41 protein-coding genes, 1 tRNA gene, 1 other RNA gene and 3 pseudogenes are annotated in these 57,671 nt (G+C 41.1%); 9 read left to right on the top strand and 37 right to left on the bottom strand.

Annotated features, from left to right (window positions below; genetic code table 11):
- The 4 genes from E4T79_RS00715 to E4T79_RS00730 form a co-directional block, all read right to left on the bottom strand.
- The coding region (locus tag E4T79_RS00715; protein ID WP_167752588.1) for a helix-turn-helix domain-containing protein at window positions 1–331 on the bottom strand (331 nt) is incomplete at its 3' end.
- Between the two features lie 96 nt (window positions 332–427).
- Window positions 428–1,933, bottom strand: coding sequence for a pyruvate kinase (pyk, locus tag E4T79_RS00720; RefSeq protein ID WP_135026828.1), 1,506 nt, complete (start codon window positions 1,931–1,933; stop codon window positions 428–430).
- A 59-nt stretch (window positions 1,934–1,992) separates the two neighbouring features.
- Window positions 1,993–3,006 (bottom strand): 6-phosphofructokinase, encoded by a 1,014-nt coding sequence (gene pfkA, locus E4T79_RS00725; RefSeq protein WP_135026829.1) that lies wholly within the window; start codon window positions 3,004–3,006, stop codon window positions 1,993–1,995.
- A gap of 80 nt (window positions 3,007–3,086) precedes the next feature.
- Window positions 3,087–6,194 carry a DNA polymerase III subunit alpha gene (locus tag E4T79_RS00730; protein ID WP_135026907.1) on the bottom strand — a complete coding sequence of 1,036 codons (3,108 nt, stop codon included), beginning with the start codon at window positions 6,192–6,194 and terminating at the stop codon, window positions 3,087–3,089.
- An 810-nt stretch (window positions 6,195–7,004) separates the two neighbouring features.
- Between E4T79_RS00730 and E4T79_RS00735 the strand changes: the two genes are divergently transcribed.
- The 3 genes from E4T79_RS00735 to E4T79_RS00745 are packed head-to-tail and all read left to right on the top strand — an operon-like array spanning window position 7,005 to window position 8,904.
- Complete coding sequence (locus E4T79_RS00735; RefSeq protein WP_135026830.1) at window positions 7,005–7,370, top strand: GntR family transcriptional regulator; 366 nt, start codon at window positions 7,005–7,007, stop codon at window positions 7,368–7,370.
- A gap of 4 nt (window positions 7,371–7,374) precedes the next feature.
- On the top strand, window positions 7,375–8,082 hold the full coding sequence (locus tag E4T79_RS00740) for an ABC transporter ATP-binding protein (RefSeq protein WP_135026831.1): 708 nt from the start codon (window positions 7,375–7,377) through the stop codon (window positions 8,080–8,082).
- A gap of 15 nt (window positions 8,083–8,097) precedes the next feature.
- On the top strand, window positions 8,098–8,904 hold the full coding sequence (locus tag E4T79_RS00745) for a hypothetical protein (protein WP_135026832.1): 807 nt from the start codon (window positions 8,098–8,100) through the stop codon (window positions 8,902–8,904).
- Window positions 8,905–9,089: 185 nt separating this feature from the next.
- Here the strand turns inward: E4T79_RS00745 and E4T79_RS00750 are convergent, their stop codons facing one another.
- From E4T79_RS00750 to ssrA, 4 genes are all read right to left on the bottom strand, one after another.
- Window positions 9,090–13,313, bottom strand: a complete 4,224-nt coding sequence (locus E4T79_RS00750) for a pullulanase (protein ID WP_135026833.1) — start codon at window positions 13,311–13,313, stop codon at window positions 9,090–9,092.
- A 617-nt stretch (window positions 13,314–13,930) separates the two neighbouring features.
- The gene (gene add, locus E4T79_RS00755; protein WP_135026834.1) at window positions 13,931–14,989 is read right to left on the bottom strand and encodes an adenosine deaminase; all 1,059 of its coding nucleotides are present in this window, start codon (window positions 14,987–14,989) and stop codon (window positions 13,931–13,933) included.
- Between the two features lie 161 nt (window positions 14,990–15,150).
- Window positions 15,151–15,238, bottom strand: a tRNA-Ser gene (locus tag E4T79_RS00760).
- Window positions 15,239–15,508: 270 nt separating this feature from the next.
- Window positions 15,509–15,856, bottom strand: a transfer-messenger RNA (tmRNA) gene (gene ssrA, locus E4T79_RS00765).
- A 102-nt stretch (window positions 15,857–15,958) separates the two neighbouring features.
- Here ssrA and E4T79_RS00770 point away from each other — a divergent pair.
- Complete coding sequence (locus tag E4T79_RS00770; protein ID WP_135026835.1) at window positions 15,959–16,552, top strand: VTT domain-containing protein; 594 nt, start codon at window positions 15,959–15,961, stop codon at window positions 16,550–16,552.
- Between the two features lie 95 nt (window positions 16,553–16,647).
- Here the strand turns inward: E4T79_RS00770 and E4T79_RS00775 are convergent, their stop codons facing one another.
- The 3 genes from E4T79_RS00775 to dnaG form a co-directional block, all read right to left on the bottom strand.
- A complete protein-coding gene (locus E4T79_RS00775; RefSeq protein ID WP_135026836.1) occupies window positions 16,648–16,971 on the bottom strand; it encodes a metal-sulfur cluster assembly factor in 324 nt (107 codons plus the stop codon).
- 475 nt (window positions 16,972–17,446) lie between these two features.
- Window positions 17,447–18,565, bottom strand: a complete 1,119-nt coding sequence (rpoD, locus tag E4T79_RS00780; protein WP_135026837.1) for an RNA polymerase sigma factor RpoD — start codon at window positions 18,563–18,565, stop codon at window positions 17,447–17,449.
- Between the two features lie 2 nt (window positions 18,566–18,567).
- Entirely contained in the window at window positions 18,568–20,358 is a 1,791-nt protein-coding gene (gene dnaG, locus E4T79_RS00785; protein WP_135026838.1) for a DNA primase, read from the bottom strand.
- A 161-nt stretch (window positions 20,359–20,519) separates the two neighbouring features.
- Between dnaG and mscL the strand changes: the two genes are divergently transcribed.
- Window positions 20,520–20,903, top strand: coding sequence for a large conductance mechanosensitive channel protein MscL (gene mscL, locus E4T79_RS00790; protein WP_135026908.1), 384 nt, complete (start codon window positions 20,520–20,522; stop codon window positions 20,901–20,903).
- Between the two features lie 700 nt (window positions 20,904–21,603).
- Here mscL and galE read toward each other — a convergent pair.
- From galE to E4T79_RS11405, 4 genes are all read right to left on the bottom strand, one after another.
- Entirely contained in the window at window positions 21,604–22,617 is a 1,014-nt protein-coding gene (gene galE / locus E4T79_RS00795) for a UDP-glucose 4-epimerase GalE (RefSeq protein ID WP_135026839.1), read from the bottom strand.
- 64 nt (window positions 22,618–22,681) lie between these two features.
- Window positions 22,682–22,858, bottom strand: a complete 177-nt coding sequence (gene rpsU, locus E4T79_RS00800) for a 30S ribosomal protein S21 (protein ID WP_000048054.1) — start codon at window positions 22,856–22,858, stop codon at window positions 22,682–22,684.
- 582 nt (window positions 22,859–23,440) lie between these two features.
- Complete coding sequence (locus tag E4T79_RS00805; protein WP_135026840.1) at window positions 23,441–26,074, bottom strand: G5 domain-containing protein; 2,634 nt, start codon at window positions 26,072–26,074, stop codon at window positions 23,441–23,443.
- Window positions 26,075–26,139: 65 nt separating this feature from the next.
- Complete coding sequence (locus E4T79_RS11405; RefSeq protein WP_135026841.1) at window positions 26,140–29,946, bottom strand: Rib/alpha-like domain-containing protein; 3,807 nt, start codon at window positions 29,944–29,946, stop codon at window positions 26,140–26,142.
- Between the two features lie 749 nt (window positions 29,947–30,695).
- Here E4T79_RS11405 and E4T79_RS00815 point away from each other — a divergent pair.
- A pseudogene (locus E4T79_RS00815) lies at window positions 30,696–30,963 on the top strand (IS5/IS1182 family transposase); the annotation flags it as partial.
- Window position 30,964: 1 nt separating this feature from the next.
- Here E4T79_RS00815 and E4T79_RS00820 read toward each other — a convergent pair.
- The 22 genes and pseudogenes from E4T79_RS00820 to cdaA all read right to left on the bottom strand — a co-directional run bounded on the left by E4T79_RS00820 (window position 30,965) and on the right by cdaA (window position 53,557).
- Window positions 30,965–31,594 (bottom strand): TIGR01906 family membrane protein, encoded by a 630-nt coding sequence (locus tag E4T79_RS00820; protein ID WP_135026842.1) that lies wholly within the window; start codon window positions 31,592–31,594, stop codon window positions 30,965–30,967.
- The gene (locus tag E4T79_RS00825) at window positions 31,584–32,357 is read right to left on the bottom strand and encodes a TIGR01457 family HAD-type hydrolase (protein ID WP_135026843.1); all 774 of its coding nucleotides are present in this window, start codon (window positions 32,355–32,357) and stop codon (window positions 31,584–31,586) included. The genes E4T79_RS00820 and E4T79_RS00825 overlap by 11 nt, the downstream gene beginning before the upstream one ends.
- A gap of 9 nt (window positions 32,358–32,366) precedes the next feature.
- Window positions 32,367–32,987, bottom strand: coding sequence for an NUDIX hydrolase (locus tag E4T79_RS00830; protein WP_135026844.1), 621 nt, complete (start codon window positions 32,985–32,987; stop codon window positions 32,367–32,369).
- Window positions 32,971–33,714: an acyl-ACP thioesterase domain-containing protein gene (locus E4T79_RS00835; RefSeq protein ID WP_135026845.1), complete on the bottom strand. Its 744-nt coding sequence runs from the start codon at window positions 33,712–33,714 to the stop codon at window positions 32,971–32,973. Before E4T79_RS00835 ends, E4T79_RS00830 begins: the two co-directional genes overlap by 17 nt.
- Window positions 33,714–34,853, bottom strand: a complete 1,140-nt coding sequence (gene hemW, locus E4T79_RS00840; RefSeq protein WP_135026846.1) for a radical SAM family heme chaperone HemW — start codon at window positions 34,851–34,853, stop codon at window positions 33,714–33,716. Before hemW ends, E4T79_RS00835 begins: the two co-directional genes overlap by 1 nt.
- 426 nt (window positions 34,854–35,279) lie before the next feature.
- Window positions 35,280–37,544, bottom strand: coding sequence for a glycogen/starch/alpha-glucan phosphorylase (locus tag E4T79_RS00845; RefSeq protein WP_135026847.1), 2,265 nt, complete (start codon window positions 37,542–37,544; stop codon window positions 35,280–35,282).
- Between the two features lie 502 nt (window positions 37,545–38,046).
- The gene (locus E4T79_RS10925) at window positions 38,047–38,271 is read right to left on the bottom strand and encodes a hypothetical protein (RefSeq protein WP_167752589.1); all 225 of its coding nucleotides are present in this window, start codon (window positions 38,269–38,271) and stop codon (window positions 38,047–38,049) included.
- Between the two features lie 156 nt (window positions 38,272–38,427).
- Window positions 38,428–39,138, bottom strand: a complete 711-nt coding sequence (deoD, locus tag E4T79_RS00850; protein ID WP_135026848.1) for a purine-nucleoside phosphorylase — start codon at window positions 39,136–39,138, stop codon at window positions 38,428–38,430.
- 12 nt (window positions 39,139–39,150) lie between these two features.
- Window positions 39,151–39,960, bottom strand: a complete 810-nt coding sequence (locus E4T79_RS00855) for a purine-nucleoside phosphorylase (protein ID WP_135026849.1) — start codon at window positions 39,958–39,960, stop codon at window positions 39,151–39,153.
- A 251-nt stretch (window positions 39,961–40,211) separates the two neighbouring features.
- Window positions 40,212–40,332 (bottom strand): annotated as a pseudogene (locus E4T79_RS11220) (ClbS/DfsB family four-helix bundle protein); the annotation flags it as partial.
- Between the two features lie 492 nt (window positions 40,333–40,824).
- The gene (locus tag E4T79_RS00865) at window positions 40,825–42,036 is read right to left on the bottom strand and encodes a phosphopentomutase (RefSeq protein WP_135026850.1); all 1,212 of its coding nucleotides are present in this window, start codon (window positions 42,034–42,036) and stop codon (window positions 40,825–40,827) included.
- 61 nt (window positions 42,037–42,097) lie between these two features.
- Window positions 42,098–42,772 carry a ribose-5-phosphate isomerase RpiA gene (gene rpiA / locus E4T79_RS00870; RefSeq protein WP_135026851.1) on the bottom strand — a complete coding sequence of 225 codons (675 nt, stop codon included), beginning with the start codon at window positions 42,770–42,772 and terminating at the stop codon, window positions 42,098–42,100.
- A 131-nt stretch (window positions 42,773–42,903) separates the two neighbouring features.
- Entirely contained in the window at window positions 42,904–43,482 is a 579-nt protein-coding gene (locus tag E4T79_RS00875; RefSeq protein WP_135026852.1) for a LemA family protein, read from the bottom strand.
- A gap of 20 nt (window positions 43,483–43,502) precedes the next feature.
- Complete coding sequence (locus tag E4T79_RS00880; RefSeq protein WP_135026853.1) at window positions 43,503–44,294, bottom strand: TPM domain-containing protein; 792 nt, start codon at window positions 44,292–44,294, stop codon at window positions 43,503–43,505.
- A gap of 320 nt (window positions 44,295–44,614) precedes the next feature.
- Window positions 44,615–46,039: pseudogene (locus E4T79_RS00885) on the bottom strand (SPFH domain-containing protein); the annotation flags it as partial.
- Window positions 46,040–46,092: 53 nt separating this feature from the next.
- The gene (locus tag E4T79_RS00890) at window positions 46,093–46,716 is read right to left on the bottom strand and encodes a uracil-DNA glycosylase family protein (protein ID WP_135026854.1); all 624 of its coding nucleotides are present in this window, start codon (window positions 46,714–46,716) and stop codon (window positions 46,093–46,095) included.
- A gap of 67 nt (window positions 46,717–46,783) precedes the next feature.
- The gene (gene pepV / locus E4T79_RS00895; RefSeq protein WP_135026855.1) at window positions 46,784–48,181 is read right to left on the bottom strand and encodes a dipeptidase PepV; all 1,398 of its coding nucleotides are present in this window, start codon (window positions 48,179–48,181) and stop codon (window positions 46,784–46,786) included.
- Between the two features lie 457 nt (window positions 48,182–48,638).
- The gene (locus E4T79_RS00900; protein WP_135026856.1) at window positions 48,639–50,180 is read right to left on the bottom strand and encodes an ABC-F family ATP-binding cassette domain-containing protein; all 1,542 of its coding nucleotides are present in this window, start codon (window positions 50,178–50,180) and stop codon (window positions 48,639–48,641) included.
- A gap of 41 nt (window positions 50,181–50,221) precedes the next feature.
- Entirely contained in the window at window positions 50,222–50,620 is a 399-nt protein-coding gene (locus E4T79_RS00905) for a hypothetical protein (protein WP_135026857.1), read from the bottom strand.
- 4 nt (window positions 50,621–50,624) lie between these two features.
- A complete protein-coding gene (gene glmM / locus E4T79_RS00910; RefSeq protein WP_135026858.1) occupies window positions 50,625–51,977 on the bottom strand; it encodes a phosphoglucosamine mutase in 1,353 nt (450 codons plus the stop codon).
- Window positions 51,978–51,996: 19 nt separating this feature from the next.
- On the bottom strand, window positions 51,997–52,713 hold the full coding sequence (locus E4T79_RS00915; protein ID WP_135026859.1) for a CdaR family protein: 717 nt from the start codon (window positions 52,711–52,713) through the stop codon (window positions 51,997–51,999).
- Entirely contained in the window at window positions 52,703–53,557 is an 855-nt protein-coding gene (gene cdaA / locus E4T79_RS00920; RefSeq protein ID WP_135026860.1) for a diadenylate cyclase CdaA, read from the bottom strand. The genes E4T79_RS00915 and cdaA overlap by 11 nt, the downstream gene beginning before the upstream one ends.
- Window positions 53,558–54,959: 1,402 nt before the next feature.
- Between cdaA and murT the strand changes: the two genes are divergently transcribed.
- Genes murT through E4T79_RS00935 form a run of 3 tightly spaced genes read left to right on the top strand, consistent with a single transcriptional unit; the run spans window position 54,960 to window position 57,393 of the window.
- On the top strand, window positions 54,960–56,303 hold the full coding sequence (gene murT / locus E4T79_RS00925) for a lipid II isoglutaminyl synthase subunit MurT (RefSeq protein WP_135026909.1): 1,344 nt from the start codon (window positions 54,960–54,962) through the stop codon (window positions 56,301–56,303).
- Between the two features lies 1 nt (window position 56,304).
- Complete coding sequence (gene gatD / locus E4T79_RS00930; protein ID WP_135026861.1) at window positions 56,305–57,090, top strand: lipid II isoglutaminyl synthase subunit GatD; 786 nt, start codon at window positions 56,305–56,307, stop codon at window positions 57,088–57,090.
- A gap of 9 nt (window positions 57,091–57,099) precedes the next feature.
- Window positions 57,100–57,393, top strand: a complete 294-nt coding sequence (locus E4T79_RS00935) for a LapA family protein (RefSeq protein WP_135026862.1) — start codon at window positions 57,100–57,102, stop codon at window positions 57,391–57,393.
- The last annotated feature ends 278 nt before the right edge of the window (window positions 57,394–57,671 follow it).

The following is a 57,671-nucleotide window of genomic DNA, read 5'->3' on the forward strand; positions in this document are numbered from 1 at the left end:
ATCCTTTACTACTAGTATACTCTTTTATCCATCTTGAGAGAACAGAACGAGACGAAATTTCATACCGTTGACAGATGTCATAGGTTGATTCCTTTCCATCAAGATAATCCTGAACAGCTTGTTCTTTTAGCGCTTTGGAGTATCTTTTCCAAGTGTGCTTTTCCCTAAGACCATCTACCCCGTCGCTTTCATATCGCTTCATCCAGTGTCTGATAGTATAATCAGACACTTGGTAGGTTTTCGTTAATTGACTGAGGGACTGCTTATGGCTCAGATACAACTGAAGGATTTCACATTTTTCTTCTACTGATTTTGGACTTCTTTTAGACATACGAAAACTCCCCTTATAGTGTCTAGTGAATTTTTGTTTTTTCACTGTCTACTATAAGGGGAGTATATCAGTAACCACTAGGCTTTTCTATCATTCTTATTTTACAGTACGAACACGCATTGTATTAGTTGAACCAGCAACACCTACTGGCACACCTGCTACAATAACAATGTTATCACCTGATTGAACCAGTCCCGCTTTTATCGCTTCGCGTTCTGCTAATTCAAACATGTCATCTGTAGAAGCAGGTTTATTCGTCACAACTGGAATAACACCCCAGTTAATCATCAATGATTTTTGTACTTCTTCTGTAAAGGTTATCGCTAGAATATCTGCATCTGGACGATATTTGGAGATTGAACGTGCTGAGAATCCAGTTTCAGTTACGGTTACAACCAATTTAATATCCATTGAGTGACAAGCATCGCGAACAGCTGATGCGATTACTTCTGTCTTACTTGTCCGCTCAAAATTTGCAGCATCTAAACGACCGTATTCGTTCAAGAGGGTTTGAGCATTCTTAGCAATTGTTGCCATTGTACGAACTGACTCAATTGGGTATTTACCGTTAGCTGACTCACCTGAAAGCATCGTTGCATCTGTTCCATCGATAACAGCGTTAAATACGTCTGATACTTCTGAACGAGTCGCACGTGGTTTTTCAGTCATGGTCTCAAGCATATTTGTTGCTGTGATAACTGCTTTACCGGCTGCATTTACTTTCGTGATAATCATTTTTTGGTAAACTGGAACCATTTCAAATGGTACTTCAATCCCCATGTCACCGCGGGCAATCATGATACCGTCTGCTGCTTCGATGATTTCATCAATATTGTCAATACCTTGCTGGTTTTCAATTTTCGCAAATAATTTCACATGAGCATTGCCAGTTTCTTCACAGATAGCACGCACTTCGTTCACATCTTTTGCAGTACGAACGAAAGAAATCGCGATAAAGTTCAAACCTTGCTCCAAACCAAAGCGAATATCTGCGTTGTCACGATCAGCAAGCGCTGGGAAAGGAATTTTAGTGTACGGAATGTTTACACCTTTTTGTTTGGCAATGACACCGTCATTTTCAACTGTTACTTCAAATTCGCGTGTTTCATCATCTTTCGCAAAGACACGAAGACCAAGTTTCCCATCATCAACAAGAATTTGCTTACCAACTTCAACGTCGTTATAAATATCTAGACCACCTGCAACGTTCAAAGCAATTACGTCACGAGTTGACTTAATCCCTTGTTTTGTAGCAACACGGAGAGTTTCACCAGTTGTGTACTCGTATTCTTTTGCATCGCCTTCAAACAATTCTGTACGGATTTCAGGACCTTTTGTATCAAGTAAGAAGCCAACTTTCTGACCAGCGATTTCTTCTGCACGGCGAACTGTTGCCATACGATCTCCCTGCTCTTGGTGGTCACCATGTGAGAAGTTGAAACGAAAGACATTTGCTCCTTCTTTAATCAATTCAGCGATTTTCTGTGCTGAAGCTTCTACGTCAAGTTTTTCACCCCAATAACCATCTTCACCGAATTTTTTACCGCCACGGATTTCAACTGCAGGGCCTAATGTAGCAACAAGTTTTACACGTTTATTCATGATTTGTTTTTCTCCTTTTTTTGCAATCAGTTTATACAGACTACCAATTAGATAGAAGTTTAGTAACGAGACAAGCTACGAGCCAGTCCAGCTAACTTGGCATCCCCTTTATGTGGGTTATTAACAATAATCTTACCATCTTCACCTAGACAGAATAGAGCATTTTCTTCTTTAGTACCAAGAATTGGGTTTGCTACAAGCTCATCTTTATGAACACCGACAGCAAGTCCACCACGACCTTCTTTTAGAAGCTCAACGGCATAAGCACCTAGGCGTGATGCAAGAACACGGTCTCGAACAGTTGGACGACCACCGCGCTGAATGTGACCAAGTTCGATTGCACGAAGGTCACTTGTATCACCTGCTTCTTTTAATTTTTTCGCAAATTCATGAGCTGACATCACACCCTCAGCAAGCATGACAATATTGTGGTTCTTCCCTTTTTCATAGCCCTTATGAATGCTTGCAACGACATCTTCAATCTTGAAATCTTCTTCTGGTACAATAATCTCATCTGCACCGATAGCAATACCTGTCCAAAGAGCAATATCACCTGCATGGCGCCCCATTACTTCTACAACGAATGTACGGCGATGGCTCATCGCTGTATCGCGGATTTTATCAACCGCGTCCATGACTGTCATACATGCTGTATCAAAACCAATAGTAAAGTCTGTCCCTGGAATATCGTTGTCAATGGTGCCTGGAATACCAATCGCTGGGAAACCGTGCTCTGTCAAGCGCATCGCACCGTGGTAAGAACCATCACCACCGATTACGACAACTCCCTCGATACCATGCTTTTTTAATTGCTCAATCCCTTTTAATTGACCCTCTAGTTGGGCGAACTCTGGGTAGCGCGCAGAATATAGCATGGTTCCACCTGTTCCTAGAATCCCACTAACACCTTCTTTGGTCAAAGGGAAAATATCTCCGGCAACCATTCCGGCATAACCGTAGTTAATCCCGAATACTTCCATCCCTTCTGAAATTGCTTTACGAACGACTGCACGAACGGCAGCATTCATACCAGGGGCGTCACCACCACTAGTCAAAACAGCAATACGTTTCATTTAACTAATGCTCCTTTTTCATTTTTAACTGTATCATTATACCACATTTACCCATAGTATGCGTGACTTTTTACTATTTTTTACCGAAAAACCGTTTTCATTGAAAATTTCTGTAAGCGACTTTGCAAATGGGGAGATCTTTCAATAAATATCCGTTCTAATTGCACTGTTTGATTGCTATCTTGATAATGCAAAATAACGGGAATTGTCCCTGGATAATCGGCCAAAATCTTAGCAATCTGCTGGTCATTGTCTCGATTTTCTAATAAAATCCAAAACTTTTCTGTACTTGGTTGCTCTAGCCTATCCAATACCAACTGCAATTGCCCCTCTCTTTCTTGAGTCCTGCCTGTCAGATAAAAAATCTCTCCCTCTTTTAAGAAAGTTTGATAGCGCTGGTAGATGTCTGGAAAGAGGGTCACATCAAGCTTTTTCTTGGTATCCGTCACTTGAATAAAAGCCATCTGTTGACCTGTCCTCTTGGTACGAATAATGCGAACCGATTGGATCTGTCCCAGAATTGTAACCGCACTTCCCACCACCAATTCAGAAAATGGAGTATGGGGTTTACTAGCTGATTTCGCTAATAACACCAAGGGATGGGGACTAATTCCAATCCCGATAATAGCCTGCTCTAAGCTAAATTTCTCACTATCACTATAATCGTCAGCTTCCAGCCAACTATAGCTCTCTTCCGAAAAGAACGTACCAAAGGTGTCTGCAAAAACAAAGAGATTGTCCAAGTTTTCCAAAATTTTCTTTCGGTTTGATTCAAAGATATCAAACAAGCCTAGTTGAATCAGAGGTTTCAAGATTTCTCGCTTCTTAAATTGAGGAGGCAAGCGCAAGATAAAATCCTCCACACTCTTAAAAGGACGTTCTTCAATCATCCAAAATGACAATTCCCTAGGCAAGCCTTTGATATTTTTTAACCCCATATAAATCTTCTTCTCATCAAATTTATCATGATAGGGAATGCTGTTGATCGTCACCGGTGCTACTTGAAAATCAAATTGCAGAGCATCTGAGATGTAATCGCTACTTGAATAGTTTAGCATGATGTCAAAAAAGACATCTGGATAATGAGTTTTAAAGTAGGCTAATTGAAAAGCGAGGGCTGAATAGGCGTAGGCATGGCTGCGATTAAAACCATATCCTGCAAATTTTGCCATCATGCTAAAAATGACTCTCGCCTTATCCTCATCGTGTCCATTTTGAAGAGCTCCTACAAGAAAATCAGCCTCCATACTCTGCATTTCTTCCTTGTTTTTCTTGGACATGGCACGGCGTAATAAATCAGCTTTTCCAAGGGTAAATCCTGCAAAGCGCTGGGCAATCTGCATGACCTGCTCCTGATAGAGCATGATACCGTAGGTCGGTCGTAAAATCGCTGCAATCGAGTCATCTAGTAAGTCAACAGCTTCTTGACCGTGCTTACGTTTGACAAAATTATCTGAATAATCACTTGCTCCGGGACGATTCAGACTAGTAGTTGCAACAACCTCCTCAAAACGGCTGGGCTGGACACGTTTTAATAAATGAATAGCTCCTGGTTGCTCAAACTGGAAAATCCCCTTGGTCTGCCCCTTTGCAAAGAGTTCCAAGGTTGCCTTATCTTCCAGATCGATCTCTGAAATTACAATCTTTTTGCCATACTTTTCCTCGACTGCTGCTGCCATTTTTTGTACGAATGTCAGATTACGTAATCCAAGGAAATCCATTTTCAAAAGACCATTTGCTTCGACTGCATGAGCATCATACTGAGTAACCAGCATATCCTCACCTGCTTTTAAAGGAATAGTATCTGTCAGTTCCTCATCGCTCATCACGACCCCAGCTGCATGAATCGAGGTCTGTCGTGGTTGTCCCTCAATCTGCTGAGCAATGGCATAAGCTTTCTGATATTCAATTTTGCTATTGATGACCTGTCTGAAAGAGGCATTGCGCTCATAGGCTGTTGCCAGAGTATCTCGAAAAGATATTTTCTTGGTAAGAGCACTCACTTCGTATTCTGACGCTCCGTAACGCTTCAGAACATCTCGCAGAGCCTGCTTAGCTCCAAAGGTCGAGTAAGTCACAATCTGCGCTGCGTGAAACGTCCCGTAACGCTCTCGCACATAACGGATAAAATCCCCACGATGAATATCTGGAATATCAATATCAATATCGGGCATGCTGTAGCGTTCAATATTTAAAAATCGTTCAAAGAGTAAGTCATGTTTAACAGGGTCAATCCCCGTGATGTAAAGGACGTAGGCAACGAGACTTCCGACTGCGGAACCACGCCCCATCCCCATATAATAACCCTGACTGCGCCCAAACCTCAATAAATCCCAGACAATTAAGAAATAATCATCGAAACCCATTTGGTGAATGATCGCTAGTTCCTGATCTAAGCGTTCCTGATAGACTGGATCTGCAAGTCCCCTGCTCTGCAAACCTTCTTGCGCCTTTTCACGTAACTCTTCTACTGCTACACGCTTGCGGTTGAAACGCGGCAACTTCAAATTTTTATCCAATTCATAAAAGATGCCCGAAACCAAACGGTTCAATTCCTCAATCGCTTCTGGAAAACGCTGACGAAAGATAGCAGCTAGGCTTTCTGGACTTAGTAATGCTTGATTATGGACAATGCTTGATACTTGGTTGAGTGGTATATTTTCTTGAATAGCCTGAAGAACCTGCAAGACCTCGACTTGGCTTTCCTCAAAGTACCGCACTGTATGCAAGGGAATCAAGGGACGACTGGTCCTTAAAGCTGGTGTTGTCTCGCATACACCAATGTAAAAATCAATTCCTACATCATAATCTTCAATTCCATCAAAATAAGGAATAATAACCGCAATTCCTGTCAGATACGGCCGAATGGCCTCAAATTCCCTTTGCCCCGTCATCTTAGCCGTTGAGATTTTCAAAAGATTTTGATATCCTGCTGTATTTTTTGCAACGAGCTGAATCATCAAGCTTTCCTCGGATGAGATTAAAAACTCCATTTCGCAACCAATAACAGGCTGAATGCCTACTTTCTCACATGCCTCCATAAAGGAATAAGCCGCATACAAATTATCACGATCCATGATGCCTAAATGCGTATAACCCATTTCCTTGGCACCAGCAACATAGCGATCAATAGTCATCATACTATCCATAAAGGTATAGACCGTTTTGGTATCCAACTGTGCTAGCATATCTCCTCCATCTTCTCTTGATTCCTGTCCATTTTTGTAGTTACTTTCACTATCATCTACCATTATACACCAAAAAAATTCCCCTTGCTACTATTGGCTTTTAGCCTATTATCAATGGTATTTTTTAGCAATAACAACGAGCGATTTCTCCACATACTATTTTGAAGTGAACGTATGTATATTTAAACAAGTGTCATCTCAATTAGTGTCCTCACTTTCGTTTTTTCAAAGGTAAGTACCTCAGCTATTTCTTTGAGTAGTGAAACTTTTTGCTTACTGTACTCGTTCCTTTCAAAGAGAGTTGACTTCCCACATCCAACACTCCTTTAACCTTGACTCAAGAAACATCTTGTTTAGGTGCTAACTAATTACTCGTCAAAATCAACTTCTTCCGTCGTCACCTCACTCTACTACACTTCCGTTTGACGTTCAGTTTAAAGGGGAAGTAGCTTCGCTAACCTTATCCCCAAGTTTTCACAATTCTCCATGATGAAAGCTAGTCAGATATTGACTCTTAGAAAAGATATAGTCATTATTTCATTTATCTTTTATTCCTTCGTTCACTCGCTTTGCCATACTCTCATACAACCTGCAGCTCGTTGCCTAGTACTAAAAGTAAACCAAAGACTATAAAAATAGCCGAAGACTACAGTTTAGTTTTTTTTTTATATAGTTATAGAGATATTCTTATTTTTAAAAATGATGAAAAATAATTCTTGCACTTTAACTCAAATTATTGTATTATACAAATAAGACAATTATACAAATTTTATGATTTGTACTCTATCATTCATATTGAAAGGAGCTATCATGACGTGGAAATTTGATAACAACTTTCCTATCTATATCCAAATTGCAAATACGATTAAGCTGCAAATTGTAACTGAGCAACTCAAACCAGGAAATAAACTTCCAACTGTCCGTGATTTAGCAGAAATTGCTGGAGTCAATCCCAATACTGTTCAGCGGGCCTTATCAGACCTCGAAAGCGAGGGATTTGTTTACTCAGTCCGCACAACAGGACGCTTCGTGACAGATAATCTTAAACTCATCCAGCAGACCCGTGTCAGTCTAGCCAAAGATAAGTTAGAGAGCTTTGTAACCAATATGCTAAATTTAGGATTTAAACAAGAAGAACTCGTTCAGCAATTGGAAAACTATCTAAAAGGAGAATAAGGATATGGAAAAGAATTTTACCCTCGTTGAAATCCAGCAAGTATCAAAATCATATGGCGGACTAGTGGCACTTAACAACATCAACCTCAAACTGTCCGCCGGAAAAATCATCGGTCTATTAGGACCAAATGGGTCTGGTAAGACCACTCTAATCAAACTGCTCAATGGTCTACTCCAGCCTGAATATGGTCAGATTTTAATCAACGGTCGCACACCGTCTCCAGAAACCAAGCAAATTGTGTCCTATCTACCAGATACGACTTATTTAGACGAACACATGCGAATTACAGAAGCCATTGATTTCTTCAAGGACTTCTATGCGGATTTTGATGAGGCACGTGCCCTTCATCTTCTACAGGATCTCAATATTGAGCTCAATAGTCGCATCAAGCATTTATCAAAAGGAAATAAAGAAAAAGTTCAACTAATTTTGGTCATGAGCCGTCAAGCTCTCCTGTATATTCTTGATGAGCCTATCGGCGGTGTGGATCCTGCTGCCCGTGATTATATCTTACAGACCATTATCAACAACTATTCTCCAAGTTCTTCTGTCCTGATTTCAACTCACTTGATTTCAGATATTGAACAAATTCTTGACGAAGTCATCTTCCTCCACTATGGTAGTGTCATTCGCCATAGTAATGTCGATGATTTGCGGATTGAAAGCGGGGAATCCATTGACGAACTTTTCCGCCGTGAGTTTAAGGCTTAGTAAAAGGAGTTGACTATGTTTGGAAAATTATTAAAATATGAATTTAAGGCAGTCGGCAAATGGTATCTGGGGCTATATGCTACAGCTATATTACTCTCTGTAATCATTGGTCTGTGGCTCCAAAGCTTCATCCAACGTTCAGAAACCTCCCTATCCGGGAATGTAGACGGAACGACACTATCCAACACTATTGAAGGGGTCATACTGACTGTAACTCTTATTGGTTTTGCAATTATCATTGTAGGTCTCTTCCTCTCTACGCTCTTTCTCATTGTCAATCGATTCCGAAAGAATGTCTACGGTCGGCAAGGTTACTTGACGATGACCCTTCCTGTTACCAACCACCAGATTATCCTCAGTAAATTAACGGCTGGTTTTGTCTGGAGTATCCTATCTAGTATTACGGCTATGCTGGGTATCCTTATCGTCTTATTGTTCACTGTTAGTCCAGAAATGAGTGAGCATATAAGAGAGATTAGCCACGTGATTACCGAAGCTTATCAGGATCTAACTTTCATAAACTTTGGTCTCTACTATATCATCATGCTTATTGTAGATACGATAAAGTCAGTTCTCTTAATTTATTGTGCCATTTCACTCGGTCAGCTATTCAAGGATCATCGTACCTTACTTGCTGTTGTCTTCTATTTTGCAATCAAATTTGCAGAAAGTATCTTCAGTTTTGGATTACTCCTATCTATGGAACAATATGCTGGTTCATATATATACAGTACCCTCACTCTCTCCTTATCTATCCTCCTTTCTATAGGCTACTACTTCAGCACCTACTACATTATGAACAATAAATTAAACCTCCAATAATGACAAAAAGAGGCTGGGACTTTGAATCGCACCCCTAAAGTTAGATGTTTCTGTCTAACTCTAGAGGTGCGATTCACTTTTGTTTCAGCCTCTTTTTATTTTATATGTATCACCACGCTACTAGAAAGAATATCCTAGAAATAAGGCAGTAAGGAGCATCGAAAATTCGCAATCACCATCTTATGTCACCTCTTTTTATACTCACTCTTCTTACTTTTTCTAAGAAAGCCTACTCCTAAGATGAAAAACAGGAGACCTAAGCAGAAAATAGCCATTAGCGACTGACTGCCTGTCTTAGGTAAATTATTCCGATTCTTTCTGCTTGTGGGGTACAAAACACCCTGCTGACTTGACTTATCACTTCCCCTTTGATCCGTCAAATTACCAGAATTCTGAGGAGAGCTTGGTAGCGGTACTTTCTGAGTATCTGTCTTAGGGATGAGTGTGACAGGAACGACTAATTCGTCCGTACTCTGATCTGGATAGGTCACAATAACGGAGACTTCATAATCTCCTGCACTAGTTGGCAACTCCGTACCTGGGATAAGACCAACAGTTCCCTGACCAACATCTGTTACTGCTCCTGTAATGTCTGATTCACCTAACTCACCTTCTAGCTTTGTGACCCGAGAAGCAGTCGGTGTCGTTTTTTCTGCATCTGTCTGCGGTGTTGGTAACGGTTCACTTGGAGTGACTTCTTGGTAGACATAAGTGACAATCAAAGTTGTATTCCCCATGACAAGACCGCTCGTAGGTGCCGACGATACTAAATGACTACTTGTATCTACCTCACCAACCTTGTAGTGACCTGCTGGAACTAAGGTATAGGTCTTTCCATCATAACCTACAACTGTCTGTAGCTTGTGTTCTGATTGCTCAGCGTCATAAGCAGTACCCACTGCTACATTATAATGAACAAGAGCATTATCTTTCAGAATGCGATCATTGATGTCCTTGTATTTGATAATCACTGAACCTTTGACAAGCTTTTCTTCATCTGGCGGTGTTTGAGCATCCTCTTTTGCAATCCGTAAGACGGTTGCGGTCAGTGGCGCAAGTACCAAGCTTTTTTCACCAAGCTGAACCCCCTCTGGTCCTTGAATCGCTTCTGTACCTGCTTGTTTACCGTCTGCTAGCACGGTTGCAGCTTTTAGGGATTGATCAACCGTAAACCGACGCTCCTTGGTATCTGCATTGACAAAAACCAGATAAACATCGCCATTGCTTGCAACCGTCTGGTACCCCAAAACAAGGTCTTCTTTTTCGACACCGTCTTTACCGACTGTTGTAAGCAAGGTCACATGCTTGTCTACTTCTTCCTTAGAAGCTAATTTGAAAGCATCTGTCGACTTACGCAGAGCAATCAAACCTTGCATATAGGCACGACTCTTGGTATGCTCAGGATAGGCAGCACTATTGGTCGCCTTACTCCAATCAAAATGATTGACAGCATCACTCGAATCATAAGAATCATGGATAAAATATGGATAATCAAATGGACTACCGTCTTCATTGACTAAGTGATGAGACTTATTTGGTACCTTATCATCTGAAACAGGTGTGCGATATTCTGGATGACGGAATTGCTTAGTGCGACCATATTCTTGACCTGAATGAATAAATGGTGTACCTTGCGAAGTCAAAATCATGAGATTTCCTAAACGGAGACGGCGATGAATTTCTTTAGCATTTTCAGCATTCGCTGGATCTTTTTTAATCGACTGTGCAATAATATCTGCTAGTGGCAAATTATCGTGAGCAGCAATATATTGGACAACGTCACCTGGATCATCTGCTTCAAAATTCGTTGGCTGCGCCTTGATATTGCGGAAAACTTTTTCAATATCCTGTTTTCCATTTGTAATAAAAGCTGGCGTGCCTTCATTCGGATAGCCTGATTTCAGTGTATTGCGGATATCGTCTGAAAACACAGATGCAGAATTGGTGAATTTCATCCAAGACTGATCCGCAGGCTGGACAGGTTTGTTTTCATCACCTGAATAGGTCGCCCAGCCTTCTCCCAACATTACGAGATTCGGATTCAGCTTTCTCGCTTCGTCATAGGCGATTTGAATCGTTTCTGCATCATGATCTCCCATTAAATCAAATCGAAAGCCGTCTACCTTATATTCATCTGTCAAATACTTAATTGAATCTACCAATACACGACGACTCATATGGTGAGTCGTTCCCAATCGACCGCCACCATAGCTAGTCCGAGGCCTACCGTCTGCATCCATAAAGTGATAATAATTGGGTTCTAAATCTTCAAAAATATCCGTTTTAGCTGTGTGATTATAAACAACATCTAATATCACACCCATATCACGTTTATGAATTTCATGAACCAGTTCCTTAAACTCTGCAATGCGCTCGCTTGGATTAGTCGGATCGCTCGAATACATACCCGTCAGAGAAAAATAATTCTGCGGATCATACCCCCAGTTGTAATTGCTATTACCAGAAGCATAGTCATCCATACGCTCTCCATTTTTAAGTTCATCAACATAATAATAGCTCAAGACAGGCAGCAGTTGAATATGGGTCACACCCAATTCTTTTAAATAATCCAACTTCTCAACAAAGGCTGAAAACGTTCCGAACTGAGACTTCAATTCACCTGCAATCTCCTTGTCTGATGTAAAATCGCGGACATGAGCTTCATAAATGATGGCGTCTTTTCGATCTTTAAAGTCAGAAATAGTAGCATAATTCAAGTCCTTTGGTCCTACCTCTGTCGGATTTACAAAAGCTGCCTTAGCAACCTTATAAGATGGATCTGTTTCTGCTAAATCACTCGTCCAAGCCGCTAATGATTTTGCATATGGATCTAATGTTAAAACAGATTGCTCTCCCCGTTTGATTTCATAATGATAATAGTAGCCCCGATAGTCTGTAATACCTAAACCACTAGTGCTTGATAGGTTTGTATTCCAGACTCCCTTGTCTCCCCTGGTCATGGCTACCCTACCTATGACCTTGCTCTGATCTTTTTTATCATAAATGACCAATGATACCTGATCTGCACTTGGTGACCATAGGGTGACTGCAACTTTCTGACCGTTTTCTGTCACACGCGCTCCCAATTCACCATCATACTGATACAAACTATCTTTCAACTGCCAATTCATACCTGTTGTAAACTGCTCGTTCCCATATCTCACTATATAAGAATCCTGACCTCCATCAAATTCACCTTGAATAAGAACTTTTTTCGCCTCGTAGTCTAAGACAATATCTTTTATGTCCACTGCCTGATTGTCCTTCGTTTTCACCTGCAAATTTTTTAAAATATCCTCTTTTCTTACGTTTTCTAAGGTGGTAAAAGTCGTCTCAATTTCAGTTAGACTAATCTGCTGTGCTCCTGTCATTCGCACATCATTGATAAAATAAGGATTCGTATAGATTGTTGGATCTGCATCTCGCAAGAAAATCTGACGGTGTTTTTTCAAATCTGTAAAATTGTAATCATTTGGCTGAATTTTCACATCATCGCCTGCTTTGCTTTCATCTAGTAATAAGAACCCAATTGTTGTAGCAATATCTTTCAAATGAACATCTACATAAGCGCCATATTTGCTCTGCTTTTCAAAATCAACACCGTCTGGCCAATCCATCGTAGGAACGTCAACATCTCCCCACAACCACAAGGATTTACGATCATAATTGTTATCTGAACGCAGATAATTGATACGGATCATACCCTCTGCTATCGGCTCATAGAAATAAATATTATACTCCTCATCCAACCACACTTCATTCATCTTGGGACTAAGCAACTCCACCATTTTATCCCCTGTTAGGTTTTGGCCTGATGTGTTATTAATTAAAAAACTGATTTTTTCACGTTTTGCTGCTGAAAGTGGTACATCAAGATAATAGCCATAATGATCCGCCTTGGCTTCTGAAAAATTCATTGCTCCCGTTGGCCAACTACCATTTTGACTAGATGGCTTTTCCACATCATCCCAAATCCACAAGCCAAGACTAGCTAGATTATCTGAGGGGAGCTTGTTGAAATGCAGACGGATAAAACCTGCTTTTACTTCATCATCTGTTGCTAAAGGTGCTGCTCGAAAGATAGAAGTTGTGCCTGCTAAATCAGAATAATCTTCTACCTTATCCGAAGCTCCCTGCTCAGAAGAAGAACTTGCCCCATGTACTTCTTCAAGACTCTTATCTTGCGTTACCTTGTCGTCTCCTATTTGCTCCTTACTTTCTGTCTTATCGTCTGTAGAACTAGGATAATCTACCTGCAAGGTCACTGAATCTATATCTGGTTCATCAGCTTGAACAATCGCCCCACCTAAAACACAAAAACTAGCTGATAAAAGTATTGAAGCAGTCCCACATTTTAGGGTACGTAAGCCAAAATGCTGTCGCTCCTTGCCAACCGTTTCCTTTTTCATTCAGAATCCTCCTCAAAATTTGATATCGATGCAAACGTTTGCTTCATATGCTTAGTATATCCCAAACAAACCAGAATGTAAAGGCTTACATTTTGATTTGTAGATATTCTTTACATTTGATAACAAATCTAGCCTGTGCAACTCGACAAATGGAAGCATTCCCCGTCCCCTTTCGTTAGTATGATAACATTGAGCACAGAAAGAGTATAAAAAAAGCTGGGAAAAAAGCCCAGCTTTCTAACTTTATGAACCGAATGACGTTGACGCAGTGGTTGATTGCTTCAATGGCTATCATGCCGTGGAAGGTGGGAAATGAACTGCTGCTCCTTTTTGTTTTAAGGGAACAAGCTGCAAGCTGTACTAGAGTACGGCAAAGTGAGTGAACGAAGTAATAAAAGATAAACAAAACGACTATACTCATATTTGTTCGTGTTTCACACTCCACATCTAATCTCTACGACTGCTGCGAACGAGTCCGCTTCATTTTTAACCTCCAACAGTCGCTACTCTCTCTGCTGGAGCTATGCAGGGGGTGAAAATGAACCGGTCTGGGAGTAGACCGGTTCAGCCCGAAGCTAGAATTTAAGAAATAAGGAAAACTCAACTCTTTTTTTGAGCTATCGAGTTCTTTCCCAATCCTTTCTACTTATCCTTTTGACCTCATCATAATCATAGGCTAGCTCCAGCTGCTTCAAAAGCCTCTCTTTTTCAGCTTCTGTCGTGAAACTAGCCCGAATGGCATTCTGATTAAAACGATAAAAATCATCTTTACTAGCTCCAAAATATTGAACAAATAAACTATATTCCTTGGTCAGATTCGTGGCAGATACAGTGCGATTATCCGTGTTAATGGTGATATTTGCTCCTAAATCATAGAGCTCCTGATAGGGAAAATCTGCCAGACTTGGAGCTGCTCCGGTCTGTAAATTACTAGTTAGGCACATCTCAATCGTCGCACCCGAATTGATAAACTCCTCCATAACCTTGCGGTCTTTTATAAGGGCTGTCGCATGACCGATGCGTGGAATCCCCAACTGCACAGCACGTGCTACATTCGCCACACAACCGCACTCACCTGCATGAAAAGTCATTGGTAAGCCTAAATTCTGGGTTTCTTGGATAATCTCTTCTAGTGCCTGTGTCGGAAAATCTGCTTCATTTCCTGCAAAATCAAATCCAGCCAATCCCTTTTGAGCTAGACTTACGACTTCCTTGAAAATAGCGTGTGTCTGTTCTGGTACACTTTGCTTCAAACCGCAGACCAAAACCTTAGCAACAATGCCAAACTCTGCTTCTGCTTCCCTTACTCCTTCTAAGACTGCTTCTACTGTCTCAAGTGCTGTAAGACCTTGGTCTCTAGACAACTCTGGAGCAAAGCGAATTTCCATGTACAAAACATTTTCCTTTGCTGCTTGGGCAACTACATCATAAGCCGCAAGTTTGAGTGCCTCCTTGGTCTGCAACAGCGGTCGAATAAAATCAAACACTGTCAGATAGTCCAATAGCGACTCTGTTTGGGCAGGTGCTGTAACGAGTTTGCACAAATCCTCATCACAAGCAGGTAAGAGAATTTGAGCCATCTCAGCCAACTGTCGAATAGCATTCAGAGATAAGGAACCATCCAAATGACAATGAAGTTCCGTCTTTGCTAACTGATGAAGCATTTTTTCCTGCATTTGTCACCTCTTTGTCTGTTTATTGTTATTCATCATACCATATTTACAAGATATTTCAATAAAAAATAAACAAAAAACAAAATTTTTCTCCCAAACACCTGCTAATCTAATGCTAATTACTCAACATACAAAAAAACTCCTCGAAGGAGTTTGCTTTTTGACGGAAGACATGGGATTCGAACCCACGCACGCTGTTACACGCCTACCGCGTTTCCAACACGGCCTCTTAAGCCTCTTGAGTAATCTTCCAAATTGAATTATTCCTTATTATATCATAAAGTTAATCTCTTGACAATAACGAATCAAAATCTGCATGATAAACACAGGACAGTAATTTTTTGAACCTCTCTTTATAGAACATAACAAAAACACTTTACTAAGGGTACAGTGAGTGAGATACGAACAAAAGCATATCCTTTTCTATAGAAAGAGAGCTACTTTAGTCCCCCTCTCAAAAAATAAATAAAAAACGTTATCACAGCAACGTTTTACAAACTTTTACGAAAAAATAAAGACAGATAATGGAGCCGGTGGGAGTCGAACCCACGTCCAAACACCTGCTAACTTATTCGTCTACAACCATAGGTTATGTCTTAATTTAACTTGAATATGGCACACAACTCAAGCCCTATACAAGCGATTCAGTACATCTCTTTTAGAACCTACTGACACAATTCTAACGTAGCTTGTTCATTTAAGACCATACAGCAGACACAAGCAATCCACTGCTAGTCACGCAGGCAGGTTATTAAGCTGCTAATGCGTAAGAATTTGTATTTTTTGCAGTTATATTTAACTGGCGTTTTACATCCGCTGGATGAGTTGCAGAACAAGCCTCATAATGCCTGTCGAATCCGTAACGACCCCTTCTTTAAAGTACCATAACAGTATATCAAATTGGAAAAAAAATAGCAACAGATTTCAGTCTTCTATTTTCAGAATTAGATGATTTTATGGTAGAATAGTATTATGTATAAATTTTGGCAAAAAACCTTTCAGATACTCAGCATTCTCACCATTATTGCAAGTATTTTTCTCGTTTTTTGGCTCTATAAGATTGGCATTTTAAATGACCAAAACGTCTTAGCCAACACGATTAAGAGCCATGGAGCATTCGGTAGTCTGACCTATATTTTTATTCAGATTATTCAAGTTGTCTTTCCTATCATCCCTGGAGGGGTGACGACTGTTGTCGGCTTCCTTGTCTTTGGACATTGGTGGGGCTTTGTCGTCAACTATATCGGTATTTCCATCGGGAGTATCATTCTTTTTGGATTGGCACGAAAATACGGTAAGGTCTTCTGTCTACTCTTTATGTCAGAAGAAACTTTCTATAAGTATGAAAGTAAGATTGACAATAAGAGAAGCTATGAAATCTTCTTCATTCTCTGCATGTTATCTCCTGTCTCTCCGGCTGATATTATGGTCATGATTACCGGCTTAACCAGCATGAGTTACCGTAAATTCATAACCATTATCCTCCTATGTCGCCCAATTTCCATCGTTTCCTATAGCTTCTTTTGGATCTATAGTGGTCAGTGGTTACAGCAATTTATAAAATAAAAACTTCGTTAGAACGGTTCTGCTGCCCTCTCAAAAAAGTAGAGTACAACTCTCACTTTTGAGGGGTGGTCCTGATTATCTAACGAAGTTTTTATTTATTTAATTCCCAGGGCAATGCGTGCATAGCGACTCATTTTTTGTACGGTCCAAGCTGGTGACCAGACCAAGCGCACATCCACGTCCGTTACCTCTGGAATCGTATTCAATACATCATAAATCTGATCGGTAATCAAATCAGCTAAGGGGCATCCCATGGTCGTTAAAGTCATATCAATTTCTGTCTTTCCATCCATGAAGCGAATTTCATAAATCAAGCCAAGATTGATAATGTCAATTCCTAATTCAGGATCAATGACTTCTTCTAAGGCATGGAAAATCCGTTCCTGAATTTCTTTCACTTGTTCTTCTGTATAAGCCATTGATATATGTCTCCTACTATATATGTATGATGCAAAGCGGCCAATATGAACACCGTTCAACTAATCAGCTCACTTTTAAATTTCTAAGCAGGTATTCAAAACGCCTCCCTTACTGCCCTTACCCGCTCATGGTGCTAAGTAGGCGCTGATACTACTTCGGTTTCGATTTACAGGCGTTAGAAACAAACCAACAACTGCAAGACTAGGCAAGCGGTAAAGTCCTCCACTGGATAGTCCGCTTCCCTATTGTCAGACGAGCGGTAAAACGGTGCACTGAACTAGCTCGCTTTCCCATTGTCAGACGAGCGGTAAAACGGTGCACTGAACTAGCTCGCTTTCCTATTGTCAGGCGAGCGGTAAAACGGTGCACTGAACTGGCTCGCTTTCCCATTGTCAGGCGAGCGGTAAAACGGTGCACTGAACTAGCTCGCTTTCCTGTTGTCAGGCGAGCGGTAAAACGGTTCACTGAACCGTTTTAATCCTCAATAAAGTCCCGCAAGGGTTTGCTTCTGCTTGGGTGACGGAGCTTGCGGAGAGCTTTAGCTTCGATTTGGCGAATGCGTTCACGAGTGACATTAAAGACCTTACCAACATCTTCTAGAGTACGCATTTTTCCATCATCGAGTCCAAATCGTAGACGAAGGACATTTTCCTCACGGTCTGTAAGAGTATCCAACACTTCATCTAATTGTTCACGCAAGACGACCCGCGTGGTGTAATCCACTGGATTTTCAATCACTTCATCTTCGATAAAATCACCAAGGTGACTATCATCTTCTTCACCAATCGGTGTTTCAAGGGAAACAGGCTCCTGGGCAATCTTCAAGATTTCACGAACCTTATCTGGTGTCATATCCATACGCTCTGCGATTTGTTCCGGTGTCGGGTCTTGACCTAGCTCTTGCAGCAAATTACGCTGTTCACGAACTAATTTATTGATCGTTTCGACCATGTGAACCGGAATTCGGATCGTACGAGCTTGGTCAGCAATGGCACGAGTAATAGCTTGGCGAATCCACCAAGTCGCATAAGTTGAAAACTTGAAACCTTTTGAATAATCAAACTTATCAACAGCCTTCATCAAGCCCATATTTCCTTCTTGAATCAAGTCCAAGAACTGCATACCACGACCAACATAACGTTTGGCGATTGAAACAACCAAACGAAGATTGGCTTCTGCAAGACGTTGCTTAGCTTCTGGATCACCCGCTTCTACTGCAAGAGCCAACTCTTGCTCTTCTTCATTAGTCAGGAGGGGCACAACCCCAATCTCTTTCAAATACATGCGCACAGGGTCATTCACTTTAGCAGAATTGCTACCGAGTAACTCTTCATCAGTCAATTCAGGATCTTCTTCAACTTGCAAAACACGTGCACTTGGGTTACCCTCCTTATCGATAATAGCAATCCCTGCATCTTGAATCCGTTGCAAGAGGTCATCTATCCCGTCCGCATCAAGGGTAAAGGGAATGACCAATTGATCGTTGATCGCATCATCTGTTGCAGTCCCCTCTTTTTTGTGGTTACGAATAAAGTCCGCAACTTGAACATCAAAAGTGGTTACTTCTTGTTTTTTATCTTTTTTTGTTGTCATAGTTACTCCATGTTTCTTTTATGTGCAATGAGTTGTGCCAATTCATCTAGTGCTGCTTCGGTATTACCTATGTGGACTTGCTCCCTAATAACACGCGACTTTTGCTGATTTTCTCGCTTCAGCTGTTCCTGCTGACGCCGCCTTTCTAGCTCTTCTAGCTCACTATCACCGACCTCCTCTGGCACTTTTTCCTCTAAGACCTGATACCAAGCCCGTTGTACCTGTTCCGTCTGCTGCGCCAAGTCATAGGCTGTTATCTCCCCATGTTCTTTTAACAAGCCAAACAAAATCTGTAATTCTGGCGTAAAGAAAAAAAAGTCCTCTTTCAATCGATAATCGTTTAAGATATAGGGGTGGGTCATCATACGGTTGAGCAAGTGATTCTCCGTCCGAACCAGGCGTGACAAGCTTATTTTTTGAGGTAATTCGATAATGGGCTGCCTTCTCATCTCTCCTTGACCTTGCACTATTTGACTGCGTTCCACCCTGTCATGCAAGCGCAGACGATTGACCGCTGCTTCTACCTGTCCATAGTCAAAGTCAGGCAATACATCCGCCACCTTATAGATATACGAATTTTGAGCGGTTATAGACTTGTTTTTAGCAATAATCGGTGCAATTTGATCAACAAAATCAATCTGCATCTGCAAATTATCAAGATTTGCAGGCTTGAGATACTGAATTAAAAATTCCACATCGCTAATCCGACTGCTGGTCAAGACCTGATGTAGCATTTCCTTAGAATGCTTTTTTAAAAATTCATCCGGATCCAAATTGTCTGGTAAACTGACAATTTCCACTTGAAAATCGTGCAATTCATCTAGTGCCTTTGCTGTTGCTGCCTGTCCCGCCATGTCTCCGTCATAGGTCAAAATCACCTTTTTACAAAACTTGGCCAAATGCTGGACATGCTCCCTGGTCAAGGCTGTTCCCATTGAGGCGACCGCATTGTCAATACCAACACGATACGCTGCAATAACATCCATAAACCCCTCCATGAGATAAACTTCATGGCTCTTTTTCATGACTGCCTTGGCTTGATCTAGGTGATAGAGTTCATAACTTTTATTAAAAATAGCAGTACTCCTACTATTCTTATATTTGGCCAACTGCTTATTTTCATTATCACGTTGCTGCCAAATACGACCAGAAAAAGCTAAGATACGACCATACTCATCAGTCAAAGGAAACATGATTCGGCTCTGAAAAGCATCATAGATAAGATTGTTATCAGCAGTGTTAAACAAACCTGAAGCAAGCAAGTCCTGTTCCTCGAACTTAGCAGATAAATGCTTATAAAGATAATCTTGCTCCTGCGGGGCTAAGCCGAGCTGAAAATGTTTGATGATTTCATCCGTCAGCCCACGATGATATAGATAGCTTCTAGCTGCTTCCCCCATTTTTGTCGTCATCAAGAGGGCATTGTAGAACTTTCCAGCTTCGGTATGAATATCAAAGAGCACTTGATGCGGATGTATCCGGTGTTCTTGTGCCACCACTCTCTGCTGCTCTAACTGAATACCAGCCATATCAGCCACTACTTGCACACTATCGAGAAAGGATATCCCGCGGTACTCCTCAATAAATTTAAAAATATCGCCCGACTTCCCACATCCAAAACAATGAAAAAATTGCTTCTCTTCAACCACGTTAAAGGAGGGAGTTTTTTCCCCATGGAAAGGACAAAGACCTAAAAAATTGCGTCCTGCCTTGGTCAGAGAGATGACTTCACCAATTACATCGACAATATTAACTGTCTGTTTAATCTCAGTGATTTTCTCTTTTGAAATCATACAGTCACCTCCTTCTAGTGCATGGTACTAGCTATTATAACATGTTCTATTTTATACTAAAAATGTAAAATTGTAAAATTTTCAAGATAGAATACTTGTCAAAAAAATCATTTCATCATATAATAAGGGATATCAATTTTATGAAAGGACATATTGGAGATATGTTAAAAGATTTAAAAGCATTTTTACTTCGTGGTAATGTTGTTGACTTAGCAGTCGGTGTCATCATCGCAGGTGCATTTGGTGCAATTATTACATCTTTGGTAAACGATGTTATCACTCCACTTTTCTTAAATCCAGCTTTGAAAGCTGCTGGTGCAGAAAAGATTGCTGAACTTAGCTGGAACGGTGTTGCCTATGGTAACTTCTTGAGTGCTGTTATCAACTTTGTCATCGTTGGGACTGTCCTTTTCTTCATCGTGAAAGCAATGGAAAAGGCACAAAGTTTCAAGAAAAAAGAGGAAGAAGTTGCTGAAGAAGTCCCTGCTGGACCAAGTCAGGAAGAATTGTTGGCTGAAATCCGCGATTTGTTGAAACACAAATAATGGCTAAAAAGACAGATTGACCTGTCTTTTTTTCTATATAATTATACTCTCTAAAAATCAACATCTAACTAGCTTTCACACTTTTTAATTGTGAAAAGTTGGAGATAGGGATAGCAAAACTAGCTTCCTCTATATCAAATGTAACACTGGAGTTCAGCAAGATGATTGAACAACGAAAGAAGCAGATAGTTTACAAGTATGAACAACCTCCTCCAGCTAGCTAGCACTGCGTCCTACTGCTCTTACCTGTTGCAATATACATCGTCCCTAATGCTATCTCATTTTACTTTAAATCAGGATTTTCTTCTAATCCGTACTAAATCAGTAGCATGATTTTAACACTATCTTAGCAATCTCCTCTCCTAACTTCGTTTGGAAATACCCCATTTAGTAATGCCATCATTTCTCTAATAAATATAAAGGCTCTTAATGCGCTTCTGCATCCTCTATCTATTGTTCAATCTGCATTTGTGCTTCCGATATCTCATTAGTAAGCTCTGAATAAGTACGCAAATGCCCATCATCTGTCCCTCAGCAAGCAACCAGGGAAAAAGAACGAAGTAACACACATAACAAATCAGTTACTTGATGTTTCGAGGTAGCTTCCTTTCTTAATTTCTTAAAATATATATTACACTTCAATAAAGACACCAATATACATTGTAAAAGAAGTTAGATTCTCCAACTTCTCCCTGTTTTATTATTTTTCATATCCATTCGGATTTTTAGACTGCCAATTCCATGTATCACGACACATATCTTCAATCGTCTTTTCTGTTTTCCAGTTGAGTTCTGAAAGAGCCTTGTCAGCATTAGCAAAACAGGTTGCCACATCTCCAGGACGACGATCAACAATCTTGTATGGTACAGCTACGGCATTCACTTTTTCAAAAGCATGGATCAATTCTAGTACACTCGTTCCCTGACCAGATCCGAGGTTATAGGTATAAGTACCTGTAGTATCTGAAATTTTTTCCAAGGCTTTTATATGGCCAAGCGCTAAATCAACAACATGAATATAGTCACGAACACCTGTTCCATCTACTGTATCATAATCATTACCAAACACGCTCAATTCAGGACGTTTTCCAACAGCTACTTGAGCGATAAACGGCATTAAATTATTTGGAATACCTGCAGGATCTTCACCGATTAAACCAGATTCATGTGCCCCTATTGGATTGAAATAGCGAAGAAGTGCAATACTCCATTCAGAATCTGCTACTTCGACATCACGAAGAATTTGCTCCAACATGACTTTGGTATAGCCATATGGATTGGTCGCACTAGTCGGCATGGTCTCAACCAGCGGAGAAGGATTGTGAAGACCATAAACAGTCGCACTAGAACTAAAGACCACTTTCTTCACTCCGAACTCTGCCATCACTTCTACTAAAGCCAAGGTAGTCATAATATTATTTTCGTAGTACATGACAGGTTTTTCAACTGACTCACCAACTGCTTTATAGCCAGCAAAATGAATGGCAGCATCAATCTCTTCTTTTTCAAATACAGATCTAAGCCCCTCCTTATCCGCCACATCCAATTCATAGAATGCCGGGGTCTTCCCTGTTATTTTTTTGATTCTATCTAGGACTGATAGACTTGAATTGGATAAATTATCAACAATCACGACTTCTTTTCCTAGTTTCAACAATTCAACCACAGTATGACTACCAATGTAGCCTGCACCACCTGTTACTAAAACACTCATAAAAACTCCTTTATACATGCATAGATAAGGCAGAAAAAACAGCCTGAAAGCTGTTTTTTAACTATTAGAATTTTTTACGCTTACGAGCTGCTTCTGATTTGCGTTTACGTTTTACAGATGGTTTTTCATAGAATTCACGTTTGCGTGTTTCTTGAAGAGTACCAGCTTTGGTAACCGCACGTTTGAAACGACGAAGAGCATCATCAAGTGATTCGTTCTTGCGCACAACTGTTTTTGACATTATTTTCACTCCCCTCAATTTCAAAATCCATTTCATTATACTGCGATATTGCAATTTTGTCAAGATATTTCCCAAAATTGTTTGTGGTAAGTTTTTGTAAAAGAACTAATATTTCTGATTAAAAATCAAAAATGGGGAAAATGTTGCTGAATTTTTTACAGATTCTGCCTCTGACAATCATTGCTTTATTACCTCTCATCAGAACCGTATCTACATCAAGCTAACCAAACTCTATTGGCTTTACTCGGTATCACCATATCCTATTTTAAAATCAACAATGGTCTTGCCCTCTTGGCATGAAGAACAAAACCATTGCCTAATCTTTCAGTAGTTCTCTATTAATTGACAAGATGCAATTCAATACCAGTTAAATCAATACAAAAGTTACTACATCTTCTTATACTTACTAGGATGACGCCAATAGCGTCTTGAACATAGCCCACTACAAAATTGAGTTCGTCTATCAAAAGCTCCCTCTATTGTAGCAACCATTTGATGACACTGTTTACAAATAAATGTCCTGCTTTTGTAATAATTCATGAATGATACTTCTTTCATTTAGGATACCTCCAAAAGTATAATTCATCCTATTTTCTTACACTTACCACTAAACGATAAAAATGCTAAACCAAGGGTAAGCACTCCTGAAACAAGTCCTGTTTTACCAATACTTCCGCCTGTTCTAGGTAGTTGTGAATTTGTCAGTTGATTCTGTGGATATGCTTGAGGTAAAGGTACATGCTTTGAATGATTTGAAACCAGCTTTTTGCTTCCTATTTCAATCACTTCATCAACCACCGGAGTAGTCACCTCGCGTCTTACCTCGCTGCGTCCTGTCTCTTTACCGTCGGCATAAGTCACTTCATATGTAATCGTTTCAAGTCCCTCCTTACCAGCTACTTTAACTTGTTCTACTCCCTTGAGTAGATAAGGATTTTCTTCTTGAACCCTGTTATAGGGAATAGAGGTGGTTAGCGTTTCTATCTTAACTTCTACCTTTGCATCTGAAATAACTTTCTTTGTTCCTATCTCAATCACTTCATCAACCGCCGGAGTAGTCACCTCGCGTCTTACCTCTCTGCGCCCTTTCTCTTTACCGTTGGCATAAGTCACTTCATATGTAATCGTTTCAAGTCCCTCTTTACCAACTACTTTAACTTGTTCTACTCCCTTGAGTAGATAAGGATTTTCTTCTTGAACCCTATTATAGGGAACGGAGGTGGTCAACGTTTCTATCTTGGTTTCTATTTTCCACTCTGCTTTAGGTGTCTCTTTGTTTCCTTGCCCTTGAGGAGTGCGCGCCTTTACAATAACTGGTACCGTCAAGATACGACTTGCCTTATTCTCAAATGTCACTTTTACCTTTGCTTCAAACCTGCCTATTCTCTCACTACTAACTGCTTCTAGTATGTCAACACTGCTCCCTTTTGGTAAATTTTGAATATTATCTTCTAAAATAATCGGTTCTCCTTGATACACATCTTCGGTCAAAATATTCTCTGATAGAATGCCTGGAATCTCCTCGACCCCAAAAGCTGTTGTTCCTATATCTGTTGGACTATCCGAAGCTTCCTTTTTCTCTATCACCAGTTGCTCCAAGGTGATAATATCTTCTGATTGATCTGCATAAATAACAATCAATCCCACTTCAGACTCAATTCTATAGCGAACATCAGCAGGTAAGTATCCCATATTTACTTTACTCATGGATTCAATAAGTACTTGCTTTTCCTCTGATGAAAGATTTTTCAGGTCTGCTACTGCCACCTTATCCCTTGGTATTTGAGGAGTATACTTTTCTGCTTCTATAGGAGAGCCTTTCGCGCTAACAATAATGGGAATATCAAACTCTGTTTCACTCTGATCCGAAAAAATAATGCGAATTTTTCCAGTATAGTTTCCAGCCTTGTTCAAATCTATAGCTGTATAATCTGTCATATCTTCTTTGAGAGTATCACTTGGTATTCCACTAAGATTATCCATAAAATCGACACTATCTCCCTCCATAATTTCTTCAGAGGTCACGATAATATCCGTATAAACTTGACTATCTGTCACCGCTTCATTGAAATTCAAATCTTTGAGTACCGCTTCTTGATAGCCCATTCCATCTACTGTCGATCGCTTTCCAGTTGAAAATTCTGGCAATTCATTGATAAATTTTTCAAAGTACGTTCTAGAGCCATGCCCATTTGAGGAACTTCCAACACTTATCGCTCCTTCAAATGTTCCTACCATGTTACTAGTTCTATCGTTATCAACAATATAATGCACACTTTTTCCTTGTCTCATGAGCTCATTTCCTTCGTCAGCCAATGTATTCAGCCACGGGTTAAATAAATTTCCCTTAATTTTAGGCGCATTGAAAGTGTACGCTTTTTTATACCAAGTATATCCTTTATTATTTGCTTCAATCACTCCACGTTGAGCCAAATACCCTCCTAAAGAATGACCTGTAACATAAAGATTATTGATATTGGGATTTGTATCGTATTGTTTTAAAAGCGTTTCTAAACTATTAGCTTGTCCTGGATTTCTCCCCATAAATATAGCTAAATCATCATCTACATCTGTTATTCCTTTCGTTCCTCGTATTCCTAATACTTGTACCGTTCCATCCTCCAAGTATGGATAATTACTTTTAGTTTCAAATAAAACAGCATCAAATCCTTCGTCCATATGATATATTTCTTTCACTTTCCAAAAATGCGAGAGTTCATTATGCATCATGGAGTATTCCAAGCGATTATCATATAATTCTGTCAATTCACTGCTTTCATCTAAAACCTTATCAATATAATCATCATTACGATATACTAATTCCATAAATATAACCATATCTCTTAACGTTACATTCCACATAAGTACCTGAGTATCTTCCTTATCAGATACTCCATCACCGTCTGTATCATAAAGTAATGGATGACTATTATAACCATAATATTGTTTCCCATTTTTCAAATAGGTATAAATCTCTGCACTGTTTACTAGCCCGTCCCCATCATCATCCTCATCTGGAGATAGAACTTTTCCCCTGTATAAAAGAGAATCCACTCTCCCATCCTCCAAACGTATTTTCCCTTCAGAAATGAGCGTTGCCGTATCCAATGTTAATGGTATTTTTGTGTTTTCCTTAGCAACTATGGGCTGCCTCTGAAAACAGGCGATTGCCACTATTCCACATAATGAGATAAACAAATAATCTCGTTTTTTCATTTCTTCCTCCACTATAACAATAAGGGAGGTATTTATTATCACTCCCTCATTGTTACTTTACAAGGTTAACATTTACTTCGTTTTTGGGTATTGTCGCGTACTTTATGTACCAAGGTAAGAAAAGCACTTATACCAACTAGTAACATTCCTAACACTCCTAATGGGCTCATTAAATCACCTGTTTGTGGCAATTTCCGTACTTGAGCAGTACCACGTGAGGCATGTTTTTCCCTATCAGAACGGGGATCTACAATGGTAATGGTTACGGGGATTTCATCAGTTGAACCATCTGGGTAAGTCACGACAACCGTTGTAGCCTGGTCACCTGGGATACCGGTATCAACAGGGGTTTTGTAACTAACTTGGCTACCGACTGGTAGATTAGCCAGAGAGTTAGCGGGGACTGGGACAGCTCCCATAGTGACGGCCTGCACTCTACCTTGTGGGTCGTGTTTATCTGCGTCTGAACGGGAATCTACAATAGTAATGGTTACGGGGATTTCATCAGTGGAGCCATCTGGGTAAGTCACGACAACCGTTGTAACCTTGTCACCTGGGATACTGGTATCAACAGGGGTCTTGTAGCTAACTTGGCTGCCGGCTGGTAAATTAGCCAGAGAACTAGCTGGGTCGGGGGCTGCTCCCATAGTGACGGTCTGTGCGCTACCTTGTGGGCCATGTTTATCTGCATCTGAACGAGAATCTACAATGGTAATGGTTACGGGGATTTCATCAGTTGAACCATCTGGGTAAGTTACGACAACCGTTATAGCCTGGTCACCTGGGGTACTGGTATCAACAGGGGTCTTGTAGCTAACTTGGCTACCTGCTGGCACAGTATCTAGAGAATTGGCTGGGTCTGGGGTATCGCCCATATTAACCGTTTGTTTCGTGACACGAGGGTCATGCTTATCTGCATCCGAACGGGGATCTACAATGGTTATCGTCACAGGGATTTCATCGATTGAACCATCTGGGTAAGTCACGACAACCGTTGTAGTATGGTCGCCTGGAGTACTGGTATCAACTGGAGTCTTATAGCTAACCTGACTACCGGCTGGCACACTATCTAAAGAATTGGCTGGGGCTGGGATGTCGCCCATATTAACCGTTTGTTTCGTGACACGAGGGTCATGCTTATCTGCATCCGAACGGGAATCTACAATAGTGATAGTTACAGGGATTTCATCAATTGAACCATCTGGATAAGTCACGACAACTACTGTAGCCTGGTCACCTGGAGTGCTGGTATCAACCGGAGTCTTGTAAGCTACTTGGCTACCGGCTGGCACAGACTCTAGAGAATTGGCGGGGGCTGGCGTATCACCCATATTGACAGTCTGTGCTCTACCTTGTGGGTCGTGTTTATCTGCATCCGAACGGGGATCTACAATGGTTATCGTCACAGGGATTTCATCGGTTGAACCATCTGGGTAAGTCACGACAACTGTTGTAGACTGGTCGCCTGGGGTACTGGTATCAACTGGGGTCTTGTAAGCTACTTGGCTACCGGCTGGTAAATTATCCAGAGAACTAGCTGGGTCGGGGGCTGCTCCCATAGTGACAGTCTGCACTCTACCTTGTGGGGCGTGTTTATCTGCATCTGAACGGGGATCTACAATGGTTATCGTTACAGGGATTTCATCAGTTGAACCATCTGGGTAAGTCACGACAACTGTTGTAGCTTGGTCGCCTGGGGTACTGGTATCAACTGGGGTCTTGTAGCTAACTTGGCTACCGGCTGGCACAGTATCTAGAAAATGAGATGGATCTGGCGTATCACCCATATTAACCGTTTGTTTTGTGACGCGGGGATCATGCTTATCTGCATCTGAACGGGGATCTACAATGGTTATCGTCACAGGAATTTCATCAGTTGAACCATCTGGGTAAGTCACGACAACCGTTGTAGACTGGTCACCTGGAGTGCTGGTATCAACAGGGGTCTTGTAGCTAACTTGACTACCGGCTGGCACACTATCTAGAGAATTGGCGGGGGCTGGCGTGTCGCCCATAGTAACGATCTGCGCTCTACCTTGTGGGGCATGCTTATCTGCGTCTGAACGGGGATCTACAATAGTGATAGTTACGGGGATTTCATCAGTTGAACCATCTGGGTAAGTCACGACAACTGTTGTAGACTGGTCGCCTGGGGTACTGGTATCAACCGGAGTCTTGTAAGCTACTTGGCTGCCGGCTGGCACAGACTCTAGAGAATTGGCGGGGGCTGGCGTGTCGCCCATAGTGACGGTCTGCACTCTACCTTGTGGGTCATGTTTATCTGCGTCTGAACGGGAATCTACAATGATTATCGTCACAGGAATTTCATCAGTGGAGCCATCTGGATAAGTCACAACAACCGTTGTAGCTTGGTCGCCTGGGGTACTGGTATCAACAGGAGTCTTATAACTAACTTGGCTACCGGCTGGTAAATTATCCAGAGAGTTAGCTGCATCTGGCGTGTCGCCCATAGTGACGGTCTGCGCTCTACCTTGTGGGGCATGCTTATCTGCGTCTGAACGGGAATCTACAATAGTGATAGTTACGGGGATTTCATCAGTGGAGCCATCTGGGTAAGTCACGACAACTGTTGTAGACTGGTCGCCTGGGGTACTGGTATCAACAGGGGTCTTGTAGCTAACTTGGCTACCGGCTGGCACAGACTCTAGAGAATTGGCGGGGGCTGGCGTATCGCCCATATTAACAGTCTGCGTTCTACCTTGTGGGTCATGTTTGTCCGCATCTGTACGTGAGATATCAATAGTAGCAATTTTACTAAAGTTATATATTCCTGTACCATTTGGTTTTGTAGCAGCAGGTCCTGTTGCTTCTCGGGAGGTCGCACCTACTGTTATCCAGACTTTATCAGTAAAATCTACATCCTTTCTAAAACCTTGACCCCAGCCCATCCATTTACCAAATTCACTGGAAACATTAGGAGTGTCTTTTCCTAAAAAGTGAACTTCATTTGGTAGTATTTTTGTATCAAATTCATAAACACGAGTTGAATCTTGTATACTTGCTGAGTACATCCAATCTTGTAACATGTAGCTAGAATAATACATATATTTTTCTATATTATAATTAGAACTATCCTCGCGGTTTGGACCAGTAACTCCTAAGCGATAACCTCCTGCCCACTCTTTCACAGGATAGCCATTAACTCCAAAAATATTAAATTCACGAGTCACTCCATCTGGAAATCTTACCTCTGTTGGAGAACCAATATAGGTAGTTCTAGAGCCACTCTTCATCTTATCAAAATCAGCGGGATAGCTAGTTAAAGGATGGGTTGAATTGGAAACTTTCCAATTCTCAGGTTTCCCCAATCCTCGTGAAGTACTGATTAGATAATAAGGACGGTAAAAATCTCTCATTACACCCTTATAATCACCACTATTTGTACCTTTGATAACTACTTTCCAGTGTATACTGGTTTTATCCGCATTTAGAGTACCTTTTACACGGATTAGTTCATCTGCATAATTTGAATTTCCTCCAGGTTTTGCTGACCAACCAAATTTATTATCCGTATTTTCAGTATAGTTCGGATCAGCTATGGCAGATTGCCAACCAACCGCACTAATTTTTGAATACCCACTTTCTGAAATGACTACTGCATCACTACCATCTTCAAAAGTATCTGGCTTCCACTCCGATACGTTTGAAGCTGACGCGACATTTCGAACAGTATCAGAATGCTCTATTTCTGTTCTTGACTCTGCCTGTACACTGTTGATACTCCCCAAAATGATTGCGCATCCAATAATACATGAAACAAGTCTTGTTCCAATCTTTTTCAAACCGTATTTAAATTGTTTTTTATCCTCTTTTAAAAGAGACTTTTCTTTTCCTCCATAATGATAATTCATTGCTAAACTCCTTCAAAATTATATAAGTATCAATCGCAAAGTTCATAACAACTATCATGAATATCTTTTGCCATTTTGCATGTTTTAAATTTACTTCTAACTTTTTGTTTCTCCTCCTTTTTTTATTTTTCAATTAAATAATTGTTTCTTGCAGTTTTATGGAATAGCTAATCACCTCTCTTTCACAAACACTCACAGTATATAAAACAAAGCTCTTATCTTTCTCAGAACAATATCTATTACTAAAAGAAAATAGACTTCAACTTTATATAAACTGTTAGTTATAAGGTTTGACTAATAGTCAAACCTTTGATATACTTAGTATATCAAAGGCAATTATATATATGTTTTTGAGCATGAGCTCGATTTCAATATTGTTTAAAATCACTACCTCTTACCAACGTAAAAAAAGTTTCACCGCTAGAAGCATCTATCCCCAAAATGGTCATATTATAAACAGCTAGAGCTGAGATAACATGTTCCGTTTTATAGAATACGTGCATAAAAAAGAGAATCGATAAATCGATTCTCTCAAACTGAAGACAAAGTCCTTAGCAACTAGTTTCTAAGAACTTTGTCTATTTTTAGTTTTAGGAATATAATAACAGAAAAAGAGTTTGTGAGGTATTCTATGTTTCACAAGGAAAATCCAGATGATAATCGTAACCAAATTGGCTTCTACACCCTAGACCAACTTGTATCAGAAAATCTTTTCCTCCGTCAAGTGGATAGAATAATCGTTTTTTAGCAAAAAACACAAAAAAAAGTGGCTAAAGCCTACCATAAAAAGCAAGGTTAAGGAAAAGAAATTCTCAACCTCTGACCTTGAGAGTGTCTGGTTTCATAAGGGAGAGGCTTTGCTTACTCTGCTTAGGTGGTCTGTGATAAACATGGTTGGGCTTTAGCATATACAGTTGAGGCAGGCAATATCCATGACAGCTAAACTTTTCCTGCTCTTTTTACCAAGCTGGAGCATTGTACGCCGCAGCTAACCCTGGCTATAAGACTCCTTCTATGTTTATCCTATCTTTCTCTTAGAATTGCAAACCAGTATCATACCGAGACACAATCCCTCATATAAGACAAAGAAAAGCAAGAAACAATGTAGGAAAAATTCCGCGGGCAAAATATAGATAACCGGATCAGTATTAGGATTAAAAAGCCAGCTACTATCACCTGCAAACAGAACTTGATGAAAGAGGGTGAAAAAGCTATCAAACCCAACACTCATTCCAAATATAGCAATCAAGAGTGGCAAAGCAGCAGCTGTGATAAGGGAAGATTGATACAAATTACCGTAACCTTTTTTGACAATTTTCTTCCAAAAATATAGGAACCCTGGCAAGCTCATCAGAAAAATGACCTGAGCAAGGTGGAAAAGCCACTTGACTTGCTGAAAATGGCGTAAGCCACTTGCTGAGGAACGAAAATTAGCCATAGATAACCTCTGTTCCCAAGGCAGGGTCAGATAACGCAAAAGGATATTAAAATTATAACGGATATCTGCAGCTTTCATATAAACAATTTTTTCTAAACCCAGCCACTGAATTTCCAAAGGATAAAACATCCAAACCAAGCAGATTGTGACTATAATGGCTGCCGACAAGAGAAAAAGAAGACTAGCAACTAAGGAACCTTTAGCTTTCATCAAAGCACCATTCATCTAGGTTATTAAGTACATGGGTAGGCGATACTGGGAGGGTTCCTACCTCTTCAGGTTTGGTAAATCCTGTCAAGACAAGAAGGGTTGGAAAGCCATTGTCAATCCCTGCCCGAATATCTGTCAAATAATTGTCACCAACCATAAGGGTTTCTCCCCTCTCAGTTCCCAAAAGAGCAAGAGCATTGTCCATTATAATCGCTTGGGGCTTGCCGATAAAGGTCACCTTTTCCCGTGTTGCTGCCTCCAACAAGGCAATCAAGGAACCTGCTCCAGGTAATAAGCCGCGCTCGGTTGGAATATTCAGATCAGGATTGGTACCAATAAAGACTGCTCCTTTTTGAATGGCCAAGGTTGCAATGGTCAATTTTTCATAGGTTAAATCGGTGTCAAGTCCTACCACAACATAGGCAGGATTGTCTAGTTCTTCCACATAACCTGCTTCAAAAATAGCAGATTTGAGCCCCTCTTCTCCAATCACATAGGCTGTCTTTGCCTTTCCTACTTGATTCATGTAATCAACTGTTGCAAGACTGGCTGTATAAATGGTATCAATCGGAGTTTCAATGTTGAACTCTTCCCGTAACATGGTCTGAATCACTTCTGGTCGACGGGTTGTATTATTGGTGACAAAGAGATAAGGAAGATTGCGCTCCTGCAAGGCATGAACAAAGCGCTCCCCTGCCGGAATACGGTCTCGTCCTTTATAAATTGTCCCATCCAAATCAATCAAATATCCTGTATAGGTCATCTTGTCTCCTTATTCAAATCGCGTTTCCCAATGCTCAGCTTGATGAGCTTCAAAGCAAAGGGCAATCTGATCTGCTGTATTTTTTCCTAAAGCAAGTGCTGGTAAATCATCCAAGGGAAAATAGGCACTCGCAACGGTTTCTGAATTGACTTGAAATTGTCCACCAAGCGACTGGCATAAATAAAACACCTTAGTTACATGATGCGCTGAGCGACTAGGATTGCTTTTCGCCTTGTCCAAAACCGCTACCAATCTCACGACTTCTACATTAAGTCCTGCTTCTTCACGCACTTCCTTGATTGTATTTTCCTTGGTTGACTGTTCAACATCGCACCAACCACCAGGTAAGGACCACAAGCCATCATTTTCCTGAACTAACAAAATTTTTTGGTCTTCTATAATAGCTGCTCTTGTATCTAGTTTTGGAGTTTGATAGCCTGATTCATTACAAAACAAATTCTCCACTTTCTCCAAAGGAAAGCCTGACGGTTCAACTAGCATTTCCGCTGCTATCTGGCGGATTTCTTCAAAGCGTTCGATGTCGTAGATATCCTTACCATAAGCAAGCCCTGTCTGCGCCAATGCTTGCAGACGAACAGCCCATTTGAGCCAATTAGTTTCTGCTGTCATCTCGTATTCTCCACTTCATCATTCCTTGGGCATTAAGCTGGCCGTTAGACCAAATCTCATGCTGGCTACTATCTTCTTTCCGCACAACCTTTGTCGTCACTAAAGCCTCTGGCACCACTTCTTTAATATATTTAAGTTGAAAATAAGTTGGTCGGTGAGTGCTGAGAAATTCATAATCTAAACTCTCGTACATCCATTCAAGATACTTGCTATTATTGACATGCCCATTGAGATCAATATCAAAATACCTCACCTCTCGCTCTTGCTCAGTGGCTTCTTCTAGGATACCATATTTCGGAGTCCGCGCCACTTTTTTTACTTTTTCAGCTTGATAGGGAGCAATCAATTCCTCTGGAATTGGCCGAACTTTTCTTGTTTCAAAATCAATCAAGACAAAATAAGCAAAAATCTTGATGAGCAGGTTTCCTTTTACATCATAAATACGAAAAGTCCGATAGCAGAAAAATGTATTATAAGAACTCGCTTCCGTCTCAATCGTAATCGTTTCCTGATAGCGCGGTAGATGGCTGATGTCCGCTTCGTAGTCGGTCACTACCCAAACGAGCCCATACTGTTCAAATATTTCCTTTTCTCCGCGACCCAAAAGCTCCGACTGGCGATTAGACAAAGCTAGACAATAGGCTAAAAAGCTAGGAATTTTTAATTCTTGCCTAACATCTACCATATCAAATGACAGAGTAAGTGTTTCTTGATAACCTAGTCCCATTATCCTTCTTCTACTATAAATCGTTCTGCAACAGTATCTCCTAGAAAAAGACCTTTTTGGGTCATTCGGATAAAGCCATTTTCTTCCTGAATAAGACCTTCATTCTTCAACTCCGCTACTACCTGACCGTAACATTTTTTAAAGGATGTTTCAAATTTTGTTTCAAAATTATCAATGGAAACGCCTGCTTTCTTCCGCAATCCCAAAAACATTTCTTCTTCCATTTTCTCTGTCTGCGATAGATACTCTTCATGAAGTCTCGCATGACCTTTTTCCCGAATAGATTTTAGATAATGCTGAATAGGTCCCCGATTCCGATAACGCATACCACCCAGATAGCCAGAAGCTCCCGCTCCTAGACCAAAATATTCTTCATTATCCCAATACATGAGATTGTGCTTACTTTCAAAGCCCGGCTTAGTAAAATTAGAAATTTCATAGTGTTCAAAGCCATTTCTTTCCAACTCTTGTAGGATGTATTCGAACATATCTGACTCGACATCTTCGTTCGGTAGGTGTAGATGACCACGACGCTGCCGGTTCATAAAGACCGTGTGGTTCTCCAAAATCAAGCTATAAAGGCTCATATGGGGAATATTAAGCGCCAAGGCACGCGCCACATTATCTTTGACCTGTTCCATAGTTTGACCAGGCAAAGCATAGATCAAATCGATGGAAATATTCTGGAAGCCAGTAGCTTTCAAGGCACTAATCGTTTCATAAATTTGAGTTTGATTGTGAGAACGACCAATTTTTTTAAGCATCCTATCATCAAAAGTCTGCACGCCAAGCGAGACTCGGTTGCACTTGGAGCTCTGTAAAACAGCAATTTTATCCTCTGTCAAATCTCCAGGATTAGCCTCAATGGTAAATTCTTCTACCTGTGATAAATCAAGCAGCTGTTCCAGATTGGTCAACAAATACTCTAATTGTGTTGCAGATAAGGCCGATGGTGTTCCACCACCAATATAGAGCGTTTTTAATGGAGGTAAGTCATAGAAGCGCACCTCCTCCATAAGAGCTGCTAAATACTCATCAACCGGCTGATTCTTAATAAATACCTTTGAAAAATCACAGTAGTAGCAAATCTGAGTACAAAAAGGAATATGAATATAGGCTGAAGTCGGTCTTTTTATCATGAAGCTATTATACCACAAAGAAAAGAGATTCCTTCTCTAAAAAAGATATAACACTGCTATTTACAATCGCTTGTATACTAATGTTGGTAGAAAAATACAGCGTTTCGTTTCTTAAACGAACACTGGTGCGACAAAACAACTGATAAAGAATAAGATACCCTTAGATATACATAGGACCACTGCATTGGACAATGTTCCAATTAATAGACACTAAGCGCTACACCGTACGCTGTTCTAATTAGTGGACACTAGATAAAAAGTCCACTGGGCCTTGTAGGCTAGATAAAAAGGGCATCGGACCTTGTAGGCTGGATAAAAATTCTACCAAACCTCGTAGGCTAGATAAAAAAGTCCACCGAACCGTGTAGGCTGGATAAAAAGGGCATCGGACCTCGTAGGCTAGATAAAAAGGTCCACTGGACCTTTTTATTTCTCCAAATGCCAAATATCGTCATTGTATTGCTCAATCGTGCGGTCACTTGAGAAGAACCCAGCTTTAGCAATGTTGATAATGACTTTTTCTAACCAAGCATCGCGATCTTCATAGTCTGCTAACATCCGTTCCTTGGTTACAATGTATTCTTCCAAGTCAAGCAGGGTCATAAAGTGGTCACTGTGTTTAAGATTGTCTTGCAATCGCCACAAGCGCTCATCAATTCCCCCAGCCTGACGAACGATGTCACTTGTGATAAAATCAATCAGCGGACGAATGGCTTCTCTCTCATAAAAGCTATATGGATGATAGGTCCCCTGTACATAATGAGCAATGACTGTCTGACTATCTTGACCAAATATATAGATATTCTCATCACCAACTAGTTCATGAATTTCTACATTGGCACCATCATCTGTACCGATTGTCAAGGCACCATTGAGCATAAATTTCATATTTCCTGTCCCAGATGCTTCTTTGGAAGCCAGAGAAATTTGCTCTGAAATATCAGCTGCTGGAATGATGAAACTTGCCTCAGTGACGTTGTAATTTTCAATCATGACCAGTTGCAAATGTGGGCTGACTTCAGGATCATGCTGAATCACTTGTGACAAGACCAAAATCAAATGAATAATATCCTGAGCAATCGTGTAGGCTGGCGCTGCTTTTCCACCGAAGAAAACAGTCAATGGACGTGCTGGGATATTTCCTGCCTTGATGTCCAAATACTTATAAATCACATACAAGATATTCATCTGTTGTCTTTTATATTCGTGCATCCGCTTAATCTGCACATCAAAGATTGAGTCTGGATTTACCTCAACTCCTTGTGTTTTGGCAATATGGCGTTGCAATTTACGCTTGTTATGGCGTTTTATCTTTTCTAAGCTCTGCTTAAAATCCACATCGTCTTTATGCGCAAGTAAGTCTTCTAACCCCTCTGCATGGCGATGATAATCACGGCCAATCAAGTCATCCAAATAATGCGCTAAACGTGGATTAGCATGTAAAAGCCAGCGACGGAAGGTAATGCCATTGGTCTTATTATTAAATTTATCAGGGTATAATTCATAGAAAGCCTTGAGCTCTGATGTCTTCAAAATCTCAGTATGAAGCGCTGCAACCCCATTGATAGAATAACCATAGTGAATATCCATATGCGCCATGTGGACACGACCGTGTTCGTCAATGATGTTGACTGCTGGATTGTTCTCAATGATTTTAGCACGGCGATCCAATTCTTCAATAAACGGTACCAAATGTGGAACAACCTTATTCAAGAAGTCCAGTGGCCATTTTTCCAAGGCTTCAGACAAGATTGTATGGTTAGTGTAAGCTGTCATGCTCTTAACAATCTCTACCGCCTCATCAAAAGAAATACCACGAAGTTCCAAAAGACGAATCAATTCTGGGATAACAAGCGACGGATGTGTATCATTGATTTGCACAACAGCATAATCTGCCAAATCGTGGAGGTTAGAACCTTTAGCGACGGCTTCATCAATTAACAATTGTGCAGCATTTGATACCATGAAATACTGTTGGAAAATCCGTAAAATTTTTCCTTGATCCGTTGAATCATCAGGATAGAGGAAAAGAGTCAGATTACGGAAAATATCATCCATATCAAAGTCAATTCCATCATCAATGATATTGTCATCAACAGAAGCTAAGTCAAAAAGGCGTAGACGATTTTTCTTTTCTGTCTGATAACCTGGCACATCAATATCATAGAGTTTTGATGTTAAGGTAAAGTAGGCAAATGGTACTTGATAAGAAATCGGCGATTCTGTCAACCAAGAACGTGGAGTGATCCATTCATTCGGCACAGCTGACTGCTGGTGATACTGAAATAGCTGACGGAACAGACCAAAATGGTAATTAAGACCGACACCATCTCCATTCAAACCAAGGCTCGCAATGGAATCCAGAAAGCAAGCTGCCAGACGACCCAGACCTCCATTTCCTAGAGAGGGCTCCATTTCCACTTCTTCAATTGTAATCAAGTCCTTCCCAGCTTCTGCTAACTGATCTTTCACCTCATCATACAAGCCTAAATTAATGAGATTGTTAGACAAGAGCTTTCCAATCAAAAACTCAGCTGAAATATAGTAAACCTTTTTCTTTTGATCGTTGGTACATTTAGCCTCGCTACGCTGCTTGGTAAAAGCAAGCAAAGCATAGTACAATTCCTGATCCGAGCAATCCTCAATCCGCTTTGCATACATGGTTTGTACAAAATTTTGTAAGTTAATCATGATTCTGTCAACTCCTCTGTTTTCATTTTAGATAGAAATACATATGCAAGTTTTCCAATTTTTTTGGAAACGCTTTCTATTATATTATACTATATTTTATCTCAAAAGGCAATAACCTGACCTAAAAAAACCGAACAGATACACAGAAGTTTTTAGAATGACACATACCTTATCTGAATTGTAATGGTTGCTATTTTCTATAGCCGTTTCGTTTATTTTTAGTACTAGGCAAGGAGTCGCAGGTAGTTGAAATAGTTGATAACTATTTCAAGTGACAGATAAGAAAAGTGTAACTTTTCTCAATGGTACAGCAAGACGAGTGAACGAAGGAATAAAAATATAAACGAAATGACTATAAAAGATAAAAGCGTTTTCTATAGGCATACCTCTATCAAAGTTTGCTTCATAGTCTTTTAGTTTGCTTTTAGTACTAGGCAACGAGCTGCAGGCTGTACTAGAATAGGCTAAACGAGTTAACGAAGCAATAAACGAAATAACTGTATCAATAACGGTTCGGAAATTTTAATTTCTTACCTTTGGCATGATAAAAAACAGTCCAGTAGACTGTTTTTTCCTCTATTCTATTAACACCAAAGTAAGACATTTTGAACCATTCGTTTGAAGCACTTATGAAAACATGCCCAAACTCAACGACAAAAATATTATGGTGTACATTGACTAGAATGCTGTTGCTTGTTTTATGGGCGGTAACTAGCCGGTTCTTCACTACACCTCATTTGTAATGAACCTAGTGAGCCTCATTGAGGCATCAACACCCAGGCTGTCGAGCAATATGGAATAGAAGCTTCTGTTCGCCTGCCTATTTTTACCGTGAGTTTTTCACAGGCTTTGTATCTTGAGGCAGTTTGAATTTCAAAAAATATTATTCTGAAATAAGAGTTTCTAAGCCCACCTTCATCATGTCTGTAAACGTTGTTTGGCGTTCTTCTGCTGTTGTATCCTCATCAGGATTGACCAAGCTATCAGAAATCGTCATAATCCCAAGTGCCTCTACACCATACTGCGCAGCAAGGTAGTAAAGTGCTGCAGCTTCCATTTCAACAGCATGGACCCCCATAGTACCTAATTTTACGTTTTGTTCAAAGAAGTTGGAATAAAATACATCTGTTGACAAGACAGAGCCGACATGCGTTGTCATCTTCAAATCCTTAGCAATATGATAAGCCTTGTCCAGCAAATTGAAACTTGCAATCTGAGGAAAATCGTACATGGGCCAATCGTTACGAATGATATTTGAGTTCGTTGCTGCTGCTTGTGCTAGGACCAATTCACGGACATGCACATCAGGATTGAGTGAACCTGCTGTCCCTACACGAATCAACCGCTTTACACCATAATCCACAATCAACTCACGTACATAAATTGAAATGGACGGCATTCCCATACCAGTTCCCATAACGCTAACACACTCCCCTTTATAGGTTCCAGTATAACCGTACATACCACGAATTTCGTTGAACAGCACTGCATCTTCTAAAAAGTTTTCTGCGATGAATGTTGCCCGTAAGGGATCCCCTGGCAATAAAATCTTATCCGCAATCTCGCCAAACTTTGCTCCAATATGTATAGACATCTTTCTCTCCTCTTATAATCCTGCCAAGATTGCCTTGACTAAGCCCTTGAAATCTTCTTTGATACGCGTGGTCACTTCGACTACTTCTTCGTGATTCAGTGAACTTTGAAAGCCTGCTGCATAGTTAGTAATAGCTGAGATGCCTAGAACTTTCATACCTGAATGCACAGCAACAATAACCTCTGGTACCGTTGACATACCGACCGCATCTGCTCCCATGGTTTTATAGGCACGAATTTCTGCTGGTGTTTCATAGCTTGGACCAGATACGCCAAGATAGGCACCCTCTTCTACCTCGATACCAATGCTGCCTGCAATTTCTTTTGCTTTCACACGATAGTCCTTGCTATAAGCATCTGACATATCTGGGAAACGCGGACCAAATTCGTCCAAGTTTTCACCTATCAATGGATTGGTCCCAATCATATTGATATGATCGTTGATGATCATAAGAGTACCAGGACCATAGCTGATTCCTCCTGCTGCATTGGTCACAATGATGCTGTGACAGCCAAGCGCTTTCATCACACGAACCGGAAACGTCACAACTTCCATTGGATTTCCCTCATAGTAGTGGAAACGTCCTTGAAGGGCTAAGACTTTCTTACCAGCCAAGTCTCCATAGACTAATTTTCCAGCATGTCCCACAACAGTTGATGTTCCCCAGTTTGGAATGTCCACATAGTCAATGACAATGGCATTTTCCACTTCATCTGCTAACTCTCCTAAGCCTGAGCCCAAAATCAAACCAAATTCTGGCGCTGTAAGACCTTTTGCTTCCAAAAAACTCTTTGTTTCTTGAATTTTCCCCATTAATGACATGTTATTTTATTCTCCTTATACTCTATAAAATCAATTTTTAACTAGGCAACAAACCCAAAGTAGAACGGATATTCCATTCGGCAAGATAAGGTAATGACAGAAGAAATTGATGTTTGAAGCAGATTATCATGTTACAACGCTACGCTTATACAATCAAAGTTAGGGTGATGTTTAAATAGATATTGATATCAACATAACTCTAATTCATAACCTTTTCAGACCATAGGTTTCATTCTAAGTATCTAAACATGTTAAAATTTCGCTTTCTTCCATTTACGAATCTTCGTTCGAAAGTTAGTAAATGGTGCAACAATATTGATATGAATCCATTTTCAAACTGGCCTTACTAGGTGTTGAACCCGCCCACTTTCTGCTCCCAGACTGAAATAACGCTCCATCTGTGTAGACCTTCACCTGCTGGACTATAGTCGTTTCGTTTATTTTTAGTACTAGGAAACGAGTCGCAGGTAGTACTGGAGTACAGCAAGACGAGTGAACGAAGTAATAAAAGATAAACGAAAGGACTATCCCCCCTTAACTTGCTCTTGAAACTGAGCTATCAGTTCGCACAAAGATAAACCAGCAACATCTGCATAAAATGTCTGATACAGTCCGTTAAGCTGTTTTCATTTAAAATCTGAATGTGGTATGACCACTTCAAGCCCGGACTGTTCCTCACAATCTCAGCTTTGTAAAACTTTCATCTAGCCTAATTGATAAGCAATCATCTGAGCTAAACTACAATCTCCATCAAAAAGCCAATTTTTTCTTACTCAGCAACAGCTGAACATTCTCCAATAAAAAGCAGTAATCGCCTTTCAATTTCTGCTATAAGGGCAGCTTTGAAACCTATTCTGTTATCTCCTACACCAAATTCTTTAAGAAGCTATTTCCAATCTGACTCTTTTCAACACCAAAGTTATCAGCAATGGTTGCTGAAATATCTGCAAAGTGTCCAATTGGAAGATGACCAGCGCCTTTTAGTGACTTTCCAAAGATGAGTAGGGGCACATACTCACGCGTGTGATCTGTTCCGACATAGGTCGGATCATTTCCATGGTCTGCTGTAATCATGAGGAGGTCATCCTCACGAAGATTCTCAATAATTTCTGGCAGGCGTGCATCAAATTCTTCCAGACAGTCGCGGTAACCCGCCGTATCGCGGCGATGTCCATAGACTGCGTCAAAGTCAACTAGGTTGGTGAAAGACAAGCCCTCAATAAAGTCTTCATTTTGCAGAACCTTGATAAAGTTGTCCACACCGTGGTTGTTGGATTTGTTGTGTCCCATATCATGGGAAATTCCTGCACCATTAAAGATATCATTGATTTTTCCCACTCCGTAGGTATCAATACCTGCTGCTTTCAAGTTATCTAGAACAGTTGGGGCAAAGGGAGAAACAGCATAGTCATGACGATTAGCCGTTCGCGAAAAATGACCGGGTGTTCCGACGTAGGGACGCGCGATGATACGCCCTAGTAAAGAGGGGCGCTCAAGGGTAATTGAACGCGCGTATTCGCAAATCCTATAAAGCTCTTCTAACGGAATGATTTCCTCATGGGCTGCAATTTGGAGGACTGGGTCTGCAGACGTGTAGACAATCAACTCACCTGTCTCCATTTGTCGTGGACCAAAATCATCAATAACCGCTGTTCCAGAATAAGGTTTGTTGGCCTCGCGAATGATTTTTCTCCCTGAAAATTCTTCAATTTTCTGGAGAAGCTCTTCTGGAAAACCGTTCCAAAATGTGTCAAATGGATCTGTGATATTTAGTCCCATAAGTTCCCAATGGCCCGTCATGGTGTCCTTTCCACGCGATACCTCTTCTAATTTTGTTACATAGCCTGTGGGATTTTCTTCAACTGCAACCGTTTTAAGCGGTGTATCTCGTTCGATATTTCCAAGTCCGATTTTAGCCATGTTTGGCACAGCCAGACCCGCCGTTTCTGAGATATGTCCCAGTGTATCTGAGGTCGTATCTGGCTCACCTGCATTGAAAAATTGATCTGCATCAGGCGCTGCACCAATCCCTACAGAATCTAGTACAATAACGTGCATCCGTTTAAATCTTGCCATCTCTTTTCTCCTTTATCATGAATGATTATCTCTATTATAGCACAAAAATGCTTGACGCCCCTTAACCTTTTTCAAGCAAGCGTGGACCATCTGGATAGCCTACAATGACTGTTGATACTAGTTGGATGAAGAGGCCATGTTCTACCACCCCAACAGTATGGTCTAATTCATTGGCTAGAGCTTCCGCATCCGCAATCTCTTTTAAGTCTAAATCAATGATATAGTTTTGCATATCTGTCACAAGTTTTTCACCATCTTTCATACGGAAACTTGGACGATAGCCTTTTTCCTCAAAAGCTCTAAATAGGTTCTCAGCACCATATTGAACCACTTCAACTGGTAATTTGAAAGCCCCCAAAGTGTCAACAACTTTCGACTCATCAACAATCCAAATACAATCTTTGCTGTTTACTGCTACAATTTTTTCCATGAGAAGGGCAGCACCACCACCTTTAATCCCATTAAAAGTACCATCCACTTCATCAGCTCCATCGACCGTAATATCCACATAAGGAACTTCATCGATTGATTTTAGGGGAATACCGAGAGTTGCCGCGTGCTCAGCTGTCGCATTGGAAGTTGTAACGCCAACTATTGAAAGCCCTTCTTCTTGAACACGCCGACCTAACTCTTGCACAAAATAGTAGGCAGTTGAACCTGTTCCAAGCCCAACAATCATCCCGTCTGTCACAAATTCTGCCGCTTTCAGACCAACCTGTTCTTTCAAATTTACCATGACCATACTCCTTTTAAAACGTTTTCCATTACAGTATACCACTTTACAATCTGTATTGAAAATGAAAATTGAATTTTAAAGCGTCAAAAAACACCTCGACTATCACTAGTAATCGAAGTGCTTGATTTGCCCTATTTATCTCCCAAATTGACACTTGGGACAGTTGTTGTAGCCTCAGATGTCGCTTGGAATAAGTCAACTTTTTCATAGCCGAAGATACCTGCATAAATGCTGGTTGGGAATCGTTTGATTTTTTTATTGTAAGCTGTCGCAATAGTATTGTAATCCTTACGTGCAACTAAGAGACGATTCTCTGTTCCTTCTAGTTCTGTAATTAAGTCGGATACTTGCTGGTTAGAATTGAGTTGAGGATAATTTTCTGTTAGAACTAAGAGACGAGAAACTGCTGAATCAAGCTCACTTTGCCCCTCCTTGTACTCGGCAGATCCTTGCTTGCTAGAGCCAATTTTCGCACGCGCATCAGCTATTGCTGTAAAGACTTCTGTTTCATGTTCCATAGCACCTTTGACAGAAGCTACAACATTTGGAATTAAATCATAACGACGTTGCAACTGAGTATCAACATTCGACTGGGCATTTTCAACCTCAGCATAACTATCAACGAGACCATTGTATTGTCCAATGGCCCCCATCGCGATAAAAACAATCGCTAAAACAGGGATGAGAATATAGAGTAGTTTTTTATTCATTATTTTTTCCTTTCTTTTTCTTACCAACCAGATGAGGCACCGCCACCACCGCCGCCGCCTCCAGACCAGCCACCACCACCAAATCCTGAAGAATCGGAGGAGTGAGAGTGATTATTGGAGTTACCAAAACTATTGAGCAACAGCCACAACAGGATATCGCGATCACCGCCACGACCACCTCTGCCACCACGACCGCCACCTTTCGAGATGAGTATCATGACAACCACAACAATAAACACGGGAAGCAAGAAATAGGCTGGATTATCTTCATCCTGTTCTTCCTCCAATTCATCCATACGTGCTTGAGCTCTATCTGTACCATAAAAGGCATCTCCAATAGCATCCACGATATAGCGAACACCGCCGTTGTAGTCATCCTTTCTGAAAAAGTGACGTGCACTTTCTAAAATCCGCCTCGAGGTGACATCTGTCAGCACAGTTGCTGCCCTATCTGAGGTTTCAATCCGAAACTTGCGGTCTTCTAAAGCAATGACAACTAATACACCATTGTTACTCCCTGCAAAACCAACCTGCCATTTTCGAAACACTTCATTAGCTAGGGATTCGATATCACCTGTGAGTTGAGTAGTCATGTAGACCCCAACTTGAAGCTGTTCATTCGTTGCTTTCCAAGCCCGATTTTCCCTATCAATCGCTTGAATCGTTTCCGGTGATAAGGAGTTAGTTTCATCTAACACCGTTGATTCCCGTGGTCTGTTAGGGACTTGGGCATATACGGAAGAAATCGGCAACAGTAACATAAGGGGGAGCAGTAGTAACAATCCGATAAGCCATCGTACGGCTTTCTTCATACGAAAGACCTCCTTGAAAATTTTTCTACCAAAAAGGCGAAGTTTACAACCCTTTACTTTGGCTATTACTCCTTGCCTTTCTCTTCACCACCTAAACGGTAAGTAAAATCTCTTTTTATATCGTCAGTTACTGTCCTTGTCCTATGTCCCATAGTTTGATTTTCTTCAACCGTCTTTTGTGTTGCTTCTTCCGCGTTTGAAACAGACGGTGTTGCCATATCCTTAGCTGGCTCAGTTGTTGGGTGATTAGTTGCTGTCTTCTCTGCCACTATTTCCTCGTCAGCTTCAACCGGGATAGTAGAATGAATATCGTTCATCGACTTTGTTTCCTGTACCGTAGCAAGTCCATTGGACATAGCACGTCCTGTCAGCGTCGCTGTAATCAAATCACGCACATTGATGCCTAACCCCTCTGTTGTCTTATCCATCGTTGTCATGAGATCGCCCACCATTTTAGAAGCATTACCTTCACCGTACATCGTAATCTTATCCACTTTTTCAAGCGGTGCAGCGATATTTTTAGCAATTTGTGGTAGGACATTGACCACCATTTCTGTGACAGCTGCATCAGTAAACTTGGCCATAGCATCCGCTTTTTTGCTTAGACCATTGGCTTCGGCTTCTAATTTCAAGCGAATGGCCTCAGCTTCGGCACGACCTTTAGCCTCAATCCCTGCTGCTTCTTGTTCTGCTGCATATTTAGAGGCTTCAGCTCTCGCTTTTTGTGCTTCAGCTTCACGCTGCGTTTCATACAACTCTGCCTCCGCCTTACGTTGACGTTCAATCAAATCTGCTTCGGCAGCCTGTTGACGAGCGTATTTTTCAGCTTCAGCTTGTTTACGAATGGTTGCAGATAACTCTTGCTCACGGACTTTTACTTCTTCAGCTTTTACTTCTGCTTCTTTTTGTTGTTTAACAATGTTAGCATCTGCTGTTGCACGTTCGATTTCTTTCCGTTGGGCTTGTTCCTCTATTCCATAGGCGGCATTTGCCTGGGCTAATTGCACATCTGATTGTCGTTTTAGATTGGCTTGCTCGATAGCCAATTCATTTTTCTTCTTAGCAATTTCCAAATCTGCTGCAACACGCGCTTCGTTGGCAGCTTGGTCTTCACGGGCACGCACTTCAGCTTGTTCGCGCTCTGCTTTAGCGCGAGCATTTGCTGCATCTTTTTGAATGGTAACAATATTATCAATCCCAAGATTTTTGATGACATCATTATCATCAGTAAAAGATTGGACAGTAAAGGCGATGATTTCAAGCCCCATTTTTGCTAGGTCAGGTGCCGCATTTGACTGTACTTTTTCAGCAAATGCTTGGCGATTATTGACCATATCACGCAACTCCATTTGACCGATAATTTCCCGAAGATTTCCCTCTAAAACATCCTGGATAGAGGAAGAAATATCTGCTGTTTTCCAGTTCAAGAAATTCTGGGCTGCTGCGTTTAAGAGAGTATCAGATACCCCAACTTTTACTTTTACAACCGCGTCAGCTTTCACATTAATAAAATCTAACGTCGGTACAAAATCAGTCGTTTGAACATCTGTCGAAAACTGCTCAATACTAATATAAGAGCGTTTTTCTAAAAATGGAATCATAAATCCTGAACGACCAATCAAGGTACGTGGCTTTCCTAAGCCAGTTATCACAATCGCTTCATTGGGCTTAGCAGATACATAGCCAAAAATAAACAGGATAATCACTAGTAAGATAGAAACACCGATGATATAGGTAGTGAGCATAACAAAGCCCCCTTTCTAGCTTTATAGCTTTATAGCTTTATAGCTTTATAGCTTTAGTATATCATTTTTTCTTCACTATTGTAAGAGTTTTCATAGTCGGAAAGCATCTTCTTAACAATTTTTTGAAGGGCGGGTACTAGCTCCTCTTTAAACCAAGGATTTCTGGCCTGCCAGATATTATTACGTGGAGAGGGATGGACCAGAGGAAAGAACTGTGGTAAGTACTCCTTATAGGAACGAACCGTTGCCGTTAAGGTTCGCCTCTTCTTCTCTTTCAAATAATGGTCTTGGGCATACTGACCAATCAATAGAACCAGCTCCAGCTGGGGCATATTATCTAAAATCTGGGGATGCCACTTAGCTGCAAAGTCTTTTCTTGGTGGTACATCCCCTGACTTCCCTCTTCCTGGGTAGTAAAAATCCATGGGCAAGATAGCTATCTGGCGGGGATTGTAAAAAGTAGCTTTATTGACCCCCAACCATGCCCGCAAGTTATCGCCACTAGGATCTGCAAATAGTAGCTGGCGCTCTTGGGCTTTCAATCCTGGAGCTTGACCGACAAGCAGAATTTTAGCCTGACAATCTGCCTGAAATAAGGGTTTAATCCCCTGTTTCGTATAAACTTGATTGGCAGGATCATCCATGATTGCTGCTCGTATATTCGCTAGACTTGGCATAAATCTCCCCTTTACAAAAGGAACTGGACCTAGGGTCCAGCTCTCATCAACTCTGTTTCACAACTACCTATTTCACTAATTCATAAATAGCTTCTGCATAGATAGCTGCTGCTCGCATCAAATCTTCAACATCTGCAAATTCATTGGCTTGGTGCATGGTATCGGTATAGCCTGGGAACATCGCTCCATAGGCAACACCGCGTTTCAAGAGACGACCAAAGGTGCCACCACCGATAACTTGTTCGTGACCTCGCAAGCCTGTTTGACGCTCGTAGACATCCAGTAAAGTCGCAACAAGTGGATCTTCCATCGGCACATAGTGCGGTGTATGACCATGTTCTGACAAGGACACATCCACTACCGGGAGCTTCTTCAGGATTGCCTGAATTTCTTCCGGAGTAGTCCCCTTTGGATAACGGAAATTGAGCGCGATAGTATTATCTGCTGCTGTTTCATCAAAGCGGAAGACACCTGCATTCATGGTCAAAGGTCCCATTTTTTCATCTGTGTGGGCAACACCAAGTGCTTCGCCCTTATGGTCTTCAAACAAAATCTCACCTGCAACAGCAAGGTAATCCTTAGCTGGTCCCACAAAGTCAAATTGGTTCAAAAATCGAGCAAGGTAGGTCGCACCGTTGACACCGGACTGCGGAGATGCCCCATGGGCTGACTTTCCGATGATGGTCACTTTTGATTTGCCGTCTTCTTCTGTGAATTCAAAGGTCACTTTATGCTCTACTGCAAAGGCAGCTAACTTATCTGAAAGATCTGGTAAGTCTCCCGATACGAGAGCTGTTGCAGATTCCGGCACCATGTTTTCACGTAAGCCACCTGCAAAGCTATGCAGGCGAGCTAGTCCACTATTTTCCCCAGCAAAATGGAGATACTCGGTGATATTTCCTTTTTCTCCGTTAATAATCGGAAATTCAGCATCTGGTGAAAAGCCAAAATCTGGCTCTTTGACACCGCTATGCTCGAAATAATACTCCATATCTTGCCAGCCAGACTCTTCGTCTGTCCCTACGACAAAGCGGACTTTCTTTGAAATCGGTAGCCCCAATTCCTTGATAATCTTGAGACCGTAATAGCAAGCCATGGTTGGTCCCTTATCATCGCTGGAACCACGCGCATAGAGTCTTCCCTCTTTGATAGTCGGTGTGTAAGGGTCAGTGTCCCAACCACTTCCTGCTGGTACCACATCCATATGGGCAAAGATACCGAGCACTTCCTCACCGTCACCATATTCAAAATGTCCTGCATAATTATCTACATTTTTGGTTGGATAGCCGTCACGCTCTGCTATTTCCAAAAATTTGTGAAGAGCTTTGACAGGGCCGGGGCCAAATGGATGCTCCGCATCTGCTAAACTGTCATTACGCTCAGAATTGATGGCGAGCAAACTGAACAAATCAGCCAACAAATCTTCACGACGCTTTTCCACTTCCGCCTTAAAATCAATTATCATCTGTTTCTCCTTTTCATGTATGAATTGATACTATTCTATCACAAAATGAAAGAGATTTCATATATTTGGCAAGGAAAAGGCAGGGAAAATGTAGGGGATAGCTGGTCCAAGGAGCACTTCCTGACTACCAATTTGAACATTTTCAAAAACCGACAGCTCTCCCTAAATCATCAGCAGATAGATCTGGTTGATTTTTACTGAGTATCAATGTACCACTACACTTGAAAACAAGCTGTAATTGATTAGATAGTCATTTCGTTTATCTTTTAGTACTTCGTTAACTCGCTTTGCCATACTCCAGTACAGCCTGCAGCTCCTTGCCTAGCACTAAAAGACTATAGTATCTCCAGTTCAAGAAATAGTTCATTCAAAAAGGTTAGGAAGACAATTTTACGATGATCTTCCTAACCTTTTTACTTCCATATACTAAATGCTTCTATTTCACGACTACACATCATTACAGTTCATTGAAATCCCAGATATCGTCCACCCAGCCTTGATAGAAATCCGGCTCGTGACAAACCATGAGGATTGAACCTTTATAAGCTTGAAGAGCACGCTTCAATTCATCCTTGGCATCGACATCTAAGTGGTTGGTCGGCTCATCTAAGATTAAAACGTTGTTCTCCCGATTCATCAAAAGGCAAAATCGTACCTTAGCCTGCTCTCCTCCTGACAAGACCTGAATCTGACTTTCGATATGCTTTGAACTCAAGCCACAACGCGCCAAGGCTGCACGAATTTCCGCTTGATTAAGAGCAGGAAAGGCATCCCAGACAGCTTCAAGTGGTGTCTTTCGATTACCACCAGCCACTTCCTGCTCAAAGTAGCCAATTTCTAAATACTCTCCCTGCTCGACTTTGCCCCCCAAAGATGGAATCAAGCCGAGTAGACTTTTCAGCAGAGTTGATTTTCCAATCCCGTTAGCTCCGATAATCGCAATCTTCTTATTGCGCTCAAAGGTAAGATTCAAGGGCTTGCGATTGAGAATGCGGTCATAACCAATTTCCAAATCCTTAGTTTGGAAGATAAAGCGACTCGGAGTTCTAGCCATTTTAAAATCAAAGGAGGGCTTTGATTTTTCGGCCTGTAGTTCAATGATTTCCATTTTATCTAGCTTTTTCTGGCGAGACATGGCCATATTCCGAGTTGCCACCCGTGCCTTGTTACGGTTGACAAAGTCTTTTAAATCCGCAATTTCTTTTTGTTGACGTTCATAAGCTGCTTCTAGTTGAGCACGCTTCATGGCATGAACCTCTTGAAATTGATGATAGTTGCCTGTATAACGGGTCAACTGCTGATTTTCCATATGATAGACGATGTTAATGACATCATTCAAGAAAGGAATATCATGGGAGATGAGAACAAAAGCATTTTCATAGCTCTGTAAGTAGCGCTTGAGCCATTCGATATGTTCAGCATCAAGGTAGTTCGTCGGCTCATCAAGTAGCAAAATATCTGGCTTTTCAAGCAAGAGCTTGGCTAGTAAAATCTTGGTCCGCTGACCACCTGACAACTCGGTCACATCGCTATCCATACCAAAATCCATGACACCTAATGCACGAGCTATTTCGTCAATCTTGGCATCCAAGGTATAAAAATCACGGCTTTCCAAACGATCTTGAAGTTCTCCCACTTCTTCCATAAGGGCATCCATGTCTGCCCCCTCATCTGCCATAGACAGATAAATCTCGTTGATGCGCTCTTCGGTCTTAAACAGTTCATCAAAGGCTGTTCGCAAAACATCGCGGACAGATTGTCCCTTTTCCAATTTGGCATGCTGGTCCAAATAACCTGCTGTGACATAGCGCGACCATTCCACTTTCCCTTCATCTGGTAGCAGCTGCCCTGTCACGATAGACATAAAGGTTGATTTTCCCTCGCCATTTGCCCCTACCAAGCCAATGTGTTCTCCCTTTAGCAGACGAAAAGAGACATTTTCAAAAATCGCACGGTCTCCAAATCCATGGCTTAAATTGTTTACTTTTAAAATACTCATCTAATTTCCTCATAAGAAAGGGCGGTTTCCCACCCTTTTAGTCAATGTTTTGTGAAAAATTTATCTGCATACTCAGCAGAAATCTCTGGATAATATGTACGAGTGATTGCTACAAATTCCCTCAAATAAGCCATTTTAAGCCACCAGAAAGCATACCAAATTCCGACAAATAGGAATCCCAGAAGCACGAGATGGATAACGGAAACACTCCCTGTTCTGATAGCTGAGGCAATATTCATCAGAACGAATAAGCCAAATAAAATAGGTATTCCTATTCTTAAACGTTTCGTCCGTAAGTCTTCTGTCTGCTGATCCTGTTTCAATTCTTGAAGTAGACTTTCTGCAATTTCACGAACCTCTTCCTTTGCAAGCAACCCTTTTTTCAATTCTTTACGGACTTTACTATCTAGCTGTTTTCTATAGATACTAAAAAATATCACTCTCTTACTCCAATCCAATCGTTGCACGCACCACATCAGCAATGGTGTCTACGTAATAGTCTACTTCTGCATCTGTCGGCGCTTCTGCCATGATGCGTAAGAGAGGCTCTGTTCCACTTGGACGAACAAGTATACGGCCATTACCAGCCATTTCAGCCTCCATTTCTGCAATAATTGCTGCAATCGCTTCAACTTCCATAGCCTTATCTTTCATGCTATTTTCCACACGAATATTCACCAATTTTTGTGGATAGATGGTCACTTCGCTAGCCAATTCAGATAGGGTTTTACCAGTTTCTTTCATAATTTTAGTCAACTGAACAGCGGTTAACTGGCCGTCTCCTGTAGTATTATAATCCATCAAGATAACATGACCTGATTGCTCACCACCTACATTATAACCTAATTTGCGCATTTCTTCGACCACGTAACGGTCTCCAACAGCTGTCACTGCTTTGTCAATGCCCTCTCGGTCCAAGGCCTTATGGAAACCTAGATTAGACATAACGGTTGTGACAATTGTGTTTTGCGCAAGTAACCCACGGTCTGCCAAGTATTTCCCGATGATATACATAATACGATCGCCATCAACCAGGTCACCTTTTTCATCAACGGCAATCAGGCGATCACTATCACCATCAAAAGCAAGTCCGATTTGACTTTCAGTTTCTTTAACTAATTCTTGTAAGACTTCCGGATGGGTAGAACCCACACCCTCGTTGATATTCAAACCATCTGGATTTTCAGCCATAACAGTTAATCGTGCCCCCAAATCTGCAAACACTTGACGAGCCGATGTGCTGGCTGAACCATTTGCTGTATCCAAGGCTACTTTCATTCCCCCCAAGTCACAACCAGTTGAAACAAGGAATTGCTGGTATTTACGCAGTCCCTCTGGATAATCCACCACATCTCCCAGGCCTTGTGCGGAAGGGCGCAATAAGGTATCTTCTTCAGCATCAAGCAAAGCTTCAATCTCTGCTTCCAAATCATCATCTAATTTAAAGCCATTTCCTGCAAAAAATTTAATCCCATTATCTTGAGCAGGATTGTGGCTGGCTGAAATCATGACACCAGCACTTGCTTTTTCAGTTCGAACAAGATAGGCTACACCAGGAGTTGCAATCACACCCAATTTGTAGACATGGATTCCTGCTGAAAGAAGACCAGCTACCAAGGCAGCTTCTAACATGTGACCTGAAATCCGTGTATCACGTCCGACAAATACGCGCGGTACATCAGTTTCATGTTGGCTGAGGACATAGCCCCCAAACCGCCCCAATTTAAAGGCTAACTCTGGTGTCAGCTCACTATTAGCTTCCCCACGAACACCATCTGTTCCAAAATATTTTCCCATCACTTCCTCACTCTCTTTCTTATTTAGTTTTAGTAATAGTCGCTTGTAAGGTCGCTCCGTCCTGTGACAAGACAACAGGCAAGACATTTCCTTGACTATCAACAGCTTGTAAAGTTGCTGTCCCACTATAATTGCTATCTAAATTACTAGCATCTGGTACTACTGCTTCCACACGATCAATATGAGCCATAGTATCCTCATCCGTTGTAACTTTTACAGAAGACACATTGACAGTAACTTTTCCCAGACTGTAGCCTTCTGCCAGTTGATTATTGGTGATGATACCTTGGACTCCATAGGCCTTGCTAACTTTTTTTCCAATTTTCACGGTCACAGTATCAGGAACTAACTTTGCCTTAGCACCTGTTGGTAAGTTGGAAGCAACCAACTCAACTGCATGGGTCCCATTTGTTGCACCATTTAAATCTGCTATCACCTCAAATGTCCGCGTTGCTTCATCCGTTTCCCTTTGTAAAATCACTCGGTTTGAAGCGGTCAAAGATACCGTCACCGTGGGTGAAAAACCGGATATAAAGTAGTTTGCATTATCGTACTTGACAGCAATCGGTACATTCGTAATGGTATGTGTATAGGTTTCTGACTCGGTCACTTTCTTGGTCGTATTTGCTGCTGTAATCGAATTTTTATAGTTGGTTGTAGTCGCATAAAAGAATAATACAAGAGCAACAAAAGCTGAAAGGAGTAAATGTCCCACTTTTTTTAGTTTATTGTGCATTTTTTGTACCTCCTAAACGTTCTAACCAACTTCTCTTTTTCACGTCATCAGGGGTAAATATAATCCGAAGTTCACTTTCAAATTCTTCCAAACTAAGACCATGCTTGAACAGTCCACCATAGGCTACTGAGATGCTGCCTGTTTCTTCTGAAATAATAAAGACAAAAGCATCTGACACTTCTGCTAGACCTATTGCTGCCCGATGCCTGGTTCCAAACTCCTTTGAAATCCCGGCGCTCTCTGTCAATGGAAAATAAGCACAAGATACTGCAATCCTATCTTCTTGAATAATGACTGCGCCGTCATGAAGCGGCGTATTGGGAATAAAAATATTGATTAGCAACTCACTTGAAATATCAGCATCAAGCGAAATGCCCGTTGAGCAGTATTCTCGCAAGGTTTGAGTTCTCTCAACGGCAACCAAGGCTCCAATTTTCCGAGGAGCCATGTAAGTAGCGGCCTTGATAAAAGCTTGAATGAGCGCTTCTTCTGAACTTAATTCTATTCGTGCAAATAATTGAGTTGTCCGCCCGAGCTTTTCTAAACTGGTCCTAATCTCAGGTGCAAAAATCACTACACCTGCGATGACCCCGTAGGTAATGACCTGATTCATCAACCAAGAAATGGTCTGTAATCCTAATAAACTTGCGATAAGCTGGAAGAATAAAAAGAGGAAGACCCCGCGAACTAAGGTCATAATTTTAGTACCTGCTAGAGCCTTACTAAAACGATAGATGAGATAGCTAACCAGTGTAATATCAACCAGGTGCATCAAGGCAGTCCAAGGACTGGCTAACAGGCTCGACCAGTAATTCACATCAAATAATTGACTATAATTGAGCATCCACTTCACATACTTTCTATTTCTTGCTATTCCTATTATACCATACTTGAAACAATTTTTCCTAAAAGACTATTCAAAACAACCATCAAACGTGTAAATATGAAACTTCTACTATTCGTCTGTTGATACTGACCAACTATCCAAGTGAAACGTTTGTGATAGCTTAATGAGAAGAAACTGAATCTGAACAATTTCCTATCTATCTATCAATAGCCAAGGACTAAAAACTAGAAAGCAAGGAGGAGCCAGCGGAAAGTTTCTTAAACATTGGAACCCGTATATCTTGTGAAATTGAACACGCCTAAACCCTGTGCGAAAAAGAGACGAAGCCGTTGCGAATTATGTTCGCTTACGGATACTTTTAGGAAGTAGGCTGAAAACCTCCACTGGAGTTTTTCACTCGTCAAATTTCCTATTTTCGCTTTGAGTTTTTTACGGGCTTGGTATCTTGATGTAACTGAACCCGCCCTAAACTCTGCGTAAAAAAGAGAAGCCCTTGCTAGACGAAACGGCTTCGCAAAGTTTCCTATTTTTACCTTGAGTTTTACGGGCTTGGTATCTTGTGTAACTGAACCCGCCCTAAACTCTGCGTAAAAAAGAGAAGCCTTTGCTAGACGAAACGGCTTCGCAAAGTTTCCTATTTTTACCTTGAGTTTAACGGGCTTGGTATCTTGATGTAACTGAACTCGGGCTACAACTCTCTGACAAAACAGTCAAAAAATGACTATAAAAATCACAAGATAAGTGTTGTGTCTTAGCGGTAGCTAGCTGGCTCCTCCCTGCATTGCATTTGTGACGAGCCTAGCTATCCTCGCAGGGGTCTCACGACGAAGTTACTTCAACTTCTGTTCGACCGCCTATTTTGTCTAGGAGTTGCTCCAACAGTCTAGGAATAGACTGTGGGAGGTTGGAAATAAAACGAATGGAACTCGCGTCAATCGCTCTCGTATCTTGTGTAACTGAACGCGAGCTACAACTCTCTGACAAAACAGTCAAAAAATGACTATAAAAATCACAAGATAAATGTTGTGTCTTAGCGGTAGCTAGCTGGCTCCTCCCTGCATTGCATTTGTGACGAGCCTAGCTATCCTCGCAGGGGTCTCACGACGAAGTTACTTCAACTTCTGTTCGACCGCCTATTTTGTCTAGGAGTTGCTCCCACAGTCTAGGAATAGACTGTGGGAGGTTGGAAATAAAACGAGTGAAACTCGCGTCAATCGCTCTCGTATCTTGTATTAGCCTAATCCTAAATGAAGACAATTAAAACTTTAAAATGATGACCTTGTCTCACTCCTTTCGTGTCTTTCACTTTATAAGCATATCGGTTCTAGGCTCGTTTTTCCAATCGGAATAGTTTTCCATTCTAGAAAAAGCGTTGGCTTTATGATAAAATAATCCTATGATGAAACTAAATACAATTTTAGGGGTACTGGCTGGTAAAGCCTCCCAAACCATTCTCAATAAATTAGGTCGAGGAACAACTCTACCGGGAAAAATTGCCCTACATTTTGACAAACATATCTTAGACAGTCTCGCAAAAGACTATGAAATCATTGTCATTACAGGAACAAATGGTAAAACACTAACAACGGCCTTGACAGTTGGTATTTTAGAAGAAGCCTTTGGTTCGGTCACAACCAATACCAGCGGTGCTAATATGCTGACGGGAATTACAGCCACCTTTTTATCAACTAAGAAACATAAAAACGGCAAAAAAATTGCTGTGCTGGAAATTGATGAAGCCAGTCTTGCCAAGGTGACCGAATTCATTAAGCCTAGCCTCATTGTCTTTACGAATATCTTCCGAGATCAGATGGATCGCTATGGTGAGATTTACACGACCTACCAGATGATTGTTGACGGTGCATCTAAGGTGCCAAATGCAACAATTCTTGCAAATGGAGATAGTCCACTCTTTCACTCAACATCGCTTATAAATCCCATCTGCTACTATGGATTTGCAACTGAAGAACATCTACCAAAGTTAGCCCATTACAATACCGAGGGTGTACTCTGTCCACGTTGCCACCAGATTTTGAACTACAGGATGAATACCTATGCCAACCTCGGTAGCTATATCTGTCTGTCTTGTGGTTTTGCGCGCCCCGAGTTGGACTACAAGCTAACAGCGCTCAAAGAGATTACCCATGTGTCTTCAACCTTTGTCATTGACGGGCAAGAATACAAGATTAACATCGGTGGACTCTACAATATCTACAATGCTCTTGCAGCAGTAAGTGTCGCCGAATTTTTAGGGCTTTCTCCTGAGATTATCAAGGCTGGTTTTGATAAGAGTAAGGCCGTTTTTGGTCGTCAAGAAACGTTCAAACTTGGCGATAAGGACTGCACTCTAGTCTTGATAAAAAACCCAGTCGGTGCAACACAGGCTCTTGAAATGATTCAGATTGCTCCTTACGAATTTAACCTAGCTGTTCTTCTCAATGCCAACTATGCAGACGGAATTGATACCAGCTGGATTTGGGACGCAGATTTTGAACGAATTACCCAGATGCAAATTTCGCATGTCTTTGCAGGCGGGGTTCGGGCTTCTGAAATTGCTCGTCGTTTGCGGGTAGCTGGTGCTCCTGTAGATGACCTGACACAAGACCAGTCAATTGCGAAGATTCTAGAATTGATTGAAACACACGATACCAAGCATACCTATATTCTTGCAACCTATACTGCTATGCTGGAACTTCGCGACATTCTCGCGCAACGCCAAATTGTTGGAAAGGAGATGAGGTAAGATGGTCTATACATCACTTTTAAGTCCAACTAAGGACTATCGCTATCAACTCCACATCGCCCATCTCTATGGAGATTTAATGAATACCTATGGTGATAATGGCAACATTCTTATGCTCAAATATGTCGCTGAGAAACTAGGAGCAGGCATCCAAGTTGATATCGTGTCCCTCAAAGATGAATTTGACAAGAATTTCTATGATATTGCCTTTTTTGGAGGTGGACAGGACTATGAGCAGTCGATTCTCGCCAAAGATTTGCCTACAAAAAAAGAAAGTTTATCAGCCTTTATTGAAAATGGCGGGGTCATGCTAGCAATCTGTGGTGGCTTCCAACTCTTGGGGCAATACTATATTGAAGCAGGTGGACGAAAAATTCAGGGTCTAGGAATTCTCGGTCATTACACGCTCAATCAGGTCAATAACCGCTTTATCGGTGATATTAAAATTTATAATGAAGAATTCAACGAAACTTACTATGGCTTTGAAAATCATCAGGGACGCACTTTCTTAGCAGACAATCAAAAACCGCTAGGAAAAATCGTTTATGGACATGGCAATAATAATGAAGACAAAGGCGAGGGGATGCACTATAAAAATACCTTTGCGAGCTATTTCCACGGTCCTATCCTCTCCCGTAATGCTCATTTAGCCTACCGTCTGGTCACAACTGCCTTACGCAATAAATATGGACAGGATATCGTTCTGCCTTCTTATGAAGAGGTTCTTTCTCTCGAAACTCCTGAAGAATATGGCGATGTTAAAAGTAAAGCTCGTTTTGAAGAATAGGGGAATACTATGAAAACAAAATTGCACTACATCACTAGTTTGCTCTTGATTTTACTGATTGCTGGCCTATCTCTTGCCAATATGGAAACTGTCAAGGTCAGCTATCTCTTGGGATATTTTAAACTTCCCTTAATTATTCTTATTCTGGTCTCTGTCTTACTCGGTGCCATTATCGCAAATCTGATTGGTATGGGCAAGCAATTTGCAATCAAAGCTGAGTTGAAGCAAGCTCAGAAAGAATTGGAAAATCAAAAACGGGTATCGGCAGAGCAGGCAAAACAAGATCTCGAAAGCATCAACTAATATCTTATCAAAAGTCGAAAGAGTGGGTTCAATCGTGATTTCAAAATCTCGATTATCCTCACTCTTTCGTTTTTAGAATCATCCACTGAATGAGCCTTGCTTCCTAGGTTTCAAGCTCAGACTAATATAAGATACGATAGCGTTTGACGCGAGTTCCACTCGTTTTATTTCCAATCTCCCACAGTCTATTCCTAGACTGTGGGAGCAACTCCTAGACAAAATAGGCAATCGAAGCAGGTTGCTTTGCAAGCAATGAGATTGTTCTTTTTGTCAGAGAG

It is taken from the genome of Streptococcus sp. LYSM12 (assembly GCF_004569635.1).
In the GTDB taxonomy this organism is placed as follows: Bacteria; Bacillota; Bacilli; order Lactobacillales; family Streptococcaceae; genus Streptococcus.

What these genes read in the sequence shown, in the direction of transcription:
- pyk (WP_135026828.1), bottom strand. Translation starts at nt 1,933, where the DNA reads ATGAATAAACGTGTAAAACTTGTTGCTACATTAGGCCCTGCAGTTGAA.
- pfkA (WP_135026829.1), bottom strand. Translation starts at nt 3,006, where the DNA reads ATGAAACGTATTGCTGTTTTGACTAGTGGTGGTGACGCCCCTGGTATG.
- E4T79_RS00730 (WP_135026907.1), bottom strand. Translation starts at nt 6,194, where the DNA reads ATGCTAGCACAGTTGGATACCAAAACGGTCTATACCTTTATGGATAGT.
- E4T79_RS00735 (WP_135026830.1), top strand. Translation starts at nt 7,005, where the DNA reads ATGACGTGGAAATTTGATAACAACTTTCCTATCTATATCCAAATTGCA.
- E4T79_RS00740 (WP_135026831.1), top strand. Translation starts at nt 7,375, where the DNA reads ATGGAAAAGAATTTTACCCTCGTTGAAATCCAGCAAGTATCAAAATCA.
- E4T79_RS00745 (WP_135026832.1), top strand. Translation starts at nt 8,098, where the DNA reads ATGTTTGGAAAATTATTAAAATATGAATTTAAGGCAGTCGGCAAATGG.
- E4T79_RS00750 (WP_135026833.1), bottom strand. Translation starts at nt 13,313, where the DNA reads ATGAAAAAGGAAACGGTTGGCAAGGAGCGACAGCATTTTGGCTTACGT.
- add (WP_135026834.1), bottom strand. Translation starts at nt 14,989, where the DNA reads ATGCAGGAAAAAATGCTTCATCAGTTAGCAAAGACGGAACTTCATTGT.
- E4T79_RS00770 (WP_135026835.1), top strand. Translation starts at nt 15,959, where the DNA reads ATGTATAAATTTTGGCAAAAAACCTTTCAGATACTCAGCATTCTCACC.
- E4T79_RS00775 (WP_135026836.1), bottom strand. Translation starts at nt 16,971, where the DNA reads ATGGCTTATACAGAAGAACAAGTGAAAGAAATTCAGGAACGGATTTTC.
- rpoD (WP_135026837.1), bottom strand. Translation starts at nt 18,565, where the DNA reads ATGACAACAAAAAAAGATAAAAAACAAGAAGTAACCACTTTTGATGTT.
- dnaG (WP_135026838.1), bottom strand. Translation starts at nt 20,358, where the DNA reads ATGATTTCAAAAGAGAAAATCACTGAGATTAAACAGACAGTTAATATT.
- mscL (WP_135026908.1), top strand. Translation starts at nt 20,520, where the DNA reads ATGTTAAAAGATTTAAAAGCATTTTTACTTCGTGGTAATGTTGTTGAC.
- galE (WP_135026839.1), bottom strand. Translation starts at nt 22,617, where the DNA reads ATGAGTGTTTTAGTAACAGGTGGTGCAGGCTACATTGGTAGTCATACT.
- rpsU (WP_000048054.1), bottom strand. Translation starts at nt 22,858, where the DNA reads ATGTCAAAAACAGTTGTGCGCAAGAACGAATCACTTGATGATGCTCTT.
- E4T79_RS00805 (WP_135026840.1), bottom strand. Translation starts at nt 26,074, where the DNA reads ATGAAAAAACGAGATTATTTGTTTATCTCATTATGTGGAATAGTGGCA.
- E4T79_RS11405 (WP_135026841.1), bottom strand. Translation starts at nt 29,946, where the DNA reads ATGAATTATCATTATGGAGGAAAAGAAAAGTCTCTTTTAAAAGAGGAT.
- E4T79_RS00820 (WP_135026842.1), bottom strand. Translation starts at nt 31,594, where the DNA reads ATGAAAGCTAAAGGTTCCTTAGTTGCTAGTCTTCTTTTTCTCTTGTCG.
- E4T79_RS00825 (WP_135026843.1), bottom strand. Translation starts at nt 32,357, where the DNA reads ATGACCTATACAGGATATTTGATTGATTTGGATGGGACAATTTATAAA.
- E4T79_RS00830 (WP_135026844.1), bottom strand. Translation starts at nt 32,987, where the DNA reads ATGACAGCAGAAACTAATTGGCTCAAATGGGCTGTTCGTCTGCAAGCA.
- E4T79_RS00835 (WP_135026845.1), bottom strand. Translation starts at nt 33,714, where the DNA reads ATGGGACTAGGTTATCAAGAAACACTTACTCTGTCATTTGATATGGTA.
- hemW (WP_135026846.1), bottom strand. Translation starts at nt 34,853, where the DNA reads ATGATAAAAAGACCGACTTCAGCCTATATTCATATTCCTTTTTGTACT.
- E4T79_RS00845 (WP_135026847.1), bottom strand. Translation starts at nt 37,544, where the DNA reads ATGATTAACTTACAAAATTTTGTACAAACCATGTATGCAAAGCGGATT.
- deoD (WP_135026848.1), bottom strand. Translation starts at nt 39,138, where the DNA reads ATGTCTATACATATTGGAGCAAAGTTTGGCGAGATTGCGGATAAGATT.
- E4T79_RS00855 (WP_135026849.1), bottom strand. Translation starts at nt 39,960, where the DNA reads ATGTCATTAATGGGGAAAATTCAAGAAACAAAGAGTTTTTTGGAAGCA.
- E4T79_RS00865 (WP_135026850.1), bottom strand. Translation starts at nt 42,036, where the DNA reads ATGGCAAGATTTAAACGGATGCACGTTATTGTACTAGATTCTGTAGGG.
- rpiA (WP_135026851.1), bottom strand. Translation starts at nt 42,772, where the DNA reads ATGGTAAATTTGAAAGAACAGGTTGGTCTGAAAGCGGCAGAATTTGTG.
- E4T79_RS00875 (WP_135026852.1), bottom strand. Translation starts at nt 43,482, where the DNA reads ATGAATAAAAAACTACTCTATATTCTCATCCCTGTTTTAGCGATTGTT.
- E4T79_RS00880 (WP_135026853.1), bottom strand. Translation starts at nt 44,294, where the DNA reads ATGAAGAAAGCCGTACGATGGCTTATCGGATTGTTACTACTGCTCCCC.
- E4T79_RS00890 (WP_135026854.1), bottom strand. Translation starts at nt 46,716, where the DNA reads ATGCCAAGTCTAGCGAATATACGAGCAGCAATCATGGATGATCCTGCC.
- pepV (WP_135026855.1), bottom strand. Translation starts at nt 48,181, where the DNA reads ATGATAATTGATTTTAAGGCGGAAGTGGAAAAGCGTCGTGAAGATTTG.
- E4T79_RS00900 (WP_135026856.1), bottom strand. Translation starts at nt 50,180, where the DNA reads ATGAGTATTTTAAAAGTAAACAATTTAAGCCATGGATTTGGAGACCGT.
- glmM (WP_135026858.1), bottom strand. Translation starts at nt 51,977, where the DNA reads ATGGGAAAATATTTTGGAACAGATGGTGTTCGTGGGGAAGCTAATAGT.
- E4T79_RS00915 (WP_135026859.1), bottom strand. Translation starts at nt 52,713, where the DNA reads ATGCACAATAAACTAAAAAAAGTGGGACATTTACTCCTTTCAGCTTTT.
- cdaA (WP_135026860.1), bottom strand. Translation starts at nt 53,557, where the DNA reads ATGCTCAATTATAGTCAATTATTTGATGTGAATTACTGGTCGAGCCTG.
- murT (WP_135026909.1), top strand. Translation starts at nt 54,960, where the DNA reads ATGAAACTAAATACAATTTTAGGGGTACTGGCTGGTAAAGCCTCCCAA.
- gatD (WP_135026861.1), top strand. Translation starts at nt 56,305, where the DNA reads ATGGTCTATACATCACTTTTAAGTCCAACTAAGGACTATCGCTATCAA.
- E4T79_RS00935 (WP_135026862.1), top strand. Translation starts at nt 57,100, where the DNA reads ATGAAAACAAAATTGCACTACATCACTAGTTTGCTCTTGATTTTACTG.